The following is a 57,671-nucleotide window of genomic DNA, read 5'->3' as shown; positions in this document are numbered from 1 at the left end:
TCAATGCGTCAAAGGCAAGGGCGACTTTCCCCTTCGGCCCTTTAACCTGTGCGTTCGCGGCAAACAGCGGCAGGTTCCGGCTCGGCCCCTGCAAAAAACGCACAACCGGAAAGTTTGCATAAAAAATCGAATTCTTTTGTTCGAATAAAATGCGCACTTTTTTGTTCATATATTTTCGTTTATGTTCAACGGAACCTTCGATTGGGCGCCACGTGCGGGAATTTTCGTCGTAGGCAAAGGTGCCTGCGCCGACAGTCGCCGTAACCGTTTTTCCGTCCGCGCCCCACGAAAAATCCCCTGCGGCCGACAAAAACAAAACGTCCTTTATACCGTCGCTATAATTCCACGCGCGTACGGTTTCGTTTCCGCCGACATACAGCGACGAGGAGGTGCGCCATGCAAAGGACACAACTTTTTCATCCGAATAAGACGCCAAAGTCTCCCACGTGTCCGGCGAATAAACGAATAGAGAGCCGTCCGCACAAAATGCAATCTTTTTTTTATCGGGCGAAAGCTGCGGTTTTAAAGCGCCGTCCGGAACGCTCAAGCGCACAAAACGCGATGCCGATGCGGCCTCGGCCGGCATGTGCAGCGTTTTAAGTATGTAGGCACCGCTTTTGCGTTCTCCGTCTTCGGAAAAATATTCGCTCCACACAATCGGCACCGTGTTAGCGGAAGCGGCAGCGCTTGCATTTACGTTTGCGCCCGCGTTTGTACTTGAAGGCGCGGTTACATTTTGCGCCGTCCAAAAAACGGCAAAGGATGAAGCCGCGCCGCTTACGGGCAAAAAGGCACAGTCGTACGAAGAATCTTCGCGCTCAAGATCGAAATAAAAAATATTTTTACCGGCCTGAACGATAACAAAGCGCATCCCCGTTTCGTCGGTCCAAAACAAATCGTTTTCACCGTCAAAACGCCACGGAAGACGCCCCGCAATTTTTCCGGTGCCGAGAACGGCGGCATATAAAGCGCGCGTATACAGTTCGTTCGTAAAAAGACTGAATATCAAATCGCCTTGAATATATATGAGTTTTTTCGGCGTCGCCCAGCTTATGCAGGAAATCGTTCCTTCTCCGATCGTGCGGAATTTTTCTTCGGCGAAAGCGGGGTCGAACGCGTTTTTCGGTTCGATAAAATACAGGCGTTTGTTTTTTTCGTAAACGAGAACTTCCGAATCGGGCGACCAGCGCACGGGAATGTCGGTAAAGCTGAAATCGGCTTTTTCGGCAAGCACGAATTCTTTACCCGTTTTTGTCGAAGCGAGCACCATGCTGCCCGAAAGCGCGTCGGTTTTACGGAACAGGCATATCCAGTTTCCGTCGGGACTGACCGCCGTTTCCATAAGATTGTCGCGCGCGCGATTTTGCGGCAGCGGATTCAAAGACGAAGTTGAAGAAACGCAATTCAGCGTTCCGGAACCCGTATAGATAAAAACGCCGTCGGCGTTTCCGATTTGAAGGAATTTTCCGTTTTGCAGCGAGTCGAGCTTTTGCGGAAAACAGGTCAGCAATTCGGGCGCTTTTTGCGAAGCGGCGGTCGCTTGCTTTGCCGCATCGATTTTTGCCGAATACAAATTTTTCCACGAAAGCGGGCCGCTTTTTATTGCGGCTGAAAAAAGCAAACCGTCGGCATCGTTCAAGTCGACATTTTCAAACACAACCTGCGCACATGCAGGTACGGCAATTGCATGCAAAATAAAGGCGGCAAACAAAACGCGCAAAGCGGCTTTTAAGCCTATCGTACAGGTGCGGCTCATCTTTTTTTCGGGGCCTCCATAAAGCGAATCAAATCCTGTTCTATGTCGTCGAGCGATTGTTCCATTTTGCTTATGCGGCCCGACAGTCCCTTTTCTTTTATATCTTCCAAACGCTCAAAAACCCGCGGAGCATTTTGAAAAGCCTGTTCGCCTCCGAGCCGCGACAAGCCGCACCACGGGCAATACACAAACTCGCCGTCGATTGTGCGGCCGCAAAAACGGCATATTGTTACCGATTGCATGCAAACTCCATCTTTAAAATCAAAACTTAAGCACTTGCGCAGGATTAATCAATTTGCCGTTTCTGTATACCGAAAAATGCAAGTGCGTTCCCGTCGAATAACCGGTATTTCCCGTGTGGCCTATTTGCGCTCCCTGAGCAACCCGTTCGCCTTTTTTAACCGACGCCGACGACATGTGCGCATATAAGGTTTGGTAGCCGTTTCCGTGATTTATTATAACATAATTTCCGTATACATTTGAATAGCCCGCGGCCGCAACCGTCCCCGACATTGCCGACTTTATCGACGTTCCGTACGGGACGACCAAGTCTATGCCGGTATGAAAACTGCGCACGCCCGTAAAAGGGTCTTGCCGCCAGCCGTATCCCGACGATATGCGCCACGAAACGGCCAGGGGCGCCGCAAACAATTCACCCAAAGCTTTTTTTAATACCGAAGAACTTAAACGGGCGCCCGGAATAAAAAGCTCGGTTCCGGCGTACAGTACCGCGGACGAAAGTTCGTTTACGTCGAGAATTTCTTCGACACTTACGCCGTATGTTTTGGCTATAGATTCCAAACTGTCGCCCGAACGTACGGTGTATAAAAGACCGTCAACCGACGGAATACGCAGTTTTTGCCCGGAGCGCAAAAGCCGTACGTTGTCTATATTGTTTATGGCAATAAGGGTTGAAATATTGCTTAAGCCGAAACGCTTCGTTATTGAAGAAATGCTGTCACCCGACTGCACGGTATAGCCGGTATAGCTTACGGGCAATTTAAACAAAGCCGCTTTTTCGGCACCGTCGATAAGAGAAATATTGCCGTTTCCGTCAAATTCCTGCGCTCCGGAATTAAGCGCAAAATTTTTCATTTGGCCTGCAAGCACCGGAACGTCATCTCGTACGTTCAACTGTACGCGCGAAGCGTATGCATACAGATAATTTACAAAGCGAAGGCAGCCGTCGGCTGCAACAAGCAACACTAAAGCGGCGGCAAAAAGCGTTTTCGCTTTCGGGACAACACGCGCAATATATTCCAAAACCTTTAACCCGCGCTCGGCAACGGCGCGGACAGAGGCGGCAACGGAAACGCCGAAGCGGTTGGGAAGACGCTGCGAGTTCAGCATTTCTTCGATAGTCAGCGCGCCGCAAAAAGAATAAGCTTGTTCGGGTTTAAAACAACTGATAATTTCCATATATACACTATCGACATAAGAGCGTGTTCATATTAGAATATTGATTATGAAGGCGCGCTTTTTTTTTATCTCGGGCATATGCGTAGGAATTGTGCTGAAACTTTTTGTTTTCGACATTGCGCAGGTTTCCGGTACTTCGATGGAACCTTCAATTCCGGAACATTCGTTCATATATATAGATAAATTGGCCTACGGTTTGGTGCGGCCGTTCGGTTCCGCACTGCTCGTGCAATGGGATGAGCCGCGCTTGGGAGATGTCATCACCTACATATACAACGGAAAACCCGTTATAAAACGCTGCGTCGCAAAAGCCGGCGAAGTACTGGAATTTTCATCGGATTCGGAGTATAGTCTGTTCGTGGGAGACAAAACGTATCCGCTTACGGAACGACAATACCAGCGCATCAAATTCAACCGCACCGTTCCCGAACATACGGTGCTGGCGATCGGCGACAACAGCAGCCATTCCGTAGATTCGCGCGATTACGGTTTTATCGACACGCGCAGTATTTTAGGCAAAGTAATAGGCAAATAGCATGTGGAACGGTTTTTTTTCAAAAACGAGGATCGTCTTTTTTATACTGATACTCACCGCATTCGCCGCATACATAGGCGCAAGTTACGTAAAGCTTGCCTTTACGCCGCCCGCCGAAATCGTCGCAAAAGTCGAACCGCCGCGCCGCGGTTCCATATACGACAAAAACGGAAAACCGCTCGCCGTTCAAACGGCTTTTTATCATATCGCCGTTACGCCGTCGGCAATCGAAGACTACGATTATTTTGCCCAATCGCTTGCGGGCGTAACCGGATTGAGCGAATTGTATATTGCGGCCGCACTGCGAAGCGCATCATCGGATTTTTTATATTTGAAAAAAAAAATAACGCAAGAGCAAAAAGATGCGATTGAAGACGTCGTTGTCAAAAAAGCATTAAACGGCATACGTTTCGATAAAATACAGGGTCGCGTTTATCCGGAGAACGCGTTGGCATCTCAGGTTATCGGTTTTATGGGCGATGCGGGAATCGGACTTTCGGGTATAGAATATTCGATGCAGCAAGTGCTTGCGCCTAAAGAAACGGGAAAAACCGCTTCGGGCAAAAACGTCTTTTTAACAATCGACGCGAATTTACAGTATAAACTTGAACATATCGCGCGCAACGCCATGGAAGAAACGCAAGCCGAAAGCTTTATGCTTTTGGCGGCCGAATCCGACACGGGCGAAATACTTTCATATATAAGTTTGCCGGCCGCCGACTTAAATTCCTACCCTTCTTCAAGCGTTGAAGAACAAATCGACCGCCCCGCCGTACTCGCGTACGAGCCGGGTTCCGTGTTTAAAATATTCAGCGCCGCAAGTTTTATCGATTCGGGAAAAGTCGGCAAAGAACAGGTGTTTTTTTGCGACGGAAAATATCAAATCAGCACATCGAGCGGCGAAAGAGTAGTCATCACCTGTTTGGGAAGACACGGACCGGTAACCGTCAGGGAAGCGCTGCAATATTCGTGCAACGACGGCATCGCGCAAATGAGCGAAAAACTGAATTCCGAAGATTTTTTGCGGCGCCTGCGGGACTTCGGCTTCGGGGAAAGAACGGGCGCGGAATTGCCGTCGGAAACGCGCGGAACTTTAAAAACCGTATCCGACCGGTACTGGTCGCTCAGATCGAAACCGACCATATCGATCGGGCAGGAAATCGCCGTGTCCGCCTTGCAGATTGTGCAGGGAGCGACGGCGCTCGCAAACGGCGGAGTGCCCGTTCAGCTGACGCTCGTATCGAAAATTACCGATCCGAACGGAACCGAAGAATACCGGCACGTGCCGGCGCTCAAAAAGCGAGCGGTTTCCAAAGATACGGCCGATTACATTCTCAGCTGCATGGAAACGACGGCGCGCTCCGGTACCGGCACGCGAGCGTCTTTAAACGATGTGTCCATCGGCGTTAAAACGGGAACGGCGCAAATGCTCGACGCGAAAACGGGCAAATACAGCACCACCGACTTTGTGTCAAACTGCGTCGCGATTTTTCCCGTCGAAAAGCCCAAAATCGTGCTGTACGTTGTCATTACGAAGGCAAAGGGCGAAACGCTGTCCGGCAGAATTGCCGCCCCGATTATCGGCGAAGCTGCAAACGTTATAATCGACTATTTGGGTTTGGCGCGCGCCAATGCGCCGTCCTTTGCGCATTCGGGCTACATAACGCTCGACGCGGTTTCGGTTCCCGACATCGGCGAAAAATTGCCCGATTTTACGGGAACGCCCAAACGGCTTTTAACGCCTCTTTTAAACAAAAACGACGTAAACATCATTATAAAAGGCGACGGATGGGTTGTTTCGCAAAATCCGAGTCCAGGAACGCCCGTTACCAAGGGAATGACGATTGAATTCACTCTTGAATGACAAAGCGCTTCAGCGCAATATGCTCGAAAAAAACCTCGCCGCCTTTGCGCGCCGCTTTCCCGCCCTTGAACATAACTTGCGCCTCCTTGCCGAAAACGGCGGCTCCGATACAAAGGCAAACCTTCTTTTTCCGCTTGAAGACACCCGTGCGGCGGAAGCGAAAAATTCGCAGCTTTACGCGGTTTACAAGGGCCTACTCCTGCATTCAAGCTACAATCCCTCTGCCGAAGCGCACAAAATGCTTGTGTCCGAAAACGTCAAAAACGTCGACACCATCGTTTTTTTCGGCGCGGGACTCGGCTATGCCCTTTCGGAGGCGGCGCAGCTGTATAAAAATAAGACGATTGTGTTCGTGGAGCCGGATCCGATGCGCCTTTTGTGGGCGTTTTCGCTTTTTGATTGGCGGCCCGTTTTTGGCGTTCCGTCCTGCGTTTTTTTGATTGAAGCGCCGCAGCAAACGGTTATTGCCGTGCTTGAACATTACGGACTGAATTCCTGCGCTTTTATCGCGCACAAAGCGTGGACAGCCCATGCGGCACAATACTTTTCGCAGCTGAGCGAACTGGTTGCACGCAATAAAGACAAGCACCGAATTAACGAGCGCACGCTCGAAAAATTCGGCTTTTTGTGGCTTTCGAATATGTGCAAAAACCTGCGCCGTTGTGCCGAAACGGAAAGCATAAACCGCTATAAGGATACCGGCTCCGCCCTTCCCTTTTGCATCATTGCGGCGGGCCCAACCTTGGACGATGTTTTGCCGCTTTTGCCGGAACTGAAAAAGCGCGCCGTTCTCGTCTGCGTGGATACGGCGCTGCGCTCATGCCTGCGCGCCGGGATCGAACCGCATTTTATCGCGGCAGTCGACCCGCAGTATTGGAACGCGCGGCACCTAAGCGGCTTGGAATCTCCGAACAGCGTTTTAATTACCGAAAGCGCGGTTTATCCGAGCGTACTCCGATTTACGTGCCGCAAAATCGTTTTATGCTCATCGATGTTTCCGCTCGGACGTTATATTGAACGTTTTACCGGAAAAAGAGAACAGCTCGCTTCGGGCGGGTCGGTCGCTTCAACCGCATGGGATTTTGCGCGCTTTTGCGGCGCGACAACCGTGTATACGGCGGGGCTCGACCTTTCGTATCCGGAAAACAAAACCCACGCAAAAGGCAGTACCTTTGAAGAAACCGTTCATAACCTTTCGGCAAAACTGCGCCCCGCCGAAACCTTCAACGCCGCATCTATCTACGATAATCCCGCGTACTCACAAGAAAGCGGCGCGTACGATTACGACGGAAAGGCCGTATTAAGCGACAGCCGCATGAAGCTGTACGCGTGGTGGTTCGAAAGTAAATGCGCCGCCTTTCCGAACGTAAAAACCTATGCCTTATCTTCAAAAAGCCTGTGCATTCCCGGCATAACGCCGGTTTCCGTACAAAGCCTGCTCGATTTACCCGAACGCGAACGGGAAATAGAAGCGTTTTGCGCCGGCAAAATCCCGGAACGAGCGCACAGCGATGCCGGCATGCAAGCAGAGGCGACTCCGCAAGATGCGCCGGCTGAAAACGGAGCACTCGATAAAGCCCTTGCGTCGTTGTCTTACGACTTACGTTCGCTCGAAAGTCTTGCCGAACATGCCGTAAAACTGTGCGGCGAAACTGAAGCGCACTGCAAAACCGAAGGCGATTATGCACACATTTTAAGCGAATTGAGCCGCATCGACGATAAAATCCGTGCAAACGAAGCATCCGACGTCGCTTCTCTCATATTCCCTTCGACTTCAAAACTCGAAAAGCTGTTTGCCGAGCGGCTCCCGAAAGAACCGCCCGCTCCGCCTGAAAGTTCGTACATCGAATGCGCGCGCTACAACATCGCAAAATCCCGTCTGGTATACCGAACCGTAGCGGACAGCATTAAAACTCACATTCATTATTTGCAAAAAAACGGCTTATTCGTATAAAAAATTTGCAAAAAATACTTAAGTTTTTTCGCAATGCACCGATATTGTATATGAGAGCATGAAAGTAACGGTGGGTCATAAGACATCCGGACATCGTTGCCGCTCGCTTTATAAAGCTGAAAAACGATGTGCGGTTTTTCAGCTTTTTTTTATCGTATAGAGGTTTTTCGACTTGATATAACGGAATTTTGATATATAATGAATAGTACAAAATAGTATAAAATAATAACTTTACGGCGGGAAAATCATGAATTCGTTCAATATATCGGATTTAAAAGAAGGAATATACTTCAGTTCGGACGTAATGCTCGATAAGAATTTTATCCTCATGAACAGTATGACTCCTTTAACCGGCCCCCTTATAAAAGCCTTAATCGATTGGAATTTTAAACAGATTTTTTCGACGGGAAACATAACCGTTCAGGAAACCGCCGACGGAAAGGTAACCGATACGCTTTCGCTTGCCGGAACGAGCAATTGGAGCGAAGAAATCAAAGCCGAAACGCAAACACCCGTTTTAACGAAAGACATTCAATCCATCATCGAATCGGTCGCGAAGGAAAAAGAAAATACAAGCGAAATGGAAGCCGAACGGCTCAGGCTTGTCGAAAAAGTGTACGCTCAATACATAGATTACATACATGCAGTATATACGCGCTTTGCAACCCATAAAGAACTCGATTTAAAAGCGATTTCGAAAAACATGCAGGATATGTGCGTGTTCATTAAAGAAAACGACCGCTACATTTTGCGCATAATTCAAACGGTGCCTTCGCGCGACAAAAACTTCATCGTTATGCATTCGCTGCGTTCGACGGTTATCGCAATCGCAATCGGCCTGCAGCTGAAACTTTCGCTGAGCAAGCTGACCGATCTGGGGATATCCTGCATGCTGCACGAAATCGGCTTGCTGCGCCTTTCGCCCCGGCTGTACTTGACGGAAAAACCGCTCACGATAAGCGAAAAAAAAGCGCTGCTTTCGCACCCGATTGTCGCGTACAATATTTTAAAAAACTATAATTTTTCCCTGAGCGTTTGCTTGGGTGCATTGGAACACCACGAACGCGAAAACGGTTCCGGCTATCCGCAAAAAGAAGACGGTTCGAAAATATCGCTGTACGCCAAAATTATCGCGGTCGCCTGCTTTTATGAATCGATGACATCGGGCCGTCAATACCGGGAAGCGCAAAACGGCAATGCCGCAATGGTGGAATTATTGAAAAACAGCGGTACTCAATACGACGAAGCGGTCATCAAAGCGCTTTTATACAGCCTATCGCTGTTTCCCTTGGGAACCTACGTGTACCTTTCGGACGGAAAAATCGGCGTGAGTGTCGATGTAAATCCTTTGGATCCGAAAAATCCGGTTATTGAATTGATAAACGAAACTGACGAAAACGGAAATCCGAAAACGGTTCAACCCGGAGGCCGCGATTTGAGCATAACGCGTGCTTTAACCGAAAGCGAATTAAACGACCTGCTTAAATCGATGGCAAAAGAAAAAAGCGCATAATAAACGCCCCCTGTCAATAAATGCCCCCCTTGACACAAACCGCATAAACGGCGACACTTTCTCAAAATTTGTTCAATACATATGTGAGGAGAATTTATGAACGATTCGAATACGAAACATACTATGCTTTTATCCGTTTTTACAGCCCTTTTTGCCGCTCTTATCGCGGTATGCGGTTTTATCGCCGTGCCTCTTCCCGGTTCGCCCGTTCCCATAGTGCTGCAAAATATGATGCCGATTTTGGCGGCGGCGCTTTTGGGCGGCGTTCAGGGAGCCGGAGCAACGGGACTTTTTTTGCTTGCCGGCATAGCCGGCTTGCCGGTATTCTCCGGCGGCCACAGCGGCATGGCACGCCTGCTCGGCCCGACCGGCGGTTTTTTGATCGGTTATTTTATCGCCGCCGCCGTTACGGGTTTTTATATCGGACGGCCGTCAATCTCGGGCAAAACGCCGTTGATAAAAATCATAAGCGGCTGTCTTTTGGGCTTCGTTATTTTATACGTTCCCGGCATAGCTCAGTTTATGCGAGTTACGGGCAAAACGCTCGGTCAATCGCTTGCGGTTGCCTGCATTCCCTTTTTGCCCGGCGACGCGCTCAAAGCCGCGCTCACCGTTTTTTTGGCAGCCAAGCTGCGCCCGGTTATCGCGCGCTATCTGTATAAAGAGCCGAACACCGCCGAATGAGCGCCGAAGCAGACGAACGGTACGCCCGGCCGGTTATACGATTGCATCACATTGTAAAACGCTTTGTGCAGGCACTTCCCGATAACGCGTACGGGAATGCCGACGCACACAAAAGTCCGGGCACTTCGTATTTTACCGCCTTGGACGACATTTCTTTCGATGTGTTCGAATCGGAATGCGTCCTCATTGCCGGGGCGAACGGTTCGGGCAAAAGCATACTCATGTCGATCATTGCCGGACTGAACAACCCGACCACGGGCAGCGTTTCGACACGGGGACGCTGCGGCTTGGTTTTTCAGGATGCGGACACGCAGATTCTGGGCGAAACCCCCGTCGAAGACGTTATGTTCGGCTTAAAAAACCTTAAAGTTCCCGACAAAGAAGCAAAAGAGAGAACCCTCGCCGCATTGGAAAAAACCGGCCTTGCCGAACGGAGCTTTTTCCCCGCACGTTTTTTGTCCGGCGGCGAAAAACGGCGCCTTGCGGTTGCGGGAATTCTTGCGATGGACTGTCCCATCGTCATTTTCGACGAACCGTATGCAAACTTGGATTACACCGGCGTCGTACAGGTGAACGATTTAATCCGCTTTTTAAAAAACGACGGCCGCACCGTTTTGCTTTTAACGCATGAATTGGAAAAATGCTATGCGCTGACCGACCGCTTAATCGTTTTGTACAAGGGCAAAACCGTTTTCGACGGTTCATCCGACGAGGGCTTAAAGCAAAACCTTGCAAGTTGGCGCATCCGTCATCCCCTATGCTCGTATACCAAACGGGAAGATTTGGTGTGGACGTAATATGGACGCACAACCGCTTTTTTCGTACCGCGGCGGGAACAGTCTTATACACAGGATGCCCGCGCTTTTAAAATTATGTCTGCTTCTTTTGCTTCCGACGGCAGCCTTTTTTTTGCCGCTCAAATGGTGCCTGCCGTACATCCTGCTCAATATCGCATTGTCGGCTTATGCGGGCTTTTCCCCCGTTCGTCAATTAAGAGACCTTAAACCTGTTTTGTATTACGCCGTTTTTCTTGCGTTTACCCAAGCGCTTGCGTACATAACGGGCGGCGGCGGTTCGATACAGCCGCTTATACTTTTAATCGTGCGCCTTATCTGCGCGCTGCAGGTTACATCGCTCTTTTTTTGCACGACGACTTCGCTCGAATTAAAACAGGCGCTCGAAAAAATCCTTCCGAAAAAAATATCGCTGCTTTTCGTTTTGTTTTTAGCCTTTATTCCGATCCTTTTTTCGGTATGGGCGCAAACGGAACTGTCGTGGAAAGCCCGTGCCGGGAAAAATTCCCCCAAAAAACTGTTTGTTTTGCTCCCGGTTTTTATTTCCGCAGCTTTTTTTAAAGCGCAAAATCTTTTCTATTCTCTCCAAAATCGCAGTTAAAGTCGATGCGGGCAAAAAAAATACGTTTTATGCCGAAATTCCGTACTTTTTACCCAAAAACATCTTGCATGAGCAAATATAGTGTTGTATAATGCAAATATTGCCGATATAACACTATATATACAGGGGTGCTTATGCGCTGTCCGTACTGCGGAAGCCTTGACGACAAAGTGCTTGAATCCAGAACAATGGCGAACGGAGAAAGCATTCGGCGCAGAAGGGAATGCCTTGAGTGCGGCTATCGTTTTACGAGCTACGAGCATATAGAAGAAAAACCTTTTATGGTCGTAAAAAAAGACGGACGGCGCGAACCGTTCGATAAAACGAAGTTGGAAAAAGGCATCGAGCGCGCACTGGAAAAGCGGCCCGTTTCGACGGCGGAATTGGAGAATATCGTAAACGATATAGAAAACCTTGCCGTCATGAAGGGCAAGGGCAGCCGCGAAATTACGACGTCCAACTTGGGCGATTTGGTGCTCGAAGCTTTGTATAAGGTAGACAAGGTTGCGTATATACGTTTTGCCTCGGTGTACCGGCATTTTGAAAACTTAAAGGAATTTATTACGGAAGTAAATAAACTGGGAGGAGAGGAATGAGCGGGCAAAACAGCTCTGCCGAACAAACGGTGTTCCCCGAATGGAAAAGCTTTTTGGGAACGCAAAAAGAAGAAAAGTCGGCTATGTTCATCAAGCATGTAGTAAAACGGTCGGGGGAAATAGGGGATTACGACCGTTCCAAAATCAGTACCGCCATCGGCAAAGCGATTGCGGCCGTTCAAAAACGGCCCGATCCGGATAAGGCGGAGTTGTTGACCGAAAAAGTCGAAGAACGTTTGCGTCTTCTGATGGCGGGAAGGCACGAACATTCGATTCCCGCGATCGAAGAGATTCAGGACATCGTTGAAACGGTTTTGATCGAACAAAACGAAGTTCAAGTCGCAAAAGCCTACATTTTGTACCGCGCACGGCACGAAGCAATCCGCGATGCGAAAAGCTTAATGCTCGACATAAACGCGACGATGGACGGTTATTTGAGCCAATCGGATTGGCGCGTAAACGAAAACGCAAACGTAAACTTTTCGCTCGGCGGCTTAATCCTTCACAATTCGGGCACAATCACCGCGAACTATTGGCTTAAAAACATTTATTCGCAGGAAGTTGCCGACGCGCACCGGACGGCGGCTTTTCACATTCACGATTTATCGATGTTCTCCGGCTATTGCGCGGGCTGGTCGATCCGCCAGCTGATCGCGGAAGGCTTGGGCGGCGTTCCCGATAAAATAACGTCGACGCCGGCAAAACACTTGTCCACGCTCATTCAGCAAATCGTAAACTTTTTGGGTATTATGCAAAACGAATGGGCCGGCGCACAAGCGTTCAGCTCTTTCGACACGTACTTGGCTCCCTTTGTCAAAAAAGACAATATGAGCGAAAAAGACGTGCGCCAGTGCATTCAAAGTTTTATCTACGGCGTCAATACGCCCAGCCGCTGGGGAAGCCAAGCGCCCTTTACGAACATTACGCTCGATTGGACGGTACCCGAAGACATGCGCGATAAAAAGGCCGTGGTCGGCGGCAAGGAAACCGAGTTTACCTACGGCGACTGCCAAAAAGAAATGGACCTTATCAATAAGGTTTTTATCGAACTTATGATCGCAGGCGACGCGGCGGGCCGCGGCTTTCAATACCCCATTCCCACATACAACATTACCAAGGATTTTAACTGGGACGGAGAAAACGCAAAGCTTTTGTTCGAAATGACTTCCCAATACGGAACCCCGTATTTTCAGAATTTCGTCAATTCCGACTTGAATCCGGGCGACGTGCGCTCGATGTGCTGCCGCTTGCAGCTCGACAAGCGCGAACTGCGAAAACGCGGCGGCGGTCTTTTCGGTTCGGACGAATTTACCGGCTCTTTGGGCGTCGTTACGATTAACCTGCCGCAGATCGGCTATTTGGCAAAAAACAAAGAACAGTTTTTTGCCCGCCTCGACTATCTTATGGATTTGGCAAAGGAAAGCCTGTGCGCAAAGCGCAAGGTTATTCAGCGCCTGCTCGACGGCGGACTTTTTCCGTATACGAGGCGCTACCTTTCGACGCTGAACAACCACTTCAATACAATCGGCTTGTGCGGCATGAACGAATGCTGCCTGAATTTCCTCGGAGTCGACCTCGTCCATCCGCGCGGAAAAGCTTTTGCCGAAGAAGTGCTCGTGCACATGCGCAACAGACTTGCCGATTATCAGGAAAAATCGGGAGAGCTTTTCAACTTGGAAGCGACCCCCGCCGAAAGTACGTCCTACCGCCTTGCGCGCCACGACAAGCGGCATTATCCGGACATCATCACGTCGGGCGACAAAGATCCGTACTACACGAACTCGACGCAGCTGCCCGTCGATTACACGAGCGATGTCTTTGAAGCGATGGATCATCAGGAAAGCTTGCAGACAAAATATACGGGCGGTACGGTGTTCCATATTTTTATGGGAGAAGCCGTAAAAGACTGGAGATCGAGCCGCGATTTGGTGCGCGCCGTAACGAAAAACTACCGCGTTCCGTACATCACCGTTTCACCGATTTATTCGGTGTGCAAAATTCACGGTTATTTGAACGGAGAAGTTTTCGAATGTCCCAGATGCAAGGCGGAAAAAGAACGGGAGCTTCGCTCAAAGCTCCGCAAATTGGAAGAAGAACGGCAAATTGTGTTGAATCAATAGCCGATATCTAATACAATGATACCATGGGAGGATTTTATGGATCAAAAAAGAACTATAGCGGAAATCGATGCCGATATAGCCCACATACAAGACGAGCTGGCCGACGTGCGCGGAACGGAAACGGAAGTGTATTCGAGAATCGTCGGTTATTACCGTTCGGTACGCAACTGGAATAAGGGCAAGCGCGAAGAGTACAATCACCGCAAACAGTTTGTCTATGAAAGCTCTTGCGCTTCGTGCGCAAGCGACGGACCGACTTTTGTCGTGCGCACGCCTGAAGATATTCCCGCCGCAAAAAGCGAAAAGTCCGCACCGGTAAGCGGCAAGCTCACCTATGAGTTTTTCGGAAAAAGCACGTGTCCGAACTGCCCGCCGGTAAAAAAATATTTGGGAACCCTTTCTTTGGAAGGACGCTATATAAGCGTTGACACCGAAGAAGGTTTGAACAAAGCCGCCGAACTGGGCGTTATGGCCGCTCCCACCGTTATCTTGTTCGACGAAAACGGAGAAGAAGCCGGCCGCGCTTATTCGGTGTCGGAACTTTCGGCGATACTCAGCCCCGCAGCGGAACACGTAGCGTAAGCGATCCGCAAAAACCATGCTTTCAGGCGCTTTAATAAAGACGAGCCTCGTAGATTATCCGGGAAAAGTTGCCTGTGCATGGTTTTTAACACTGTGCGATTTGCGCTGCCCGTATTGCTATAGCGGCGAGCTGGTTTTTAACCGGCTGCCGCCGGAAGATTCGTATAATGAAGAACGGGTTTTCGAGCATTTAAAACGGCGGCGCAATGTTCTTTCGGGTTTTGTCATTTCCGGCGGCGAAGCGCTGATGCGTCCAGAACTTCCGGAACTTATCCGCAAAGCGAAGGCGATCGGCTATCAAGTCAAACTCGATACAAACGGCATGCATCCGGACGCGCTGGAAAAACTTTTTAGCGACAATGCAACCACCCCCGATTTTATAGCAGTAGACATAAAAACATCGCCCGATCGTTACGGTCTTTTAGGCTGTACTCTCGGCGGCAAAAAAGCCGAAGACGCTTTGCGGCGCAGTATTGAACTGTGTACGCGCCTTCCTTCGGACTGTTTCGAATTCAGAACCGTGTTGGTTCCGCCTCTCGTAAAAAAAGAAGACATTGCGCATATGGCGGCCATGCTGCCCAAAGACGCTTCGTGGCGCTTTGCTCCTTTCCGAAACGAAAACTGCATAGACCCCGCATACAATAACATCATCCCCTACTCCGATATCGAAATGCACGATCTTGTTTCGTATGCGCAAAGCTTTATACCCGACGCAAAACTGCGGTAATCCGATTTTCGGTGCGTGGCCGCATTCTTTCGACTTTTTATTGACAGACACGTAAAAGGGATGCATAATTATCATATACACGCGCATAGGAGGTATGTATGATTTCTTTTATATTGTGTGTCGCGGCGCTTGTTGTCGGTTATCTTCTCTACGGAGCCTTTGTAGAAAAAGTGTTCCGCCCCGATGAAAACCGTCCGACGCCCGCAATGAAAAATCCGGACGGGATAGATTATGTGCCCATCTCAAAACCCAAAGCGTTTTTAATTCAACTTTTAAACATCGCCGGTTTGGGGCCGATCTTCGGCGCTATTTCCGGCGCATTATGGGGACCGAGCGTCTATTTATGGATTGTCGGCGGTACGCTTTTTGCGGGCGGCGTACACGATTACCTTTCAGGCATGCTGTCGGTGCGCAACGACGGCGCAAGTATCACCGAAATTACCGGAAAATATTTGGGCCCCGCGATGCAAAACGTTATGCGCGTATTCGGAGTCGTCCTGCTTGTGATGGTCGGCGTCGTATTTATGGTGGGTCCCGCCGGCCTTTTGGCCCTGCTCACCCCCGAATGGCTCAACGTAAAAGTATGGACCGTCATTATACTTATTTACTATTTTCTTGCAACGCTGCTTCCCGTCGATAAGGTTATAGCGCGCTTTTACCCGATCTTCGGCATATTCCTTATTCTTATGGCGGTCGGCGTTTCGATCGGAACGCTGGCAAATACGGGAACGCGCCCGCTGATGGAACTCACGCTTGCCAATTTGTACCCGAGCGCAACGCAGCGTCCCATTTGGCCGCTCATGTTTATTACCGTAGCTTGCGGAGCCATTTCGGGCTTTCATGCAACGCAGTCGCCCATCGTTTCGCGCACGCTTAAAAACGAAAAAGAAGGACGCTGGGTTTTTTACGGAGCGATGGTAGCCGAAGGCATTATAGCCATGGTTTGGGCATCGGCCGCAATAGCATTCTTTTGGAACAAAGACGGCACGGGAACCGGTCTTAAAGCCCTGCTCGACATCGGCGGCGGAAATTCAAAATCCGTGTACGCAATATGCACGGGCCTTCTCGGAAAGGTCGGCGGTGCGATTGCGATGATCGGCGTTATCGCCTGCCCGATTACGTCGGGAGATACGGCTTTCCGCAGCGCTCGCATGATTATTTTCGATTGGTTTCATCTTAACGAAAAAAAGCTGAACGTACGTTTGTCGATTGCCGCTCCGCTTTTGCTTATCGGGTACGGCATTTCGTTTATCAATTACACGGTCGTATGGCGCTATTTTTCGTGGTCGAATCAAACGCTTGCGATGATTGTACTGTGGACGGGCGCCGCGTATCTTGCAACGAATTATCCCGGCAGAAATCGCTGTTGGCTCGCGGTTGTTCCGGCAACCTTTATGTCGGCCGTTTCGATTACCTACCTTATGTACGCGCCGGAATGCTTTAACCTTGTGCGCATGGGCATAAAGGGCATTCAGATTTCATACGCGGTCGGTATTTTCTTTGCACTCGTGTTCCTTACCCTTTTTATCGTCAGAATATACATGAACCCGGCTCGGAGCCTCGAAAACCAAAAACGGATTGTTATCGGGCGCCGTCCGCAAAAAGCCTAAGTACCGGTATTTTTCCGGGAATTTCCCGAAGACGATTTAAAATAAAAAGGGACTGTCAAAAAAGCACACGCTTTAAGACAGTCCCTTTATTTCGTTTATACAAAGACTTTAATCCGGCAATCGGTTATTAATCCATCAGTCATCAATCAATTAATCGATCAATCCGAATGAGGGTCAGCCGGTACCGGCATTAAAACCTTAGCGCTTCAGCGACAGCACCGTTTCCAGCAGGGTGTCGGAAGTTTGAATGGTTTTCGAGTTCGCCTGAAAACCGCGCTGCGTTACGATCATGTCGGTAAACTGTTCGGTTAAATCGACGTTCGACATTTCCAGCGTGCCGGCCAAAAGACTGCCCTTGCCCGCAATGCCGGAAGTTCCGATATTTGCCAAGCCGGAGTTGTTCGACTGCACGTAGGTGTTGTTGCCCGCCTTTTCCAAACCGCCTTGGTTCGTAAAAGATGCCATCGCGATCTGTCCGATGACACGGTTCGTACCGTTCGAATACACGCCGGTGATAACGCCGGTTTGGTCTATTTTAAAGTTGTCCAAATAGCCCATCGTGTAACCGTCCTGATAAAACGCTTTGGTGCTGCTTTCGGACGCGCTTTGCGTTACCGTATTTTTTTGGCTGCCGATTGTGCCGAGGTTGATGTTCAGCGTTTGGCGCAGGGGGTTGCCGTCGGCATCGGGGTTCGATTCGGGAACGGTAAACGAGGTTTGTAAAAGAATCTCGCCCGAAGGATTCGTTACGTTTCCGGCACTGTCGATTACCGACAGCAGGGTTCCCGTATTGTCGAAGTTGACCAAAAAGCTGTTGCCCATACCGTCGGTGGTATTCAAACCGGTGCGCGTTTGCGTAAAATCGGCATTGTCCGGATCCACGTTTACAGTTGCGCGCCATTGGTTGGGCGTACCGGCAACGCGGGCAAAGGACACGGCCAAATTGTGCGTGTTGCCGAAGCTGTCGTAGATTTTAAATTCGGTCGCCCAAGTACCTTTGGCAATATCGGCGGCCGTCGCTCCTTCAAGGATTTCGGGCGTGTTTTTGTTCAAGTTACAGGCGAAATTGACGTTTTGCGTCGCCTTTGCCGGGTCTTTCGAGCCGACGGGAATAATCAAGTCCTGCGTATTGCCCGCCGTATTGATAACCATTTCGCCGTTCAAATCGCGCGCCATCCAGCCCTGCACGCGCATACCGTCGGCAGGGTTCACGAGCGTGCCGTCGCGGTCTATACCGAAAGCGCCCGCGCGGGTGAAAAAGGTTTCTTCGCCGTCTTTTAAGACGAAAAAGCCGTTGCCCTGAATAGCGACGTCCGTGCCGACACCGGTCGACTGCAAGTTGCCCTGCGTAAATATCGTGTCGATCGAAGCGACCATAACGCCCAAGCCGACTTCTTTAGGGTTTACGCCGCCGACTTCGACGGTAGGCTTTGCGGCTCCCGACAACTGCTGCGAAATCATATCCTGAAAATTGACGCGGCCTTTTTTAAAGCCTGTCGTGTTGACGTTGGCTACGTTGTTGCCGATAACGTCCAAGCGGGTTTGGTGATTGTGCATTCCGGATACGCCGGAATAAAGTGATCTCATCATATGGGTAATTCCTCTTTATTGTGCATAAATGCGTTCGATTTGCGCCATGGTATACGGCGTTCCGTTTACAAAAACCTGCGGATTTTCGCCGCGCGTTGCGGCTTCCGCCGTTCCCGTAATAAGCCCGTTTTCGGTCGCTATGTCTACGGTTTTTCCGACAAGATTTACCGCTTCCGAATTGGTGAGCATGGAAGACAGGCGGTTAAATCCCGCACTCATGTTCGTAATTTGCTCAAGCGACGAAAACTGCGCCATTTGCGCAATAAATTCCGTGTTTTCCATAGGGGAAAGCGGATCCTGATGCGAAAGCTGCGTTATAAGCAGTTTAAGAAAATCATCCTTGCCCAGTTGCTGACTCGCGGTACGTCCGTTTACCGCAAGGCTTTTGTTAAAGCTGTCGACCTGCATTTGCACTTTGGCGACATCGGCTGCGCTCATTGTCGTGTTTATTTCCATAAACGACTCCTTAGGCTATTAGGTTCACAGAGGGACGCGCATCATAGCGGAAAAGCGCTTCCGAATCGTTGTCTTCGACGGCAAAGGCCGTTTGCTCGTCGTAGCGGAACGCAAAGGGATTGCGCGTATCGGCATTACCGTCGTGCCGGCCGTCGTTTTGTCCCGACCAGCTTAAATCGAAGCCTGCCGTGTCGAATCCGTTCGATGCGAACGCTTCGGTCAGCGCGGCGATATTCGACTTAAACGCATTGTACGCTTCTTCGCTTGCAACCGTTATGCGCCCCGTCAATATATTGTCGGAAATTTGCAAACGTATCTTAACGTTTCCGAGCTCTTCGGGATGCAAAGTTAAATTGATTGTTCCCTTGTTCCCGTCGCGCAAAACAATGGAGCCGGCTTTTACAAGATCCGCCGCATTTGCGCGTATTTCCGTCGAAAGCATCGACGTAAAGCGCGCTTGAACTTGAGCTTGCGCTTGCTCCGGTGCGCGCGAGGAAAGAATTCCGTCTTTTACCCCGGCGGGAAAAGCCGTACCGGCTTTCGACGCATCGGGCACGTTAAGAAAAAGGTCGGCTTGAGCGCTTCCTTTTCCGTCATAGCGGATCGAAGCGCTTAAGCTTTGCTTTTTGTCTTCGGTCGAATGAGGCGCCTTTGTGCGCTCGTCGCGCACAATAACGGAAGGAATTTCGCTAAGATAAGCTTCGCGTTTGACGTTTTGCGCATTCTGCGCGCTTTGTACCGAAAACTCTTGATTTTCCCGCGCTTTTTGAGAAAGGGCATCTTCTTTACGTCCCGCCTTTAAGCTGCGCGTATCGGCAGCTTGGACAAAAGAAGCGGCAAGGGCTTCATGTTCCCAATCGGGCACGCTTTCGGCTTCCGCCTTTTCGTCCGCGTCGAATTGAAGATTTTCGCTACGCAAAACGGCGGTTTTGCCCGTTTGTGCGGCGTCCGCTGCGGCAAGCAAAGCATCCTCCCCTTCTTCGCCGCCTTCGCCTTTGTTTTGCACCTGTGCGGTTTTGCGGGCGGCTTTTTCGGTAAGCTCCGCCTCACCGGCTTTTCCCGATCCCAAGCGCGAAGTTTTTCCGGAACGATCGGCGCGAAGCGGAGAGTTGCCGTCCGCGTGTTCTTCGCAAGCGCTTTCTTTAAACGCGCTCTTTTCGGTTTCATCGGCGGCACTATGCCGTTCGTTTTCCGCCGCAGGTTCGGCCGTGGTTTTGTCCGTATTGTGTACGGCGTTTTTTTCTGCGGAAGAAGAATCGGCTTTGCCGTCTTGCGCGCTCGCCGGTTCCGCGGTTTCACGGGAGCGCTCTTCGGTTTGCAAGATGCGAACGCTCGTTTGTTCAGGAGGGCCTTCCTTGGCTTTTAAATCCTGTGAATAAGCCGTTTGTTTTAGCAGCTTTTCAAAAGAAGATTCACCTTGAAAAAGGGTGTTCAATCCCTGAACCGAAATTCCCTTTGGCGGCCCTTGCGTAAAGGGCTGTTCAAGATGAGTATACAATGCCTGCATGGGCATACCTCCGATGTAAACATCGGACTATTGAATCGATACGGGTTTGTTCGTCATTTTGCGCTGGAGGGTCGCTACCCGTTCGGGCGGCATCAGCGACAGCCAATTCGATACTTGCGACATCTTGCCGGCAGCTTGCGCAAGCTGTTCGACTTTACGCAGCGTATCGATTACGTCCTGATCTTCCATCGCGTTCAGTATTTCCACGGCGTCTGCCGGGCGCATACTGGCCAGGTTTTTGGCATTTTGTTCGATGTTTACATTTCTATCATCGTACTTTTTTACTTCATTGTTAAATGTTTTTTCGCGTTCTTCGAGAGCGGCGCGCATTTCTTCAAGTTTTTGAGCTATTTGAGTGTTTTCGGCTTCTTTTGCGGCGATATCCTGTTCGCGTTTATTCAATTCTTCGGCATACATATCGAGCGCTTCCAAGCGTTTGGCAAGACGGTCTTCGTCCAAATCGGCGGCAAGGGCCGCATCGGATTCGCCGTTTGTAACGGATGTTTGCACTTGCAAGCCGAACAAACGGTAGACGGGCGCAAAAACCTTTTTTGCATTGATGACGCCCAAATAATCGAACCACAGCATGCCGCCCAAAATCAAAATGAGAACCAAAAAAAACAACGCTATTGTTTTACCGATATTTGCTCCCCTCGCCAAAGCAGCCTCCTGTTATGCCGTAATTATACTACATGATGAACGCACTGTATAGATATTGTCGGCAAAAACGGATTGTTATATTAAAACGGCTCGGAGATGGAATGGGCAAAACGAAACGTTTGCTTTGTACAGGAATGATATCGGATTTATTCATGCCGTAAAACAACCGTGATCGTCCGGCGATTTGTGTCCCGCTCACATTTTTTGTTGTGCGTGCCGATATTAAAATATATGGGGCTCTCACATCTGTTTTCGATTATACTCCGTGTCCTCTCCGACCTTCGGCTCGTGTCAGCGTGCGCCGCGGTTTTGTTATACGTGAACTTTGTTTTTTACGTTGCCCGCTACCGCAAGAAAAAAACGTTCCGGAAAAAACCGTTTATCAGGGTACAGTCCGGCGCGGCATCGTCTTCCTCCTCTTCCGGAACCGGCGCACATACAGATACGGCAAGCGAAAAAACATCGAACGAAAATTCCGCTTCGGATTCCGGCTCGTCCTCTCCTGCGAGCGAATAAAAGGTACAAGCGAAATAAGAGCCGCAAGCGGATGCGGCGATTTTAAACTCTGCGCGATACGCTTAAAAGACGCAAAGGGAGTTTCCGTGCTGCGGAAAAACTTTTTGGGATCGACCCTGCCGCCGACAATCAGTTCGGCAAGAATTTCGGCACCGTTTCGTTCTTCCCATACGGCCGTCCGCCATTTTGAAGTGCTTATGCGGTTTTCGTTTTTGCAAAAAGCGCTTATCGCTTCTTTTTTTACATAGTGTTTACGCCGCTTTCGTATAAATTCGTAAAAGCGGTCGCAGTCGCCGGCGCGGTTCGAAAAGGCTTTTTCGCATACGTCGCAGCCGGAGCACACGCAGTTTTCTTCGCCGAGCGCTTTAAGCAAAATCGCCCTGCGGCACGAAGATGCTTGGGCAAAAGCCGAAAGAACCGCTTCGCGGCTTTGCGGAGCGAACGAAAGCGCTTTTCGGCTGTCGCGGGGCGACCACAGCAAAATCGCCCGCGCGGGCGAACCGTCGCGTCCGGCACGGCCGGCTTCCTGCACGTAGGCTTCGGCCGTGGACGGCGCATCGTAATGGATAACGGTGTGAATGTCTTTTTTGTCAACGCCCATGCCGAATGCGCAGGTACTCACGAGTACGGCCGATTCTTTCGGATAAAACCATTGCTCGATTTCGTATTTTTCTTCGCGCGTCAATCCCGCATGATAAAAGCGCACGGTATCCGTTTCGCCCCGGCGCACAAAAAATTCGGCAAGAATAAAGGCGATTTCCTTGGTACGGCTTCTGCTCGAACAAAAAACGATTGCCGGCCGTTTTTCTTTTGCGGCAAGTTCGATCAATGCGCTTTGTTTTGCCGCCGCCCACACGACCGAATAATGAATGTTCGGCCGGTCGGTTTCTCCGCGCACAATGTGAGCATCTCCGTCGAACAGCACTTGTGCGATTCTGTTCAGCACGTGATCGGAGGCCGTCGCGGTAAAAGCCGTTACCGTTTTGCACTGCAGTTTTTTGATGATGTTCCCCAATTCCAAATATGAGGGGCGGAAGCTGTCGCCCCATTCGCACACGCAGTGGGCTTCGTCGATTGCCGTGTGCGCGATCGAACATTCGGCAAGCTGATGAACCAGCGCATCGTTTTGCAGTACTTCGGGATTGGCTAAAATAAAGCGGGCACCGTTGCGCAGTTTTTCGAAACATGCTTTGCGTTCGTCGACGCTTTGTCCGCCGCGGAAGATAACGGCATCGAGTTTTGCCTGCTCCAGCCGTCGCATCTGATCGTTCATAAGCGCCAAAAGCGGATAGATAATAAGAGTCGGCCCGTTCAAAAGCAGGGCGGGCACCATAAAGCACAGGGATTTTCCCGCTCCCGTCGGCAAAAGAACGATTTGACCGCCGCGCTCGTTTTGTTCGGCATTTTCCAAAATATTCGCAATAACCATGCGCTGCCACGGGTAAAGATAGGCTATGCCGAACACTTTTTGCGCCGCATCGGCAACCGGATCGTCGGCTTGAAAGTCGGAGCAGATGTCCGTTTTAAAGGCGTCCGCCGAATGTGCCGAACGGCGATCTTCGCCGCTTCCGTTTTTCGTTGTTTCCATACTAATATTATAGGAGAAGACAGGTAAAAAAACACAACTGTCCAAGATAATCTTTTCTCGGTTTCTTTATGATAATGACAATAACCGCTTACAGGCCGAAGTTAAACGGTTGACAACAACGGGCGCTTATTTTACAATTATATATGGCTTATTTTTACGAACAAACTTCCCATACTTTTTCCGAGTATTTATTGATTCCCGGCTATTCGTCCGAGAACTGTATTCCGTCAAACGTCAACTTGCGCACTCCCGTCGTTAAATTCCGCAAAGGCGAAAAACCGGAATTGCATATGAACATTCCGCTCGTTTCGGCCGTCATGCAGTCCGTGTCCGACGACAAAATGGCGATAGCGCTCGCAAAAGAAGGCGGCATCGCTTTTATTTACGGGTCGCAAAGCATCGAAAAGCAGGCGGAAATGGTCGCAAAGGTAAAAGGACACAAAGCGGGCTTCGTTCCTTCCGATTCAAATATCCGTCCCGACCAAACCCTGCAGGACGCCCTCAATCTTACCGCGCGCACGGGACATTCGACCATAGCCGTTACCGAAGACGGTACGAGCGAAGGGCGCCTCGTCGGCATTTTAACCGGGCGTGACTTCCGCATTTCGCACACGCCGCCGAACGCGCTCATAAAGGATTACATGACGCCGCTTGCCGATTTGGTTACCGGACGCGAAGGCATAAGCTTAAGCGAAGCGAACGATCTTATATGGGAGCATAAACTGAATTGCCTGCCGATTGTTGCGCAAAACGGTTGCCTGACTTCGATGGTGTTCCGCAAAGATTACGCAACGCACGAACAGCATCCGCTCGAACTGCTCGATTCGCGCAGACGCTACATTGCCGGAGCCGGCATAAACACGCGCGACTACATGGACCGCGTTCCCGCCCTGCTCGAAGCCGGAGTCGATGTAATGTGTCTCGATTCGTCGGAAGGATTTACCGAATGGCAAAAACGCGCCCTGCACGATATTCATTCTTCATTCGGCGACAAGGTAAAAGTGGGCGCCGGAAACGTTGTCGACAAAGAAGGCTTTTTATTTTTAGCCGAAGCCGGAGCGGACTTTATAAAGGTCGGCATAGGCGGCGGTTCCATCTGCATTACGCGCGAGCAAAAAGGCATCGGGCGCGGACAGGCCACCGCCGTTATTGAAGTTGCCAAAGCGCGCGACGAATATTTCAAAAAAACCGGTATTTACATTCCCGTGTGCTCCGACGGCGGGATCGTCCACGATTATCACATAACGCTTGCCCTCGCCATGGGAGCCGACTTTGTCATGCTCGGCCGCTACTTTGCCCGCTTCGACGAAAGTCCCACAAATAAACTCATCATCAACGGAAACTACGTAAAAGAATACTGGGGCGAAGGTTCCAACCGCGCGCGCAACTGGCAGCGCTACGACCTCGGAGGCGGGGCAAAACTCGCGTTCGAAGAAGGCGTCGATTCCTACGTTCCGTATGCGGGCAGTCTGCACGACAACGTAAACGTTACGATAAGTAAAATACGGCACACGATGTGTAACTGCGGCGCTTTGAGTATTGAAGAATTGCAGCAAAAAGCGCGCTTAACGCTCGTATCGCAGGCATCGATTGCCGAAGGCTCTTCGCACGACGTCGTCGTCAAAAACACGACTATCCGCGCCGAGTAAGGACTGAATGCCGCAAGGCGATTTTAATGAAGACACGCGTCGTAATAATTTGCCGTATGCATAAAGCCGTTTTTCCGTATAAAGAAATTTAATCCCATAAAACTATCGGCAGTACGTATCATACGTATTATAATTGCAGCATGAAAAATAAAACCTTTTAAACTTACTGTAAAAAACGGTCGGGAGTTGGTATCGATAAAAGGCAGCCATCATAAACTTACAAAAAGCGGAAAAACCGTTTCGGTTCCCGTACACGGTAAAGATGTCAAGAAAGGTCTTTTAGGGGCACTTCTGAAAGAAACCGGTTTGGAGGTAAAGAAATGAAAGTTATATATCCTGCTATTTTTCACGCTGAAGACGGCGGTTTTTGGGTAGAGTTTCCCGATTTGCCCGGTTGTTTCACACAGGGCGATACGGAATCCGAGGCGTATGCAAACGCTGTTGAAACAATGGAGCTTTTTTTGCAAGATGATTATACGATCGATACCTTACCTACGGTGTCGGCGGCAAACAAAATTAAAACCGATAAAAACAGTTTCGTATCTCTTGTTTGTGGCGAATTTAAAGTAAATGAGAAGGCAGTAAAAAAAACCTTAACAATTCCGTTTTGGCTTAATATTCAAGCGGAGAAAGCCGGAGTCAATTTCAGTCAGACCTTACAAGACGCATTGTGCAAAAAACTGAATGTCGTTGTTTGAGAATAAATGCTTAAAGCTGCATTATAGTTATCGGTGCAATACTGCTATTACGCTCCCGTACGGGAGCGACTGCTTTCGCTTTCAGCTTTCGGGGTAATCACCCCGTGTTTCAATTCACGCTCCCGTGAGGGAGCGACAAGGTTATATAGAGGAGATAAAAAAATGACAAACGTTTCAATGCCATGACTTTTAACAGTATAGCACGGCTCTATAAAAATGCAACGATTTTTATACCGTATTTTTACAATACGGTATTATAGTATTGACGAATTTTTTCTTTTTGTATATATTCATTTATATAAATAAATATATATATTTATTTATATAAAATTACACCCGAAGGAGATTCAAATGGGCGTTATGAATTTTTCGGTGCCGAGAGAGATTATCTACGGCGAAAAAGCGATGGAACATTTGGCAAAATTAAAAGGCAAAAAGGCCGCTATCGTTACCGGCGGCAGTTCCATGAAAAAATTCGGCTTTCTTGACAAAGCGGTAAAGCTGCTTAAAAAAGCCGGAATCGAATCGATCATTATCGACGGAGTGGAGCCGAATCCGTCGGTTAAAACCGTCCTTGAAGGCGGCAAAAAAATGAAAGCCTTCGGCCCGGACTGGATTGTAGCAGTCGGCGGCGGTTCCGCATTGGATGCGGCAAAGGTTATGTGGTGCTTTTACGAACACCCGAATATTACTTTTAAAGACATTATAAAACCCGGCTCGATGCCGCCCTTGCGCAATAAGGCAAGGCTTATCTGCATTCCGTCGACAAGCGGAACCGCCAGTGAAATTACGGCTTTTTCAGTTATCACCGACACGGACAATCACATCAAATACCCGATCGTAGCGGCCGATATGGTTCCCGATATTGCGATTTTGGATCCCGCACTGCCCGCCTGCATGCCGCCGCACATTACGGCAAACACCGGTATGGACGTTTTCGCACATGCAATCGAAGCGTTTGCATCTACGGCCGCGACATCCTTTACCGACCCCTATGCAATCGAAGCGCTGCGCCTCGTTATCGGCAATTTGCCGACCGCCTATGCCGACGGAAAAAATATTGAAGCGCGCATAAACATGCACAACGCATCCTGCTTAGCCGGCATGGCTTTTACGAACGCCTCGCTCGGTTTGGTTCACTCGCTCGCGCATAAAATCGGCGGCGAATTCGGTGTTACGCACGGCTTGGCAAACGCGATTCTTTTGCCCTACATTATCGACTTTAACCGCAAATTCTCGGATAAATACGATTTGGCCGAAAAGCGGCTGGGAGTAAAAGACATCGCCGAAACCGTGCGCAAATTGAACAAAAAACTCAATATTCCGTTGACATTTAAAGACTGCACCGAAGTCGATTTCAGCGAAGACAAATTCAAAAAAGTGCTGGACAGGATGAGCAAAAACGCCCACGGCGATCCGTGTACGCTTACCAATCCCGGAAAGCCGACGGTTGCCGACGTAAAAATGATTTACGAAAGCGCATACTACGGCAAAAAAATCAACTGAACATTTTTAAGCCGTTAAGTTAAAATCGGGCAGGCTGTCGAAAAAGTAAAAGTCTTTTTTGGCAGCCTTTTTTTTATTTTTTTTACTTGCGTTTTATTTAATTTCGTAATATAATCGAAAGCGAAACGAAAGGATTGCACGATGATTCAGGAATTATCAGAACGCGAACACAGTATTTTGAACCGTCTTATGGTACAGGGTGCGGTTTCCGTTGCCGATCTGAGCTCCGAGCTTGCGGTATCCGAAGTAACGATCCGTTCCGATTTAAGCAGTTTGGAAGAGCGCGGTCTTTTAAGCCGTACTCACGGCGGTGCGCTTCCGTCCATCCACCCGCATATTTTTCAGCGGCAAAACATGAACATCGAAGAAAAGCACCGCATCGCCAAAGCCGCCGCCGACTTGGTGGAAGACGGGGACGCAATCATGATTGAAGCGGGAACGACGACTTCGCTTTTGCCGCGCTATTTGGCGGGAAAAAGGGATATCCTTATCATCACCAATTCGATTCCCGCGTTCGAGTCGGCCAAGTCGAACCCGGCGCTGAAAATAACCCTGGTCGGCGGGGAATTCCGCGACAGCACGGATTCCTTTGTCGGAAGGATCACGCTCGATACGATCCGCCGTTTTAACGTGCGCTGCGCCTTCGTCGGTACCGACGGCTTCAGTTTAAAGTCCGGGATTACGACGCATTTAATTGAAGGCGGCGATGTTATTTCGGTTATGCGCGAACGCGCGGAAAATCTCGTGCTTTTGGCGGATTCGTCAAAATACGGAAAAACGGGCGTCGTAACGATTTTGCCCTTGTCGCAAATAAACACGCTGATTACCGACACGGGCTTGCCCGATGCGGCAAAAGAAGAATTAAACCAAATTCCCCTGCACATTATTGCGTGCTGAGGATGGAACGAAAGCTCACGCTTTTATGCCGAGTTTGCGTTGCAAAAGTTTTTATAGGAGGAGCGATAAAAAGCGCCGTCTGAAATGGCGCCGACGCTTTTTATGCCGAGTTTGCGTTGCAAACTCGTTTATTTACTGCGCTTTCTCAACTATCGTTTGCGAAAGCGCGGCTAAAAACTTTTTCGGGAATTGACATTCCCTGCAAAAGTTTTTATAGGAGGAAACATGGCGCATGTTTTGATTATGCCCCGGCAGGGTAACACTGTAGAATCCTGCATTATCGTGGAATGGAAAAAGAAAGAAGGCGATACGGTCGATGCGGAAACGGTCGTATGTGAAGTCGAAACGGATAAAGCGACGTTTGAAGTTCCGGCCGGAGAAGCGGGAACTATTTTAAAGATTTTATATGCGGAAGGCGACGACGTTCCCGTTTTGCAGCCGATTATGGTTGTCGGAAAGCCCGGCGAAAAATGGGAAGATTCGGTAAAAGCGCCGCCTCAGACCGAAGCGCCGAAAGAAACGCAAACGGCTTCTGAACCCGCGTCGGCGGCAGGAGAACCTGTAACCGATGCACCGGCGGTAAGCTCGGCTGCGGAAAAAACACAAGCCGAAAAGACCGCGCCTGCCGCCCCCTCGGCGGCACCCGGCGCACATTTGGCAATTTCGCCGCGGGCGCGCGCAGCAGCATTTAAAGAAGCCGTCGACGTGCGCACTTTAAGCGGAAGCGGTGCCGAAGGGCGTATTATAGAAGCGGATGTGCTGCGCGCGGCAGCCGAAAGGCCGCCGCTTACGGCTGCGGCAAAAGAAGCGCTGCGTTCGGGCGGTTCGCTCCCGGCAGCCGGAAGCGGCATCGGCGGGCGCGTTACGCTTGCCGACATTCAGGCGGTTGCCGACGGAAGTGCGGCAGCCTTTGCGCCGGCCTCGGGCATGAGCGCAGGAGCGGACAGGGCGCTTGCAGCCTGCGCGGCGGCCGACGAATACACGGATACGCCGATTAAAGGCATACGAAAAGTTATTGCCGAGCGCATGATGAACTCTTTGGCGACGGCCGCTCAGTTCACCTTAAATGCAAGCGCCGAAGCGGTCCGTATGCAGGCACTTCGGGAACGCTTTAAGGCAAGCGATCCGGCGATGGGTTTATCGAAGGTAACCGTAAACGATTTGGTGTTGTTCCTCGTTTCCCGCCTGCTCAAAGAATTCCCCTTCTTAAACGGCGTAAAAACAAACGGCGCGATCCGTCTGTATAAAAACGTTCACTTGGGTATGGCTGTGGACACGCCGCGCGGTCTTATGGTTCCGGTCATCCGCAACGCCGATCGAATGTCGCTCGCGCAAATATCCGCTCAGGCAAAACAGCTTGCCGCCGACTGCCAAGCCGGTTCGATAAGTCCCGACCTCTTAAGCGGCTCGACCTTCACCGTAACCAATTTGGGTAATACGGGAATCGAAAGCTTTACGCCCGTCATCAATGCGCCGGAAATCGCTATTTTAGGCGTGTGCGGCATTCAGCCCAAGCCCGCCGCCGACGGACAGGGCGGCTATGCGATACTGCCCCATCTTTCGTTCAGTTTAACCATAGACCACGCGGTTGTGGACGGCGCTCCTGCGGCAAAATTCGTAAAAGCATTGTGCGCAGCCTTAAAAGACATTGATATTTGGATTGCCAAATAAGAGGTACGGTATGTATGATGTAATTATAATCGGAGGCGGACCGGGCGGTTATCTTGCCGCCGAAAGGCTCGCGCAGCGGAAAAAACAGGTTTTGCTCATCGAAAAACAGTATCTGGGCGGAACCTGTTTGAATGTCGGCTGCATTCCCACAAAAACGCTTTTGAATTCGGCAAAGCATTACCTGCACGCGCAGGAAGCGCCCCAATTCGGCGTTCATGCCGATAACATCCGGTTCGACATGGGCGAAATGGCCGCATGGAAAAAGAAAACGGTCGAAACGCTGTGTTCCGGCGTCGCTTCGCTTATGAAGCGATTGAAAGTCGATGTCGTTATGGGAACGGGAGAACTTGTCGCGGCGGGAAAGGTAAAGGTTGCCGAAACGGGCGAAGTGCACGAAGCGAAAGCCGTCATCATTGCCGCAGGTTCGATTCCCGCAATGCCGCCGATTCCCGGCACAAAGGACAATAAAAAACTGTTGGATTCGACCGCGCTTTTGGAACTGACACAGGTTCCCGAAAACCTGTGCGTTATCGGCGGCGGCGTTATCGGTATTGAATTTGCAAGCTTGTTCGGAACGCTCGGCAGCAAGGTAACGGTTATCGAAATGATGGACGAAATAATTCCGCCGATGGACAAAGAGCTTGCGCCGCTTTTGCGCAAACATCTTAAAAACACCGAATTCCGTTTGGGCTGCCGCGTCGAAAAACTCGACGGCGGAACCGTCTTTTATAAAACAAAAGAAGGCAAAGACGAATCCGTAAAAGCGGACATCGTCCTTATGGCCGTCGGGCGCAAATGCCAAACCGAAAGCTGGAACGGCAAAGCTGCCGGAATCGACATAACGCCCAAAGGCGTCGCGGTAGACGAGCACATGCGCACGAATGTGAGCGGCGTATGGGCAATCGGGGACGTAAACGGCAAAAGCATGCTTGCGCACTCGGCGTACCGCATGGCCGAAGTCGCCGTCAACGACATTTGTTCCGTTTTGGACGGAACGCCGAACCGCGACCGCATGAGATACGATGCCGTTCCGTGGGTTGTCTATTCCATACCCGAAGCGTCCGGCTGCGGCATAACCGAACAGGAAGCGCGTGCCAAAAACATCGCTGTAAAAACGGCGACCGTGCCGATGATCGTTTCGGGACGCTTTGTCGCCGAAAACGGCGTAAAAGCCGCCGGAACGGTAAAAGTGATTGCGGATGAAAAAAACGGCCGCATCCTCGGCGTTCATATTTTGGGCTCCTATGCTTCCGAAATGATTTGGGGAGCTTCGGCCCTTATCGAAAACGAAATGCGCGTAGAAGACGTCAAGCAATTGATCTTCCCGCATCCGACCGTATGCGAAGCAATCCGCGAAGCGGTGTGGGCTTTATAAAAGCCGTATGCAAAAGTCATATTATTGAAAAGGAGTATATAGTATGCCGAAATCATTATTCGTAGACCCGAAAAAGGTAAGAAAAGCGGAAATGTTGAAAATCAAAGACATTCCGGTAAATCAGTATCAAAGCGATTTTGAAAAAGAATTAAAAACCTACGGAGCCGAAAAACTCAAACGGATTTTGTACGATATGCAGACAATCCGTGCGTTCGAAACCATGCTCAACACGTTTAAAACGCAGGGCGCATGGGAAAACATCGAATACAACCACAAAGGCCCTGCCCACCTTTCGATGGGACAAGAAGCGGCCGCCGTCGGTCAGTGCGTCAATTTGGGAATCGACGACTTTATTTTCGGTTCGCACCGCAGCCACGGCGAAATTTTGGCAAAGTGCTATTCGGCCGTTGAAAAATTAAGCGAAAAAGAACTCGAGAAAATCATGAAAGAATTTTTAGGCGGCGACACGCTTAAAATGGCCGAAAAAATTTCGTATAAAAACGTAAAAGATTTGGCCGAAAACTTCGTTTTATACGGAACGCTTGCCGAAATTTTTGCACGCAACGCGGGCTTTAACCGCGGCTTGGGCGGCTCCATGCACGCCTATTTTTTGCCCTTCGGTTCAATGCCGAATAACGCAATCGTAGGCGGTTCGGCCGACATAGCGACGGGAGCCGCGCTTTTCAAACGCATCAATAAAAAAAGCGGCATTGTCGTTTCCAATGTGGGAGACGCGGCCTTGGGTTGCGGTCCGGTATGGGAAGCGATGATGATGGCCGCAATGGATCAATACAAAACGCTGTGGCCCGAATCGGCCGGAGGCGCGCCGCCTATTTTGTTTAACTTTTTCAATAACTTTTACGGTATGGGCGGACAAACCTGCGGCGAAACGATGGGCTACGGTTATGTCGCGCGGGTCGGCGCGGGCGTCAATCCGCAAAACATGCACGCCGAGCGCGTAGACGGCTACAATCCGCTCGCCGTTGCGGACGCAATCGCGCGCAAAAAAGCGATTTTGCTTAAAGGCGACGGTCCCGTACTCTTGGACACCATCACCTACCGCGTATCGGGACACTCGCCTTCGGACGCTTCAAGCTACCGCACAAAAGAAGAAATCGACGCGTGGCAAAAAGCGGACGCGATTGAAGAATACAAAGCCTACCTTATAAAGAACAAACTTATCACAAAGGCCGACGCCGAAAAGCAGGAAAATTCAATCCGCGAAAAACTGATTCAGGTTGTAAAGCTGGCGACGGACGACAAAGAAAGTCCGCGCGCGAGCGCCGCGTTTATAGAATCGGTGATGTTTTCGAACACAAAGGCCGACAAATTGGCCGACGGAAAACCCGACGTGCTCGACGTCAATCCCGAAACGAACGTGCGCTTAAAAGCGATTTCCGGAAAAATCAGAAGCGCATTCGACGCGGACGGTAAACCGCTTTCGAAAAACAAAATGTTCCAGTACCGCGACGGTTTGTTCGAAGCGATGTTCCACCGCTTTGTAACCGACCCGACGATGGCTGCATGGGGCGAAGAAAACCGCGATTGGGGCGGAGCTTTCGCCGTGTACCGCGGCTTAACCGAAGCGCTGCCCTACCCGCGTTTGTTCAACAGTCCCATTTCCGAAGCGGCGATTGTCGGCGCGGGAGTCGGCTACGCGATGAGCGGCGGACGCGCGGTTGTGGAATTGATGTACTGCGATTTTATGGGACGCGCGGGAGACGAAATATTCAACCAAGCTTCAAAATGGCAGTCGATGTCCGCAGGACTTTTGAAAATGCCGCTTACCGTACGCGTTTCGGTCGGCAACAAATACGGCGCCCAGCACAGTCAGGATTGGAGCGCTCTGGTCGCCGCAATTCCCGGCCTTAAAGCGGTGTTCCCCGCAACGCCCTACGACGCAAAAGGTATGCTGAACTACGCGCTGCGCGGCACGGATCCGGTTATCTTCTTCGAAAGCCAAAAGCTCTATGATAAAGGCGAAGAATTCGAAAAAGAAGTTCCGGCCGGTTACTACGAAATTCCGGAAGGAGAACCGGCAATCCGCAAAACCGGCACAGACATCACGATCGCAACGCTGGGCGCCACGCTGTACACCGCAATGAACGCCGCGAAAACGCTTAAAGAACAATACGGCATGGATGCCGAAATTATCGACATCCGTTGGATCAATCCGCTGAACTACGAAAAAATCGTCGAATCGGTAAAGAAAACCGGTAAGCTTTTGCTCGTAAGCGATGCGGCCGAACGCGGCTCTTTTATGCACACGGTTGCTTCGAATATGAGTGCGCTTGCCTTCGATTATTTGGACGCGCCGGTCGCCGTGCTGGGAAGCCGCAACTGGATAACGCCCGCTCCCGAATGTGAACACTATTATTTCCCGAGCGTCGATTGGATTTTGGATACGATTCACGAGCGCATTATTCCGTTAAAAGGATATACGCCCACATCGGTTCAAACGACAATGGATATTTTGCGCAAAAATCGTCAGGGAGTCTGAACTTCGGGTGTAAAACACTTACGCGTTTAAAAAATCGATAAAACGGCTGCCGGGAACACGGATTTTCGGCGGCCGCCTGTGCGCAATTATTGCACAGTTATAATGTAAGGAAAACTATGAACGATTACGGAAAAATAAACGATTCCAAACTGTCCGGCGAAAAACGGGTTGCCGCGCTCAAAGCATGGCTCGAAAAAAACGGTAAAAACCTTCCCCCGCTGAATGTCCAGACAAACAATCACATTCATACCGTGTACAGCTTCAGCCCCTACACGCCGGCAATGGCCGCTTTAAAAGCGCGCGAAGCGGGCCTTGCGGTTGCAGGTTCCGTCGACCATGATTCCGTATCGGCAGCCGAAGAAATGACCGAAGCTTGCGGCCTTTTGGGCATCGGAGTCGTTACGGGCTTTGAAGTGCGCGTAAGTTTTAAACATACGCGTTTTGCCGACGTAAAACTGAACAATCCCGATTCCAAGGGCATTGCATACATGACGGTGCAGGGCATTCCCGCATCGAAAAGAAAACTCGCCGCTTTATTTTTGCAGCCGATTTGCAAAGCGCGCAAAAAGCGCAATATCGCGATGACCGCTTCTTTAAACGAAATTATCACGGAAGCCGGTCTTAAGCCGCTGTCGTATGAAAAAGACATAGAGCCCTTGTCAAAATCCGACGAAGGAGGAAGCGTTACCGAACGGCATATTTTATACGCGCTCGCGCACCGTTTTATCGACACTTACGGAACGGGCGAAGAACTTCTAAAGAATTTAAAAGCGCGCTTTAATTTGTACATCGGCGGAAAAACCGCGGAGCGCCTCGCCGACGCTTCAAATCCGCATTATGAGTACGATTTACTCGGCGTGTTAAAAAGCGAATTTTTGCCGCGCATCTTTATTCAGCCCGACAGCAGCGAATGCATTCCGGCCGAAACCGTTACCGCGTTTGCCCAAGCGATAGGAGCCGTTCCCGCATACGCATATTTGGGTGACATAACCGAGTCGCCTACCGGCGACAAAAAAGCCGAAAAATTCGAAGACGATTTTTTGGACGATTTATTCCCCGTGCTCAAAGAGCTGGGCTACCTTGCCGTAACGTACATGCCGCCGCGCAACACAAAGCAGCAGCTTTTGCGCTTGCGCAAATTGTGCGAAAAATACGGTTTTATGGAAATATCCGGCGTCGACATAAACAGTTCACGACAGGATTTTTCGTGTCCCGAATTGCTCGAAAAAGAATTCGAAAACCTTATCGACGCGACATGGGCTTTGGCGGCGCATGAAAAACTTGCCTCATACAAAAACGAATACGGCTTGTTTTCCGCCGAAAATCCTTTGGCGCACGAAGCGCTTGCCAAGCGCCTTGCCGTATATGCCGACTTGGGCAAAAAACTTAAACCGGCGGGAACGCTGAGCGCCGAACAGGCGGCTTTATCATTAACGGAGGAGCGATAAAAGAAATATGACAAACGCAGCATTTTTTGCGCCGATTATCCGCGGCGCGATTATAAACCTTGTGCAAAAACCGTGGATCGTACAAAGCGTCGGTTCGGCGCAATCCGCACAAAAAGAACGGAAAGCTTCGTTGCGCATCGCTTTTGAAGGCGTGCCGAACGACGAAAAAGAAGCGGCCGCAGCCGTAAAAAAGGCTTTCGCTTCGATTCACAAGGGCGCCGTTCCCTCATGCATTGAACTTACGGTTGAAGGAAAAACCGAGCGCTTTTTAACGGCGCCCGACACGCTCTCTCTTGCGCAAGCCGAAAGCGGTGCGGTAAACGAATGGAACTGCGCGTGCGCGTCTTGCGCTTCGCGTGCCGACGTCGTAAAAAACAAAACGGCCCTCGTAACCGGCGGCGCACAGGGCTTCGGCGAAGAGCTGGTGCGCGGTTTGGTAAAGCAGGGCGCCGTCGTCTTTATTGCCGATTTAAACCTTGAAGGCGCCGAAAAACTTGCCGCCGCTTTAAACGCCGAAGAAAAAAAACAAACAGCCTTTGCCGTTAAAGTAAACGTCGCCGATGAAGAATCCGTCGAAAATATGTTCGAAACGGCCGCCCTTACCTGCGGCGGCTTGGATCTGTGCATAAGCAATGCGGGCGTCCTTCGCGCTTCAAGCATTTTGGAGCAGGACATGGCCTCGTTCCGTTTTGTTACCGATATAAACTACACGGCCTTCGCCGTCGTAACGAAGCACTGCGCACGCCTTATGAAGCGCCAATACGCGGCCGCCCCTTCATGGCCGACCGACATCATTCAAATCAATTCAAAGTCGGGCTTGGAAGGCTCGAATAAAAACGGCTCTTATGCCGGAGGCAAATTCGGCGGCATAGGATTGGTTGAAAGTTTTGCGCTGGAATTGGTCGCCTACGGTATTAAAGTGAACGCAATATGCCCCGGAAACTTTTTCGACGGGCCGCTGTGGTCGGATCCGGAAAAAGGCCTGTTCGTGCAGTACTTAAAAGCCGGCAAAGTTCCCGGCGCACAAACGGTTGCCGACGTAAAAGCCTTTTACGAAGCAAAGGTTCCGATGAACAGAGGATGTTCCGGCCCGGACGTTTTAAAAGCCGTGCTCTACCTTGTCGAACAGACATACGAAACGGGCCAAGCACTTCCGGTAACCGGCGGACAGGTTATGCTGCATTAAGTAAAAGTGCTGAATAAAGAAATCAGGAGTTCTTTATGGAATATGCTGTTGCCGTTATAGACATCGGCATGACGAACAAAAAAGTTGCCGTATACGATGAAAACCTGCATCAGCTCGATGCGGTGTACAAAACGTTTGAGCCGCTGAAAGTCCGCGAGCCGGATACGGGCGCTCAAGTCGAAGCGCACGATTTGGCGGGAATGGAAGATTGGTTTTTCGAGCAATTGCGCACTTTCGCGCAAAAGTATCCGATTAAAGCGCTGTCGGTAACGACGCACGGGGCAACCTTTGTCTGCATCGATAAGGACGGAAAAGTGTGCGTCCCGTCGGTTCTTTACACGCACGAGCCGGGTGAACAATTCCAAAACGAATTTTATAAAAAATGCGGAAGCAAAGCCGACTTGCAGCGCAGCACGTATACGCCGGCGTTCGGGTCGCTCATAAATCCCGCAAAGGGCATTATGTATGTGCAAAAACATTTTGCCGCGGAATTCGCCCAAACGCGCACTATTTTGAATTTCCCCCAGTATTGGGGCTATGTGTTTACCGGCATTGCGGGAACCGAACCGACGTATTGCGGCTGTCACAGCTATTTGTGGGACCACAAAAAAAGCGATTGGTCGCCCGTAACCGACACGCTGGGAATCCGGCCGCTTCTTCCGACGAAGTATAAAAACACTTGCGAAGCGCTCGGCACGCTGACCGAGGAAGCGGCAAAACGCTCCGGACTCGACCGCTCGACCCTCGTAACCATGGGAATCCACGATTCAAACGCATCGCTTTTGCCCTACTTTGCAAAAGACGACACGGGCGACTTTGTGCTCAATTCGACGGGCACTTGGTGCGTATGCATGCACCCGCAGGATGAATTGGCTTTTAACGAAGACGACATCGGAAAAATCGTCTTTTTCAACCAATCGGCGTTCCGCCGCCCCATAAAAACCGCCATCTTTGTGGGCGGCATGGAATTCGACACGTATATAAGTTTGTACAAAAAAGTACACAATACGGAACAATTTCCCTCGTTCGATTTCGGCAAAACGCAGGAAGTATTGAATGAAAAAGACACCTTCCTTATGCCCGAAATCGTTGCGGGTTCCGGGCAGTTCACCGGTTCAAAGCCGGGCATCCGCGAACGCGGTACCTTTTATTCCCTTGAAGACATGCAAAAAGGCGCAAAACTGCCGCACATTATACGGGACGAACAGCGCTTTTTTGCCCTGCTCGATTTGTCGCTGGTTATACAAACCGAAACCGCGCTTCGGCGTTCGGGACTAAAAAAAGGTACAAAGGTCTTTACGGAAGGAGGTTTCCGCAAAAACAAATTATACAATGCCCTGCTTGCTTCGGCGCTTCCGGAAAACGAAATATTTTTAACCGGCATTGCCGAAGCGACCGCGTGCGGTGCGGCGATAGCGGCCGTTATGGCTCTAAGCGGCAAACCGATACGCGACCTCGGCAAAAACGCCGACATAGCCTACACGGCGGTCGAAAAAGCACCCGTAACTGGCTACGAAGCGTATAAAAAAGCATGGATGAATGAAACCCGGATTTAACTTTTGGTGCTGCATTTTGGAGAAAGTTAGGGCAGGATGCCTGTACAGGGAAATGTCCGTCGAGTTTTTTTGCGAAAGCAAAAATACTCGAAGCTGGTGTTTACTGCCATCAGTGGCAGTATTGTGGATAGGTTGGGATTCTTAAGGGCGGTAGCCCTTAAGCGTCATTTGGAAGATAGAAGGGGTTTTAGGGGAAGGAAGAAACTTTTAGTCGCAAAAGTGTCTTCCTTCCCCTAAATAAAAGTTTTTATAGGAGTTATGATAAAAAGCGCCGACTGAAATAGCGTCGTCGCTTTTTATTCCGAGTTTGCGTTGCAAACTCGTTTATTTATTACGCTTTCTCACCTAACGTTTACGAAAGCGCTGAAAAAACTTTTTCGGGAATTGACATTCCCTGCAAAAGTTTTTATAGGAGTGTGTATGAAAACAAAAGCTGTCCGTTTATACGGAGTAAACGATTTGAGGCTGGAAGAATTCGAACTTCCGCCCATTAAAGACGACGAAATCCTTGCGGAAATCGTTTCCGATTCGGTATGTATGTCGAGCCACAAGCTTGCCATGCAGGGCGACGCGCATAAACGCGTGCGCGCAAAGCTGTCTGAAAATCCGGTTATTATCGGGCACGAATTTTGCGGAACGCTGGTTGAAGTCGGCAAAAAATGGCAGCACCAATTTAAGGCGGGGCAAAAGTTCGCCATACAGCCCGCGCTGAACAAAGACGGCACGCTGTGGGCGCCCGGCTATTCATACGCCCATATCGGAGGCGATGCGACCTATATCATCATTCCTGCCGAAGTTATGGAGTTGGGCTGCCTTTTGGAATACAAGGCCGACAACTTTTTTATGGGCTCTCTTTCGGAGCCGGTATCCTGCGTTGTCGGAGCCTTCCACGCACAGTACCACACCACGGCGGGAAGCTACGAACACCGCATGGGAATCGTCGAAGGCGGCTCGCTTGCCCTTTTGGCGGGAGTCGGCCCTATGGGACTTACGGCGATCGATTACGCCGTTCACAATCCGCGCAAACCCGGTTTTTTGGTTGTAACCGACATCGACGATGCGCGGCTGCAAAGAGCCGAAAGCCTTTTACCGCCGTCCGAAGCGGCAAAGCACGGAGTAAAACTCGTGTATGTGAACACGCGCGACATTAAAGATCCGGCCGCAAAGTTAAAAGAACTTAACGGCGGCAAACTCTATGACGACGTATTCGTGTTTGCGCCCGTAAAGCCCGTTGTGGAACTCGGCGACAGCCTGTGCGGCAAAGACGGCTGTTTGAACTTTTTTGCAGGCCCCACCGACCCGTCGTTCAGCGCAATGTACAACTTTTACAATGTCCACTACGAATCCCACCACGTGGTCGGCACTTCGGGCGGCAATACCGACGACATAAAAGAATCTTTGCACATGATGGCCAAAGGCGAACTCAACCCGGTTACGATGATTACGCACGTGGGCGGACTCGACCAAGTCGCCGACACGGTTATCAATTTGGATAAGATTCCCGGCGGCAAAAAGCTGATTTATACGCATAAAAAACTGCCGCTGACCGCTTTAGCCGATTTTGAAGCAAAAGGCAAAACCGATCCGTTTTTCGCCGAACTTGCAAAAATCGTACAAAAAAGCGATATGCTGTGGTCGAAAGAAGCCGAAGATTATCTTTTGAAACACGCGCCGGATCTGTAAGACCCGTAAAATCGATAAAAAATATTCGATAAAAATCTGGACAAAAATATTCGAAAAAAGTATAATACGACTTGAAAGCGGGGCGTATAACCGCGCGCCGCTTTTTTATACTTATTTGTTAAAAAGCACAAAAAGTGCAAGGGATTTCATAGGAGGTTTTTATGAAATTATCGGACAATCGCATTGTATCAAAAATTGCGGTTTTATCTGTTTGTTTGGTCACGATACTTTTGCTGGCTGCAGGATGCGGCAACGGTACCGCAAAAGTCAAATGGGACTATCAGGCCGATGTCGTCATCGTCGGAGCAGGCGGAGCAGGTTTGCCCGCCGGTCTTAAAGCGATCGAAGACGGCGCATCCGTTTTGTTCGTGGAAACGAACTGGGATGTCGGCGGACACGCGGCGGTCAGCGAAGGTCAGCTTCACTCAGGCGGCAGCACGGTTTCGCAAAAAGAATGGGGCATCGAAGATTCGGCCGACTTGTATTACTACGATCATACCAGAGGTCAAGCGGTCGATTCGCGTTTTAACGAATTTTCCCAAGTGCGTTCCGTTGCGAACAGCATGGCAAAAGCGTACGACTTTATTTTAAAGAACGGCGTTAAGATTTTGGAAATCGAACCGATGGTTCGCAATTACTACCGCGACGGCGGATCGGATCCGGACAGCGTCGGACGCATGACCTATTCCGACAGCGGCGAATGGAAAAACGAATACACCGGCACGACAGCTGCAGGCGTCGCAATTACCCGTCCGCTCGAAAAATCACTGCGCGACAAGGGTGCGAAATTCCTTTTGAACTACCACATGGACAAAATCTACCGCGAAGGCGTTCAATCCGGAAAAGTATTGGGCGTACAGGCAAGCTATACGCCGCACATTTTGCCCGGCGAAAGCAAACCGCTTACGAGCCTTATGACGGAAGGGAACATCGACAACACGAAAAAAACGCTGAACATTAAAGCGAACAAAGCCGTTATCATCGCAACCGGCGGTTCGACCGGCAACGTGCAATTCCGCACGATGTTCGACCCGCGCCTCGGCCCCGAATACGACGGCTTGGGAGGCATGCCCTTCTCCGATCAGGATGCATCGGGTGAAATCGCCGCAATGGAAATCGGTGCCGCTCTTATGTCGCTTTCGTCTTATCAAATGACCGAAGGCGGCGCGCAGATGAAAGCGCCGAACCGCATCGGCTGCCAGTACGGCTACGGCCGCGGTTTTATGAGAGACAGCAAACTCTGGGCGATTTCGAGAGCAACCGGTATCGAAATGGATCTCAACAGCATGATCGTCGTCAACATGCTCGGCCAGCGCTTTGCCAACGAAGACGATTATCGCGGAGTATTCCCCGGTCCCGAATATCAGCGCTTTTTTAACAGCGCCGCATCGAGCGTATTTATCGACGCGGACGGCGACGGAAACGCCGAATGCTACGGCGGCCCGGTATGGGCGATCGTCGACGACGCGGCCGCAAAACGCAACGACTGGGTTATGGAACAGGGCGTTCTCGATTTCGAAGGCGGCTATGCGTTCAAAGCGGACACGCTTGAAGAACTCGCACAAAAAATTGTCAACAAATACTACGAAAACATCAAGATGGATCCCAAAACCCTCGTCAACACGGTTAACCGCTACAATTCGTTTGTCGCGGCCGGAAAAGACGACGATTGGGGAAAAACCACGCTTAAAAACCAAATCAAAACCGGACCTTTTTATGCACTGTGGGCGGTATCGAACATCCACGACACGCTTGCGGGTTTGCGCGTCGACGACAAAATGCAGGTTGTCGACTTGCACGGAAAACTCATTCCGAACCTCTTTTGCGCGGGCGAATCCGCCGGCGGTATGAGAGTGCACGGTTTGGGCCGCGTTATCACGGCGGGTTATATCGCAGGCCGCTCGGCCGCTTCCGTTGACAAAGACGGATTTGCGACGGCGAGCACGGCGCTCGATCCCGCATTTGCCGGCGATGAAACGAACTACAAGACGAAGACCGACAAAGCTTCGTTCTTTGCGCCCCGCGGTTCCACGCGCGCAACGAAAACGCATTCGGACAAAGAAGCCGAATTGAAGGCTATCGCATCCGGTCAAAAAACGACTGCGGCATCCGGTTCCATCTTCAACTATACGAGTATGTCGGGTGCAGCAAACAATACCTTTACGGGCGCATCCGACAAGGGTATGGGCGGAACCGTTCGCGTACAGATTACGGTTAAAGACGGCAAAATGACGGACATCAAAGTGATCAAACACTCCGAAACGCCCGGCATCGGCCCCGAAGCGATCGCAAAACTGACCGAGCAGGCGCTGCAAAAACAAAGCGCACAGCTCGACACGGTTTCCGGCGCGACCATGACGTCGACCGCTTTCAAAGAAGCGCTCGCGACGGCTATGAAAAAAGCCGGTTTAACAAAATAAGGGAAAAGGCTGCAGGAACCTTTCTTAAAACATTCGGTTTTTCTGCAGCTCGCCCCTCTTTTGCTTTGCTCCGCCTTCGGCGACGGCAAAGCAAGCGGCCGCCCTTCGGGCGGCCTTTTTTATGTCCCGTCAGTATATTAATGTACCGGCACGGACGCCGGCAAAGCCGTAGGTTTCCGAGTTTGCGAAGCAAACTCGAGTTGGGAATTGCACACGGAAGTGCAATTCCCATACCGGCACGCGATGTTTGCCGTAAGGCAAACTCGGGTTGAAACCTGTACGCTTCGTACAGGTTCATACGATGTCGGCAAAGCCGTAGGTTTTCGAGTTTGCGAAGCAAACTCAAGTTGGGAATTGCACATGGAAGTGCAATTCCCATACCGGCACGCGATGTTTGCCGTAAGGCAAACTCGGGTTGAAACCTGTACGCTTCGTACAGGTTTCATACGATGTCGGCAAAGCCGTAAGTGTATGCGAGTTTTGGGCGCGGCATCTGATTTTTACACGCCGCTTGCTCTTTTTGACCTTTTTCGCTATACTATATTGCATTAGATGTTTTTATACTGAAAATCCTTGCAGATTCTGCAAAACCAGTAAGAGAGAGGTACTAAAACTATGAGTTTTGATATTTCAAAGATGAGAAATATCGGTATCAGTGCCCATATTGACTCGGGAAAAACAACCCTGTCCGAACGTATTCTTTTTTATTGCGACAAAATTCATGCCATCCATGAAGTACGCGGAAAAGACGGAGTCGGTGCCGTAATGGACAATATGGAACTGGAGCGGGAACGCGGTATTACGATTCAGTCCGCATCCACACAGGTTAAATGGAAAGATTACACCGTCAATGTTATCGATACGCCCGGCCACGTCGACTTTACCGTTGAAGTCGAACGTTCTTTGCGCGTTTTGGACGGAGCCATTTTGGTTTTGTGTTCCGTCGGCGGCGTTCAGTCGCAGTCAATAACCGTAGACCGCCAATTAAAACGCTACCATGTTCCGAGAATCGCCTTTGTCAACAAATGCGACCGCACGGGCGCGAACCCTTTTAAAGTCCGCATGCAGCTGCGGGAAAAACTCGGCCTTAACGCGTACATGATGGAAATCCCGATCGGACTGGAAGACAAGCTCGAAGGCGTTGTCGATCTTATCACGATGAAGGCGATTTATTTTGAAGGCGATAACGGTACCGAATTGCGCTACGCCGAAATTCCCGCACACTTGCAAGCCGATGCGGCAAAATACCGCGAAGAACTTTTGGATGCCGCGTCCATGTTCGACGACGAACTTATGGAAGCCATGCTCGAAGGTAAGGAAACGCAGGAAATGATCGAACGGGCAATTCGCAAAGGAACCTTGAGCGAACAGTTCGTCGGCGTATTCCTCGGTTCGGCATATAAAAACAAGGGCATTCAGCCGCTTTTGGACGGCGTCATCAAATACCTTCCGAACCCGACCGAAGTAAAAAACATCGCTTTGGATTTGGACAACAACGAAGCGCCGGTCGAATTAAAAGCCGACGAAAAACTTCCCTGCGTCGCTTTGGGCTTTAAACTGGAAGACGGGCAATACGGCCAGCTCACCTACGTCCGCGTGTATCAGGGCTGTTTAAAAAAAGGCGACGAACTTTTAAATACGCGCGCACGCAAAAAATTCAAAGTAGGCCGTTTGGTGCGCATGAACTCTTCTTCAATGGAAGACATAAACGAAGGTTCTCCGGGCGACATTGTCGCGCTGTTCGGCATAGACTGCGCATCCGGCGATACGTTCTGCCATCCGAGCTTAAACTATGCGATGACTTCAATGTACGTGCCCGATCCGGTTATTTCGCTCGCCATTACGCCCAAAGACAAAAAATCGGCCGACCAAATGGCAAAGGCTTTGAACCGCTTTACGAAAGAAGACCCCACGTTCCAATCGTATGTGGACCCCGAATCGAACCAAACGATTATCAAGGGTATGGGCGAGCTTCACTTGGAAGTATACATCGAACGCATGAGGCGTGAATATAAGTGCGAAGTCGAAACGGGTATGCCGCAGGTTGCCTACCGCGAAACGATTACCCAGCATGCCGACTTCAACTATACGCATAAAAAGCAAACCGGAGGTTCCGGACAGTACGGCCGCGTCGCCGGCTTCCTCGAACCGCTGGAAGGCAAAGATTACGAGTTTGTCGATGCCATAAAAGGCGGTGCCATTCCGAACGAATTTATTCCGTCCTGCGATAAAGGCTTCAGAGCTTCGATGACAAAGGGCGCCCTGATCGGCTTCCCCATCGTCGGCATTAAAGCGACGATAAACGACGGCCAATCGCACCCGGTAGACTCTTCCGATATTGCATTCCAGCAAGCGGCGATCGGCGGATTCCGCGAAGCGTACTTAAAAGCAAAGCCGGTTATTTTGGAACCGATTATGAAGGTTTCGATCGAAGGCCCCACCGAATTTCAGGGAAACATTTTTGCCGTCATCAATCAAAGACGCGGTATTATCATTTCGTCCACCGAAGACGGCAATTTCAGCCGCGTCGATGCCGAAGTTCCCTTAAGCGAAATGTTCGGCTTTTCGACGGTTTTGCGTTCTTTAACTCAGGGCAAGGCGGAATTCTCGATGGAATTCGAAAAATACGGAAAGGTTCCGACGGGCATTGCCGAAACGCTGATAAAAGAATACGAAGAAAAGCGTAAAAAGAATCAATAACTAAAGGAGAGCATAAAAAGCGCCGTCTGCAATAGCGCCGCCGCTTTTTATGCCGAGTTTGCGTCGCAAACTCGTCTATTTATTTATAGGAGTAGCACATGAAACAAACTCTTATTGATCGCAGCCCCGTGCGTTTTTTCGATCAGGCGACAAACGGCGGCTTAAAAGCCGGAGAGATGGGAATCCTGACTTCGAAAAAAGGTTTGGGTAAAACGGCCGTTCTGGTTCAAATAGGACTCGATATGCTGCTGCAGGAAAAACAAGTCGTCCACGTTTCTTTTAATCAGCACACCAATGCGATTATAACATGGTATGAAGATATTTTTTGGGAAATGGCAAAAAAGAAAAATCTTAAAAACCCCGAAGAAATAAAAGACAGCTTGATCAGCAAACGTATTATTTTGAATTTCAATCAAAACACCGTTTCCGCCGTTCAAATTGTAAACACGCTTAAAGCCCTGCTTTCGGGCGGAATTCCGACGGCGTGCCTGATTATCGACGGATTGAATTTTTCCAAAGTAAAAGCCGAAGATATAAAAATCTTAAAGAACTATGCCGCGGAAGCGGGATTTTTCATCTGGGCGACATGCAACTGCGAAGATGAAGATCCGTGCACGGTTATGAACGCGGCGACCGCCGAACAAATCAACACGATTGTGCATTTGGAGCAAAAAAACGATACGATCGACATGAAAGTGCTTAAAATGCATTCGGCGCCGGTAAAGGGAATCAACTTAAAGCTCGATACAAAAACGCTGCTTATGGTTGAAAAATAACGGAAAAACGGAATACCTTAAAGGGCGGGTTGCCGATAAAGTTTGCGCTTTGCGGCAGCCCGTTTTTATTTTTATAGAAATGGCTTGTTTATAGGAAGGGCTTAACGGCGGCCGCTGAAATGGCGCGGCCTTGTTAAGCGCCGAGTTTCGGCTTGTGCTCTTGTGTTGCCGAAACATCGCTTATTGACTGCCGTTTCTCAAGCGGAAGCTTTACGAAACAGCAGATTTGCACAACCGAACAAAATTCATATTTTGTTCGGTTGTGCAAATTGTGGGGACGCTATGTCGCTGAATTGCACGGAAATTGATATTGTTTTATCGGAACTCGACGCCGAGGGCGCATTCATTCAGGACATCGTTCAGCCCGGCTACGACAGCATCGCTTTATATCTGTATAAAACTTCGTACAATCGGGCAAAATGCCTGTACATCTGCCTTGCGCCGAACGAGTGCCGCCTGCACGAAACGGCGCGCACAATCCCCAAAAACAAAACGCCGCTCCGGTTTATGGAATTTTTAAAAAGCCGCATAAAAGGCGCAAGAATCCGAAGCATCGAGCAAATAGGTCAAGAGCGCATCGTGCGCATACGGGCGGTTCAAGGCGACGTTTCGTATAATCTGTTCATCCGTTTATGGAGCGGCGCGGCGAACATTGTCGTTACCGATGACTCGATGCACATTTTAGACGTGTTTTATCGGCGCCCAAAACGCGGCGAAATAAGCGGCGGAACGTTCAGCCTGCCCGATACGAGCCAAGCGCATTCACAAGCGAAGCAAAGCGCTCCGCACAAGGAGTTTCAAAAGCGCGACTTTACGCAGGGCGAATACGCCGAGTGTTTTCGACGTTCAGGCGTCGATCCCGAGGCGCTTTCGTTCAACGAACAACTCGACAAATGGTACGCCGAATACGGAAAAACCTCTTCGCGCACGCTCTTATTGGCGCAAGCGCACAAAGCGTACGAACAAAGAGTCGGCCGCATACAAAGCGCCGTACTTCGGCTCGAAGAAAAGCGCCGCACTTTTTTGCACGCGGATTTATATAAGCGTCAAGGCGACCTTATATTGGCGAACGCACACCTGTTCAATGAACAAAGCGCGCTCGCGCAACAACATACGGAGGCGCGCGCATATAAAGAATCCGTGCCGATTGAGTGTTTCGACTACGAAAGCGGAAAAACGGTGAGCATCCGCATAGATCCGAAAAAAAGCGCCGCCGAAAATGCGGCCGACCGTTACGCGGAGTATAAAAAAGCCCGAAGCGGTTTGGCCGATTTGGAAAAGGATATTCTGGATTTAAAACAAGAGCTTGAAGACGTACGAGCTTCTTATGAAGAAATCAAAGCCGAAGAAAATCCCCTCCGCATACGGCAGTTTTTGCAAAAAAAAGAACAAACGCAAAAACCGCACGAAAAAAAGAGGCCGGGCGTCGGCTTTACAATCGGCGAATGGCAACTTTTCGTCGGAAGGAGTGCGGCAGAAAACGATGAGCTTTTGCGCCGGCACGTAAACGGGCTCGATCTGTGGCTGCATACCCGCGATTGGAGCGGCGGCTACGTATTTATAAAAAACCGGCGCGGCAAAACCATTCCACTCGATATCCTCATTGACGCGGGGAACCTCGCCGTTTTTTATTCAAAGGCGCGAAAAGCCAAAACCGCCGACGTGTATTATACGCAGGTAAAATACCTGCGCCGCGCAAAGGGCGCTCCCAAGGGAACCGTCTTGCCGACTCACGAAAAAAATATTACAATTACGCTGGATGACGAGCGCATCCGCAAAATGGAGAAGATGAAAACACATGACTGACATGACTGCGGGAAACCCTGCAAAACTCATAACGAAATTCGCAATCCCCATGCTTTTAGGGAACATTCTGCAGCAAATGTACAACATTGTGGACAGCATTGTTGTGGGAAACTTTATCGGCAAAGAAGCTCTCGCCGCAGTCGGCAACTCCTTTGTCGTCATCCTTTTGCTCGTATCGCTGTTTGCGGGCGCCGCAACCGGAGCCGTCATCCTCATATCGCAGTTTTTCGGATCAAAGCAAAACGAAAAGCTTAAGCTTGCGGTCGACACGATTTATATCGGCATGATTTTCGGCTCGCTCATCATTACCCTCGCCGGCGTTGCCGCAGCCCGTCCCTTTTTGCACTTTATGCATACTCCCGAGGGCGACACGATGGAAATGTCGGCAACCTATCTGCAAACGGTATTTGCCGGATCGGTTCTCATGTTCGGCTACAACGTCAACACCGCCATCCTGCAGGGCGTCGGCGACAGCAAATCGTCACTGCTGTTTTTGGCGATCGCGACCGCCGTAAACATCGCCCTCGATTTGATTTTCGTTACCGTATTCAACATGGGCGTGTTCGGAGTTGCGCTGGCAACCGTTATAGCGCAGGGCGTCGCCTTTGCCTTCGGCGTGTGGTATATAAACCGCAAAGTAAAACTGTTCAAACTGTTTTCGCGCGACATGCGCTTCGATTTCCGCATCCTAATGCAAATGTTTCAAATCGGGCTTCCGGCCGGAATTCAAAACATGCTGTTTTCGGTCGGAACCATTGTTTTGCAGCGCCTGGTCAACAGTTACGGCAGCGCCTTTATGGCAGGCTACGGCGCTACAAACAAAGTCGACGCTTTCGTCTTTATGCCCATCGTCAGTTTTGCAACCGCGGTCAGCGCCTTTGTCGGACAAAACATCGGTGCGCGCAGACTCGACCGCGTAAAACAGGGCGTACGCAGCGCCGTCATCATTTCGGTCAGCATTGCCGTCATCAGCAGCGTTTTGGTTATGATTTTCGGCCGCTACCTGCTCATGGCCTTTACGCAGGATGCGGACGTTTTGCGCACCGGAACGGAATTCCTCAAGCGCCTTATGCCGCCCTACTTTTTGCTCGCGATTATCTTTATCCTCAATTCGGCCGTGCGCGGCGCGGGTCAATCGATGCTTCCGATGATCGCGACGCTGATCTCACTTTTGGGCGCGCGCGTTCCGCTTGCCTACCTTTTCGATCATCTGGGCGGAAAGTACAACATATTTTGGTGCTATGCGGCGGGCTGGCTCGTCGGCGTGCTGATTATCGTTCCGTATTATCTGAGCGGACACTGGAAAAAGAACGCGTTTCGCTTTTTGGACGAAAGAAAATAAGCGCCTTTGCACCGGAATAAAAGCCTGTGTGCCGGACGGACGGTTTATCCGACCGGCACTTTGCCGAATATATCGCCTTTTAAATGCTCTGCATAACGTCGCGGTAAAAACGGACGCCGCGTTCAAAGTTCGCAACTTCGAGGTGTTCATCGACGCCGTGGACACTGCCGCGCTGGGCATCGGTCATTTCGAACGGAGTAAACCGATACACGGCCGGACACAATTTGCAATAATGACGCGCATCGCTTGCGGCAAGCATAATGTACGGAACGGCGCTTACGCCGGGAAACTGCGCGTCGAGCGCTTTGCACAAAATATCCCAACCGCGGTTCAATACCGATTCGGGCGACGCTTCGTGCCCGCGGATCAGTTCCGCCCGAACGCCGTATTTTGTCGCCCGCTTTTGCAAAGAGTCCATTACCGAGTCGAGCGTATCGCCGCCTGAAATGCGCAAGTTTGCCGTAAGGAAGGCGCTTGCGGGCAGCACGTTTACGGCGTCGGAACCTTGGGCCATCGTAAAGGCGCAGGACGTTTGCACAAGGGCGCGCGCAGCTCCCCCGGACGCCTTAAAAACCGCCCGAATAAGCGGCGCGAAAAAATGCGGAAAGCGGAACAAAACGTTCAGCGGAAAGCTCATGCGGCGCGACAATACGCTCAGCATGCGCGCCAAGGCGCCGGTCATATGCGTTTTTAAAGGCGATTTTTTTTCTACGGAAGACGCGAATGCGCCGAGAGCGCCCAAGGGACTTTGCTTTGGAGGCGTACTTGCATGCCCTCCCGTGCTCCGCGCGCAAAAGCGGACGTCCGCAACGCCTTTTTCGGTAATGCCGATCATGGCCGCCTTTCCCTTCATAAGGGGCAGAGGCTTTTCCACGACGGCGCCTCCTTCGTCGAGCACAAAGAGCGGCTTAACGCCGCGCCTTTCCAATTCGTCGGCAACGGCGCGCGCGCCCCAGCCCATCGTTTCTTCATTATGCGAAAAACAAAGGTAAATGTCGCACGAAGGCGTAAAATTTTCGGCGGCCAAACTTTCGCAGGCTTCAAAAATCGCGCACAGGCTGCCCTTGTCGTCGAGCGCGCCGCGCCCCCATACGGCGCCTTCGGCTATTGTGCCCGCAAAGGGTTCGTACTTCCAGCGCTCGGCATGCTCAGCCGCCGGCACCACATCCTGGTGCGCGGCAAACACAACCGAAGCCGAAGAGTCTTTCCCTTTCCAGCGCAGCACAAGCGGATAACGCCCGACTTTTATGCGCTCGCATGCTTTAAATACCGCAGGATAGTTTTTTTTCAGTTCGGCATGAAAACGATCGAACACGTCGCTTTGCACATCGTTTTGCTGCGTATCTTTGTCGGTCGGCAAAGATACGGTCGGGCAGCGAATAAGAGAAGCAAAGCGTTCGGCGGCGGAAACTGCCGCAGCCAGCTTCGACTTTGCCTCGGCAGACTTTGCCGACTTTACTGCGGCCAGTTTTGCCGATTTTGCCGCTGCGGATTTTTTTTCGGCGGGATTTTTTTCGTTCATAATTACACCATATTCCTTTTATACAAAACGCGGGCTCCCGCGAGCGTTACCAAAACCGACACGGGAATTAAAGCGCCCGAAACGGTTTGAGCCGTTTGGGCCGGAAGCAGCGTGTACAGCGCCGCCACAAAGATAAGCGGCAGCACGGCGATTTTCCAGTTTTGCGATATAAACATATAGCCCAAGGCGCCGAACAAAGCCGGAATAACATTTGCAAAAGCCGGCGCCAACACGGGAGAAGACAAAAGCGGCGTAAGCGGTACCAAAAGCAGCACGGCAATGCACAGCATAAGATTCGTTACAAGCGTGGAAACGGCGACCGACAAGGTTGAAAGAATATCGCTTTCAGTCGTTCCGCTTTGAACTTCGGCGCTTTCCACGGCATTAAGCGCGCACGGGATTTTCAGGTTCGTCAAATTCCCCGTAATAAATGCCAAATACGAAGCGCCCGAACCCAAGATCGGTGCAAAGGTTACCGCTTCTATAATACCGATCGGAATGTAAATGATTCCGACCTTCAAAATCCCCGCCAGCACAAGCTTTGCATCCGGCCACACGCCGAAATATACGCATATTGCAACAGGAACCGCGCAAATAACCAACAGCGATAAAGCCGTCCACAAACGGCCGACAAAATGAATATCCGTAAAATTCGATTTTTTTTCCATTTGCGCACCTCAAAACAAAACGGCAAACGCCATTCCCGTAATCATGCTTACCGGAAGCGCAAAACCTTCAAACGCTTTCAGCTTACCCTTTTTGACGGCGAAACTGCACAAAGCCATAACCGCAGCCGACACAAACATAACAAGCAGGGCGGTTTTTCCGCGACCGGGATCAAGGCGCAGCGCGATGATCGGGTTTCCCAAAAACGTACAAATCATTCCCATAAACATCGAATCGACGACGAGGTGTCCCCAGCGGTTGTCTTTTTGCTGCATGTTTTTTACGCCGGCATTGTAGCGTTTAAGAAAAAACAAATTGAACAGGGGGCCGGAAATAATGCAGGCGGTCATAACAACGGCGATCGAAACGAAAACGCGCGGCGTAAGAAGATCCAAAAGCAGTGCGGGAATTCCCGCAGCCGAAGCGGCAGCGTTTGCCGCTATCAATTCGTACTGTACCGCGCCGATAACCGAAAGCCGTATCCACGAAAGCGGGACGCCCAAACCTCCGGCCATCGTAACAAGACCGAGCAGAATCGCGGTTGAAGGAATCAGCGTAAATACCGCACTTGAACGGATAACCGAGCGGATCGACTTCTTGTCGATGCCGGCCGCAACGGCGGCGCGGTAGGCGCGCACGGCAAACACAATCGATACCAGCGTAATCAAGGCAGCAACCGCCGCGCCGATACCGTACATAAAAGCGGAATTGGCCGAAGCGGTCAAGCCTTCCGCATGAACAGCGTTCATACAACCTCCGAAATGACTTAACTTAAAACAACGCATATTAAATCGAGGGACTCCGCCGAACACTTCTGTTTTCGGGCAACCCCTAATAATCGGCTTTCCAAAGCCCGGCGGCGATTTTTGCCATTTTCAACCGTTTTTACCGATAATAATCCAGTAAGCTTGCCCGACTGCAATCTTCCCCAACGCGCCGCAATCGGATATACTACCCGCACACTATATAAACGGAGGCAGTATGAAAAAGCAAATAACGAGCGCACATGCGCCGGCGGCGATCGGACCGTATTCGCAGGCGGTACAGGCCGGCCCCTTTGTTTTTACATCCGGGCAGCTTCCCATCGACCCGAAAACGGGCGCTTTTGCGGGAAGCACCATCGAAGAGCAGACAAGGCAGTCGCTGAAAAACATAGAAGCCGTGCTTAAAGAAGCCGGCCTTGCGATGGATGCCGTCGTAAAGACGACGGTCTTTTTAAGCGACATGAACAACTTTACCGCCATGAACGGCGTCTATGCCGAATTCTTCGGAGCGGGCGTTTTTCCCGCCCGCTCGGCGGTTCAAGTCGCAAGGCTTCCCAAAGACAGCCTTGTCGAAATCGAAGCCGTAGCCTTATGCCCCGCTCGTTAAAATCAAGCGCAGTATAAAAATAACGAACAAAACCCACGTAACGACCGGAATCGATTTTGCCTTTCCGGTTGCCGCTTTCATAAACACGTAGGTGATAATTCCCCACACGATACCTTCGGCAATCGAATACGCAAAGGGCATCATAACGATCGTGATAAAGGCCGACAAACCTTCGGTTACATCGTTAAAGTTGATGCCGGTTACCGCTTTGAGCATCAAAAAGCCGACGATAATCAGCGCGGGTGCGGTTGCGGCTCCGGGTACGAGTAAAAACAGCGGACTTAAAAACAGCGCCAAAAGGAACAAAACGCCCGTTGTCAGCGCCGTCATACCGGTGCGTCCGCCCGCGGCAACACCTGCGGTGCTTTCGACATAGCTGGTAACGGTTGACGTCCCCAAACAGGCACCCGCCACCGTACCGATCGCGTCGGACAAAAGCGCTTGCTTTACGCGCGGCACATTGCCGTTTGCGTCCATAATGTGCGCTTCCGAACTGACGCCCACAAGGGTGCCGACCGTATCGAAAATATCGACAAACAAAAAGGTAAAAAACACGGCAAAAAAATCAAGCGTGAATATGTGTGAAAAATCGAATTGAAACAACAGCGGGGCTGCGGGCATGCTGACGGGAGTCCAGTTTGCCGGAACCGACGTAACCCCGAACGGAATACCGATAAGGGTCGTAACCAAAATACCGATAAGAATTGAGCCGGGAATTTTAAGCGCGTATAAAACCGCGGTAAGCGCAAGACCGATCATCGCGACGGCGGCGGGGCCGTGCGTTAAATTACCCAAACCGACCAAGGTGGCATCGTTATTTACGATAATACCCGCATTTTGAAAGCCGATAAAACAAATAAACAAGCCGATACCCGCCGCAACCGCTTTTTTTAAGTTGGACGGAATCGCTTTTATAATGGCTTCGCGGACATTAAAAAGCGACAAAATAATGAATAAAACACCTTCAAGGAATACGGCCGTCAGCGCGATTTTCCACGAAATGCCCATTCCCAAAACAACCGTAAAGGCGAAAAACGCGTTTAAGCCCATACCCGGCGCAAGCGCAATCGGCAGGTTCGCCGTAAATGCCATAACGAGCGTTGCAATACAGGCCGCCAAAGCCGTAGCCGTAAAAACGCCGCCTGCGTCCATTCCCGCATTGGCGAGCATTTTGGGGTTTACCGCCAAAATATACGCCATTGCCAAAAAAGTCGTAAGACCGGCTACAATCTCGCGCCGAACATTCGTCCCGCGCGCCCCCATTTTAAAGAATTTTTCCATCCGCGTTCTCCTGCCCCGACACGGGTAGAAAAATTCCCCGCAATCGGGTCTAAAAAAATATGCTTCTATTATAGCACAAATAAACGAAGGGGACAAGGGCGAAATTGACACCTTGTTTGTAAAATTGTATCGCGGCTAACCGACACGGGTGCCCGGAAAGTTGCGCGTCAAAACCGAAAATAATCGGTAAAACTCTCATAAATTCATCATCAAAACCTATAATTATTTTTAAAAGAGGAAAGCCATGCGAAAGAATTTTGATGATTTGACAATTCAAGATGATTTTATGTTTTGCCAAGTAATGAAGAATAAAAACTTGTGTAAAACCTTTCTTGAAATGCTGCTGGCCGATAAAATCGGCAACATAACGCATATAGCAAGTCAAAGTACCGTTGCACCGGAATCCGAAGCAAAATTCGTACGGCTGGATATACTGGTGCAAGATGAGAAAAACAACTTTTACGATATTGAAATGCAGGTAGTAAATGAACATAATGTCGCAAAAAGAATGCGATACTACCAAAGTGCTTTGGATGTTTCGTTTTTAGATAAAGGTGAATACTATACAAATCTTAAAGATAGTTATATAATTTTTGTGTGTTTATTTGATTTTATAGGGAAAAATAAAGCGGTATATTTTTTTGAGAATATTTGTCTGGAAGACGAGCCGATACGTTTACGGGATGGTACAAAAAAGATTATTATAAATGTCGATGCATTTAAAAATATAAAAGATAAAGCATTGAGCGGCTTTTTAGAGTATATAAAAACGGGGTGTATAACTACAAAATTCAGCGAAAGGATAGAAAAGATGATACGGACAATTAAACAAAATGAACAGGCGCGGCAAGAATACCGATTTATTTCAGCGGTTGTGATGGATGCAAAGGAGGAAGGCCGGTCGCAGGGCTTTACCGACGGAGTAAATCAAACAAAAAGAAAAACCGCTGCCGCATTAAAAGCGATGGGGCTGGCAAAAAGTAAAATAGCAAAAGCGACCGGCCTTTCTCTTGCCGAAATAGAAAAACTCTAGCATATCCGCCGGTCGGACCGAATAAAAAAGCCCCGCGCACGCGCGGGGCTTTATGTTTTGCGGTGCTCAAGCGAACACCGCACGGGTCGCAATCTTACAGAGCGATTTTCGCTTTAAGACCGATAACACCTTTTTTGACTGCATCAACCGAAGTTTTGGTACCGCCGACAGAGGCCGCACCTTTTCCGAAAGAAGCTTTTTCCCAGAAAGCGGTAAAGGTCGTGTTGGAAACCAAACCTTTTACATCGGCTTTCAAAGATACGGCAACTTCATCGGCAGACATCTTATCGTTACCGCTTGCCTGACTGCCGTGCGTCCAAAGAACGCCCGCAGCGGGAACAATCGTAACGGCATCGTTTACCTTTACGTCGTAGCTGGCAGCCAAACCGGCTTGCATACCTTTTTTCTCGATGATTCCTTTATAAACGGCATCAGACATAGCTACTGCAGTACCCTTTCCGGCATCCGGACCGAGGTTCGCACCGAACAAAGCATAGGCTTTTAAGTTCTGCACGAGTTCGCCGGAATAGAAAGTAAGCATAACGGGAAGTTCCGTCTTCATCGCATTTTCTTTGAAGTTGAAAGAACCGAACACGCTTACACCGGGAAGAAGAATCTGGTCGCCCTTGTCGTTTTTCGTCGTTTCATAGAAAAGTTTTTCCTGACCGAAGAAAGTGTAAAGAAGCGATTCGTTTTCGCTGTCGCTCTTGCTCTTTGCAAAACCGAAGCGGAGACCCGCATTCATTTTGTTGGTTTCAATAGCATAGTTTTTCGAAGCGACTTTATAATCGTTGTAGAAATTATAGGTTACGGTCGGCTGGATAAAGAAATCTTCGTTGAAGTTAAAGCGGTAGTCGACACCGGCAAATACCGAAATATCATTGGTTTTGTCATCTTCAGAAGCGGCTGCTCCCAATTGTCCCAAAACATAAGCTGCACCCACGCCGATTCTTAAATCTTTAATGGGAGTTACTTCACCGTACAAACCTAACGCGAATTTGTTGGTCCAGTAGTTGGTTTCGTCGTCTTTCATGACAGGTTTGTAATATGCCCCCTCCGCATTCAAAGTCTTAACCTTGGGATCTGCAGTAACAGAAACTAAAGTACCATCATTAAAGATATCTTGTGCTGTATCACCGGTAACTGCAGCAGGTTCGGTCTTATAGTACTCTTTTTCTTTAATTTTAGCACCTGCACTTAAATGGACAAGCTCTACTTTTTCTACTTTTTTTGTCGTATCTTTTTTGCTGCGAGCGGCAAGCTCAACCTTAAACAGATCTTTTTTCTCATAACCCAAAACCAAGCCCTGATCGTAACCGAGTTTGGCAGCGCGGCTGCGGGTATATTTTTCGTCTTCTTTGCTGTCTTTGTAGTTCAACGCGTTCGGATACCAAAAGCTTCCGCCGTAACGGAAATCGCCGGAAGTAATACCGACATACAAATCGTTAAAGTGAAGTTTTGCGGTATCGATTTCGACGAAAATCGTATCTTCACCGTCGTTGTCTTTTTTCGTTTGTATTGCAAACGTGTGACCGTCGCTTACATCGGCCGTCGCACGAATCTGCAATGCGTTAACGACGAGCTTTAATTCGCCCCATACGCCGTTTCCGGTCGTGGACTTGTCGCCGCCGTTCATTAAGTTAAATTTTAAGTCGGCTTCCGTCGTGTTTTTAAAACCGGCTTTTACCGTATCCAGATCGAAGCCGAACGTAACGGCCGCATTTCCGGAAAATTCCGCTACTTTGGCCTCGGCAGCAGGTTCGGCCGCAAAAACGGAGCCGATCATTGCCAAAGCAACAAAAAATACAAGAGCTTTTTTCATATCTTGAAAACCCTCCTTGAATATTCAAAACCGCGCCAAAGCAACGCTTTTATTACGGCACGGCTTATCTTACTCTTCGAGGGTAACACAATTTCATACAGCCGTCAAGTATTTTGCTCTATTTTGGCTATCATTTTTACACTTTTCACATAAAATGTCAGAATGTAAAGGCTTTTTTGTTCAATTCGTCGATTTGTTCACGCAAAGTTTCCGAATTCGTAATCGAAAACAGCGCTTCAAGCTGCGAAGGCGAAAAATACAGATTTACCGGAGGCGATTGTGTCGAAGAATCGTTCTTATCGACGGCGGCTTCGACGGTAAGCAAAAAATACGGCCTGTTTTTTTCCAAAAATTCGTAATTGGTGCGGAACGAACTCTCTCCGTTTCGTGCGGCCGCCGTAACGCCCCACGCGACGGAAACGTTTCCCGCATTAAATGCGTTTTGTTTTGTCGGCTTACGTACCGGCATTGCGCCGGCATTCCCCGCCGAATAGTCGCCGTAGGAAGCGGCATATAAAGCACCCGCCTCGCCTATCGTATTGCGGGCTTTTTCGTCGAACATAAGCACAAACGCGTTCATGCCGTCGCGAAAATACGCTTCGACGATGTTCGTGCGCGGTACAAAATACAGGCGCAGCACCGTCGGCTTTATCTTACCCATCACCGTACGCAGCGCCATCGCGTCTTCGAGGCGTATCGGATCAAAATCGCCGATAAAATTCGGATCGGCGTCAGCTTTATCGGCATCACGCACTTTTGCGGTCGCACACGAAGCAAAAACGGCAAGCAGGAGCACGCAAGCGCAAGCGCAGGCGGCACATACAAATACATTGCCGTGTTTTTTTATAGTTGTCATACTGTTTCCTCTTTCGGTTTTATTTTAATCCGCTTCTATTTTGTCCGGTTTGATGTTTTATCCGGTTTGATTTTGCTTTGCCGAATTTTCCGCGGCATTTAACACTCAGCGTAACTCTCATAATTCAAAAAATCCGCCCCGCGAAAAGTTACAGCCGAAAAGTTACAGCCGAGTTTCGCAAGTTATAAAGCCGAAAGTTACAAATTCTCGATTTCGGCTTCGGAAAGGCCGGTAGCTTGCGATATCTTTTGAACGGAATCACCGAACTGCTTTAATATACGCGCTGTTTCAACAGCCTTTTGGTGCGAACCGTCGGAGAAACCTTCGCTTCGGCCTTTTTCCCGTGCGTCCATTTCAAACCCCGACATAAAACGGTATTCCTGCCGTGCCTGTTCATTGTGTTTTACTGCCTGTATCATCGTTTCTATCCTCCCGGTGTATTCCGTATTCGCCGTTCCGGTTTTAACGTACTCCAAAAAGCCTTTGAGCTCTTTGTCTTCAGCTTTTCCAAATGCTTGTGCATTTATTATAACCTTTTTTGTCCCGTCGCGTAAGGGTGTGTGCCGGTCTTCAAGACAAATATTTTCAAATGTATAAAGCGCTCTGCCATTCCCGATTGCATCGAAAAGACAGACAAATATAATATAGCACTCGTTTAATGCTTTGTAATGCACACCCTTGTCCAAGAATGCAATGTCGATTGCCGCCTGATAATATCTCATACGTTTCGGAAGATTGTGCTCGTTGCTTACCTGCATCTCAATATCGTAGGACTTGTCGGCTTCGTCTTTTACAAACACGTCAAGACGGATCGATTTTGCGTCGATGCCGGTTG

General features: G+C 50.0%; 46 protein-coding genes (2 of these 46 only partly in view). 31 read left to right on the top strand and 15 right to left on the bottom strand.

What is annotated here, in order from left to right:
* The 3 genes in view from HMPREF9194_RS02170 to HMPREF9194_RS11745 are tightly spaced (at most 19 nt apart) and all read right to left on the bottom strand, a layout consistent with a single transcriptional unit that may run on beyond the window.
* Positions 1 to 1,756 carry the 5' portion of a polysaccharide deacetylase family protein gene (locus HMPREF9194_RS02170; protein ID WP_016524728.1) on the bottom strand. 605 nt of this gene lie to the left of the window's left edge, so only the first 1,756 of its 2,361 coding nucleotides appear in the window; the start codon lies at positions 1,754 to 1,756; the stop codon falls past the left edge of the window.
* Positions 1,753 to 1,998: a zinc ribbon domain-containing protein gene (locus HMPREF9194_RS02165; protein WP_016524727.1), complete on the bottom strand. Its 246-nt coding sequence runs from the start codon at positions 1,996 to 1,998 to the stop codon at positions 1,753 to 1,755. The genes HMPREF9194_RS02170 and HMPREF9194_RS02165 overlap by 4 nt, the downstream gene beginning before the upstream one ends.
* A 19-nt stretch (positions 1,999 to 2,017) precedes the next feature.
* Entirely contained in the window at positions 2,018 to 3,175 is a 1,158-nt protein-coding gene (locus HMPREF9194_RS11745) for a peptidoglycan DD-metalloendopeptidase family protein (RefSeq protein ID WP_016524726.1), read from the bottom strand.
* Between the two features lie 46 nt (positions 3,176 to 3,221).
* On the opposite strand from HMPREF9194_RS11745, the gene lepB reads away from it, so the two are divergent.
* The 12 genes from lepB (at position 3,222) to HMPREF9194_RS02100 (ending at position 16,755) form a co-directional block, all read left to right on the top strand.
* Positions 3,222 to 3,710: a signal peptidase I gene (lepB, locus tag HMPREF9194_RS02155; RefSeq protein WP_016524725.1), complete on the top strand. Its 489-nt coding sequence runs from the start codon at positions 3,222 to 3,224 to the stop codon at positions 3,708 to 3,710.
* A 1-nt stretch (position 3,711) separates the two neighbouring features.
* A complete protein-coding gene (locus HMPREF9194_RS02150; protein ID WP_016524724.1) occupies positions 3,712 to 5,574 on the top strand; it encodes a penicillin-binding protein in 1,863 nt (620 codons plus the stop codon).
* Positions 5,555 to 7,528, top strand: coding sequence for a motility associated factor glycosyltransferase family protein (locus tag HMPREF9194_RS02145; protein WP_156827979.1), 1,974 nt, complete (start codon positions 5,555 to 5,557; stop codon positions 7,526 to 7,528). The genes HMPREF9194_RS02150 and HMPREF9194_RS02145 overlap by 20 nt, the downstream gene beginning before the upstream one ends.
* A gap of 247 nt (positions 7,529 to 7,775) precedes the next feature.
* A complete protein-coding gene (locus tag HMPREF9194_RS02140; protein WP_016524722.1) occupies positions 7,776 to 9,041 on the top strand; it encodes an HD-GYP domain-containing protein in 1,266 nt (421 codons plus the stop codon).
* A 96-nt stretch (positions 9,042 to 9,137) separates the two neighbouring features.
* A complete protein-coding gene (locus tag HMPREF9194_RS02135; protein WP_016524721.1) occupies positions 9,138 to 9,725 on the top strand; it encodes a biotin transporter BioY in 588 nt (195 codons plus the stop codon).
* The gene (locus HMPREF9194_RS02130; protein WP_016524720.1) at positions 9,722 to 10,522 is read left to right on the top strand and encodes an energy-coupling factor ABC transporter ATP-binding protein; all 801 of its coding nucleotides are present in this window, start codon (positions 9,722 to 9,724) and stop codon (positions 10,520 to 10,522) included. Before HMPREF9194_RS02135 ends, HMPREF9194_RS02130 begins: the two co-directional genes overlap by 4 nt.
* A 1-nt stretch (position 10,523) precedes the next feature.
* Positions 10,524 to 11,120: a CbiQ family ECF transporter T component gene (locus tag HMPREF9194_RS02125; RefSeq protein ID WP_016524719.1), complete on the top strand. Its 597-nt coding sequence runs from the start codon at positions 10,524 to 10,526 to the stop codon at positions 11,118 to 11,120.
* 134 nt (positions 11,121 to 11,254) lie between these two features.
* A complete protein-coding gene (gene nrdR / locus HMPREF9194_RS02120; protein ID WP_016524718.1) occupies positions 11,255 to 11,716 on the top strand; it encodes a transcriptional regulator NrdR in 462 nt (153 codons plus the stop codon).
* Positions 11,713 to 13,836 (top strand): ribonucleoside triphosphate reductase, encoded by a 2,124-nt coding sequence (locus HMPREF9194_RS02115; RefSeq protein ID WP_016524717.1) that lies wholly within the window; start codon positions 11,713 to 11,715, stop codon positions 13,834 to 13,836. The genes nrdR and HMPREF9194_RS02115 overlap by 4 nt, the downstream gene beginning before the upstream one ends.
* 36 nt (positions 13,837 to 13,872) lie before the next feature.
* On the top strand, positions 13,873 to 14,418 hold the full coding sequence (gene nrdD, locus HMPREF9194_RS02110; RefSeq protein WP_016524716.1) for an anaerobic ribonucleoside-triphosphate reductase: 546 nt from the start codon (positions 13,873 to 13,875) through the stop codon (positions 14,416 to 14,418).
* A 16-nt stretch (positions 14,419 to 14,434) separates the two neighbouring features.
* Positions 14,435 to 15,145 carry an anaerobic ribonucleoside-triphosphate reductase activating protein gene (locus tag HMPREF9194_RS02105; RefSeq protein WP_016524715.1) on the top strand — a complete coding sequence of 237 codons (711 nt, stop codon included), beginning with the start codon at positions 14,435 to 14,437 and terminating at the stop codon, positions 15,143 to 15,145.
* A gap of 98 nt (positions 15,146 to 15,243) precedes the next feature.
* Complete coding sequence (locus HMPREF9194_RS02100) at positions 15,244 to 16,755, top strand: carbon starvation CstA family protein (protein ID WP_016524714.1); 1,512 nt, start codon at positions 15,244 to 15,246, stop codon at positions 16,753 to 16,755.
* 198 nt (positions 16,756 to 16,953) lie between these two features.
* Here HMPREF9194_RS02100 and flgE read toward each other — a convergent pair whose 3' ends face one another.
* The 5 genes from flgE to HMPREF9194_RS02075 all read right to left on the bottom strand — a co-directional run bounded on the left by flgE (position 16,954) and on the right by HMPREF9194_RS02075 (position 23,072).
* Positions 16,954 to 18,345: a flagellar hook protein FlgE gene (gene flgE, locus HMPREF9194_RS02095; RefSeq protein WP_016524713.1), complete on the bottom strand. Its 1,392-nt coding sequence runs from the start codon at positions 18,343 to 18,345 to the stop codon at positions 16,954 to 16,956.
* A gap of 15 nt (positions 18,346 to 18,360) precedes the next feature.
* On the bottom strand, positions 18,361 to 18,801 hold the full coding sequence (flgD, locus tag HMPREF9194_RS02090; RefSeq protein WP_016524712.1) for a flagellar hook assembly protein FlgD: 441 nt from the start codon (positions 18,799 to 18,801) through the stop codon (positions 18,361 to 18,363).
* A 10-nt stretch (positions 18,802 to 18,811) separates the two neighbouring features.
* Positions 18,812 to 20,308 (bottom strand): flagellar hook-length control protein FliK, encoded by a 1,497-nt coding sequence (locus HMPREF9194_RS02085; RefSeq protein WP_016524711.1) that lies wholly within the window; start codon positions 20,306 to 20,308, stop codon positions 18,812 to 18,814.
* Positions 20,309 to 20,335: 27 nt separating this feature from the next.
* Positions 20,336 to 20,968, bottom strand: a complete 633-nt coding sequence (locus HMPREF9194_RS02080; RefSeq protein WP_016524710.1) for a periplasmic-type flagellar collar protein FlbB — start codon at positions 20,966 to 20,968, stop codon at positions 20,336 to 20,338.
* A gap of 382 nt (positions 20,969 to 21,350) precedes the next feature.
* Complete coding sequence (locus HMPREF9194_RS02075) at positions 21,351 to 23,072, bottom strand: RecQ family ATP-dependent DNA helicase (protein WP_016524708.1); 1,722 nt, start codon at positions 23,070 to 23,072, stop codon at positions 21,351 to 21,353.
* 143 nt (positions 23,073 to 23,215) lie between these two features.
* On the opposite strand from HMPREF9194_RS02075, the gene HMPREF9194_RS02070 reads away from it, so the two are divergent.
* The 17 genes from HMPREF9194_RS02070 to HMPREF9194_RS01990 all read left to right on the top strand — a co-directional run bounded on the left by HMPREF9194_RS02070 (position 23,216) and on the right by HMPREF9194_RS01990 (position 48,285).
* A complete protein-coding gene (locus HMPREF9194_RS02070; protein WP_016524707.1) occupies positions 23,216 to 24,721 on the top strand; it encodes an IMP dehydrogenase in 1,506 nt (501 codons plus the stop codon).
* Between the two features lie 147 nt (positions 24,722 to 24,868).
* A complete protein-coding gene (locus HMPREF9194_RS12045) occupies positions 24,869 to 25,045 on the top strand; it encodes a type II toxin-antitoxin system HicA family toxin (RefSeq protein ID WP_084663059.1) in 177 nt (58 codons plus the stop codon).
* Positions 25,042 to 25,419, top strand: a complete 378-nt coding sequence (locus HMPREF9194_RS02065; protein WP_016524706.1) for a type II toxin-antitoxin system HicB family antitoxin — start codon at positions 25,042 to 25,044, stop codon at positions 25,417 to 25,419. Before HMPREF9194_RS12045 ends, HMPREF9194_RS02065 begins: the two co-directional genes overlap by 4 nt.
* A 351-nt stretch (positions 25,420 to 25,770) precedes the next feature.
* The gene (locus tag HMPREF9194_RS02060) at positions 25,771 to 26,925 is read left to right on the top strand and encodes an iron-containing alcohol dehydrogenase (protein WP_016524705.1); all 1,155 of its coding nucleotides are present in this window, start codon (positions 25,771 to 25,773) and stop codon (positions 26,923 to 26,925) included.
* Between the two features lie 141 nt (positions 26,926 to 27,066).
* Positions 27,067 to 27,822 carry a DeoR/GlpR family DNA-binding transcription regulator gene (locus HMPREF9194_RS02055; RefSeq protein ID WP_016524704.1) on the top strand — a complete coding sequence of 252 codons (756 nt, stop codon included), beginning with the start codon at positions 27,067 to 27,069 and terminating at the stop codon, positions 27,820 to 27,822.
* A gap of 225 nt (positions 27,823 to 28,047) precedes the next feature.
* The gene (locus HMPREF9194_RS02050; protein ID WP_016524703.1) at positions 28,048 to 29,493 is read left to right on the top strand and encodes a dihydrolipoamide acetyltransferase family protein; all 1,446 of its coding nucleotides are present in this window, start codon (positions 28,048 to 28,050) and stop codon (positions 29,491 to 29,493) included.
* Between the two features lie 10 nt (positions 29,494 to 29,503).
* Positions 29,504 to 30,868 carry a dihydrolipoyl dehydrogenase gene (lpdA, locus tag HMPREF9194_RS02045; protein ID WP_016524702.1) on the top strand — a complete coding sequence of 455 codons (1,365 nt, stop codon included), beginning with the start codon at positions 29,504 to 29,506 and terminating at the stop codon, positions 30,866 to 30,868.
* A 43-nt stretch (positions 30,869 to 30,911) separates the two neighbouring features.
* The gene (locus tag HMPREF9194_RS02040; protein WP_016524701.1) at positions 30,912 to 33,368 is read left to right on the top strand and encodes an alpha-ketoacid dehydrogenase subunit alpha/beta; all 2,457 of its coding nucleotides are present in this window, start codon (positions 30,912 to 30,914) and stop codon (positions 33,366 to 33,368) included.
* A gap of 116 nt (positions 33,369 to 33,484) precedes the next feature.
* Positions 33,485 to 34,816: a PHP domain-containing protein gene (locus HMPREF9194_RS02035; protein ID WP_016524700.1), complete on the top strand. Its 1,332-nt coding sequence runs from the start codon at positions 33,485 to 33,487 to the stop codon at positions 34,814 to 34,816.
* Positions 34,817 to 34,823: 7 nt separating this feature from the next.
* Entirely contained in the window at positions 34,824 to 36,002 is a 1,179-nt protein-coding gene (locus HMPREF9194_RS02030) for an SDR family NAD(P)-dependent oxidoreductase (RefSeq protein ID WP_016524699.1), read from the top strand.
* Between the two features lie 35 nt (positions 36,003 to 36,037).
* A complete protein-coding gene (locus tag HMPREF9194_RS02025) occupies positions 36,038 to 37,558 on the top strand; it encodes an FGGY family carbohydrate kinase (RefSeq protein ID WP_016524698.1) in 1,521 nt (506 codons plus the stop codon).
* Between the two features lie 420 nt (positions 37,559 to 37,978).
* Positions 37,979 to 39,241, top strand: coding sequence for a zinc-binding dehydrogenase (locus HMPREF9194_RS02020; RefSeq protein ID WP_016524697.1), 1,263 nt, complete (start codon positions 37,979 to 37,981; stop codon positions 39,239 to 39,241).
* A 161-nt stretch (positions 39,242 to 39,402) separates the two neighbouring features.
* The gene (locus tag HMPREF9194_RS02015; protein ID WP_016524696.1) at positions 39,403 to 41,661 is read left to right on the top strand and encodes an FAD-binding protein; all 2,259 of its coding nucleotides are present in this window, start codon (positions 39,403 to 39,405) and stop codon (positions 41,659 to 41,661) included.
* 615 nt (positions 41,662 to 42,276) lie between these two features.
* Complete coding sequence (gene fusA, locus HMPREF9194_RS02005; protein ID WP_016524695.1) at positions 42,277 to 44,361, top strand: elongation factor G; 2,085 nt, start codon at positions 42,277 to 42,279, stop codon at positions 44,359 to 44,361.
* 98 nt (positions 44,362 to 44,459) lie between these two features.
* The gene (locus HMPREF9194_RS02000; RefSeq protein WP_016524694.1) at positions 44,460 to 45,137 is read left to right on the top strand and encodes a hypothetical protein; all 678 of its coding nucleotides are present in this window, start codon (positions 44,460 to 44,462) and stop codon (positions 45,135 to 45,137) included.
* A gap of 282 nt (positions 45,138 to 45,419) precedes the next feature.
* The gene (locus HMPREF9194_RS01995; RefSeq protein ID WP_016524693.1) at positions 45,420 to 46,943 is read left to right on the top strand and encodes an NFACT RNA binding domain-containing protein; all 1,524 of its coding nucleotides are present in this window, start codon (positions 45,420 to 45,422) and stop codon (positions 46,941 to 46,943) included.
* A complete protein-coding gene (locus HMPREF9194_RS01990; RefSeq protein WP_016524692.1) occupies positions 46,936 to 48,285 on the top strand; it encodes an MATE family efflux transporter in 1,350 nt (449 codons plus the stop codon). The genes HMPREF9194_RS01995 and HMPREF9194_RS01990 overlap by 8 nt, the downstream gene beginning before the upstream one ends.
* 79 nt (positions 48,286 to 48,364) lie before the next feature.
* Here HMPREF9194_RS01990 and HMPREF9194_RS01985 read toward each other — a convergent pair whose 3' ends face one another.
* Genes HMPREF9194_RS01985 through HMPREF9194_RS01975 form a run of 3 tightly spaced genes read right to left on the bottom strand, consistent with a single transcriptional unit; the run spans position 48,365 to position 51,222 of the window.
* Positions 48,365 to 49,807: a M20/M25/M40 family metallo-hydrolase gene (locus HMPREF9194_RS01985; RefSeq protein WP_016524691.1), complete on the bottom strand. Its 1,443-nt coding sequence runs from the start codon at positions 49,805 to 49,807 to the stop codon at positions 48,365 to 48,367.
* A gap of 2 nt (positions 49,808 to 49,809) precedes the next feature.
* Complete coding sequence (locus HMPREF9194_RS01980) at positions 49,810 to 50,475, bottom strand: hypothetical protein (RefSeq protein WP_016524690.1); 666 nt, start codon at positions 50,473 to 50,475, stop codon at positions 49,810 to 49,812.
* A gap of 9 nt (positions 50,476 to 50,484) precedes the next feature.
* Positions 50,485 to 51,222: a DUF5058 family protein gene (locus HMPREF9194_RS01975; protein ID WP_016524689.1), complete on the bottom strand. Its 738-nt coding sequence runs from the start codon at positions 51,220 to 51,222 to the stop codon at positions 50,485 to 50,487.
* 232 nt (positions 51,223 to 51,454) lie between these two features.
* Between HMPREF9194_RS01975 and HMPREF9194_RS01970 the strand changes: the two genes are divergently transcribed.
* Positions 51,455 to 51,844, top strand: coding sequence for a RidA family protein (locus HMPREF9194_RS01970; RefSeq protein ID WP_016524688.1), 390 nt, complete (start codon positions 51,455 to 51,457; stop codon positions 51,842 to 51,844).
* Here HMPREF9194_RS01970 and HMPREF9194_RS01965 read toward each other — a convergent pair.
* Positions 51,827 to 53,125 (bottom strand): NCS2 family permease, encoded by a 1,299-nt coding sequence (locus tag HMPREF9194_RS01965; protein WP_016524687.1) that lies wholly within the window; start codon positions 53,123 to 53,125, stop codon positions 51,827 to 51,829. The two genes, HMPREF9194_RS01970 and HMPREF9194_RS01965, sit on opposite strands and share 18 nt — an antisense overlap.
* A 244-nt stretch (positions 53,126 to 53,369) precedes the next feature.
* Between HMPREF9194_RS01965 and HMPREF9194_RS01960 the strand changes: the two genes are divergently transcribed.
* Complete coding sequence (locus tag HMPREF9194_RS01960) at positions 53,370 to 54,158, top strand: Rpn family recombination-promoting nuclease/putative transposase (protein WP_016524686.1); 789 nt, start codon at positions 53,370 to 53,372, stop codon at positions 54,156 to 54,158.
* Between the two features lie 94 nt (positions 54,159 to 54,252).
* Here HMPREF9194_RS01960 and mspA read toward each other — a convergent pair whose 3' ends face one another.
* From mspA to HMPREF9194_RS01945, 3 genes are all read right to left on the bottom strand, one after another.
* Positions 54,253 to 55,980: a major sheath protein MspA gene (gene mspA, locus HMPREF9194_RS01955; RefSeq protein ID WP_016524685.1), complete on the bottom strand. Its 1,728-nt coding sequence runs from the start codon at positions 55,978 to 55,980 to the stop codon at positions 54,253 to 54,255.
* 157 nt (positions 55,981 to 56,137) lie between these two features.
* Positions 56,138 to 56,836: a hypothetical protein gene (locus HMPREF9194_RS01950; protein ID WP_016524684.1), complete on the bottom strand. Its 699-nt coding sequence runs from the start codon at positions 56,834 to 56,836 to the stop codon at positions 56,138 to 56,140.
* Between the two features lie 197 nt (positions 56,837 to 57,033).
* A protein-coding gene (locus HMPREF9194_RS01945; RefSeq protein ID WP_016524683.1) for an Rpn family recombination-promoting nuclease/putative transposase crosses the window boundary here: on the bottom strand, positions 57,034 to 57,671 show its 3' portion. Its footprint extends 151 nt past the window's final position; 638 of the gene's 789 nt are visible here — the last part of the coding sequence; its start codon lies off the right edge, out of view; it ends in the stop codon at positions 57,034 to 57,036.

The organism is Treponema maltophilum ATCC 51939 (assembly GCF_000413055.1).
Taxonomy (GTDB): Bacteria; Spirochaetota; Spirochaetia; order Treponematales; family Treponemataceae; genus Treponema_C; species Treponema_C maltophilum.
This window is presented reverse-complemented; position numbering and strand designations above follow the sequence as displayed.

Excerpts from the sequence above, each read along its gene's own strand:
- HMPREF9194_RS02055 (WP_016524704.1), top strand. The coding sequence starts at position 27,067 with ATGATTCAGGAATTATCAGAACGCGAACACAGTATTTTGAACCGTCTT.
- HMPREF9194_RS02015 (WP_016524696.1), top strand. The coding sequence starts at position 39,403 with ATGAAATTATCGGACAATCGCATTGTATCAAAAATTGCGGTTTTATCT.
- HMPREF9194_RS02135 (WP_016524721.1), top strand. The coding sequence starts at position 9,138 with ATGAACGATTCGAATACGAAACATACTATGCTTTTATCCGTTTTTACA.
- HMPREF9194_RS02025 (WP_016524698.1), top strand. The coding sequence starts at position 36,038 with ATGGAATATGCTGTTGCCGTTATAGACATCGGCATGACGAACAAAAAA.
- HMPREF9194_RS01960 (WP_016524686.1), top strand. The coding sequence starts at position 53,370 with ATGCGAAAGAATTTTGATGATTTGACAATTCAAGATGATTTTATGTTT.
- HMPREF9194_RS02060 (WP_016524705.1), top strand. The coding sequence starts at position 25,771 with ATGGGCGTTATGAATTTTTCGGTGCCGAGAGAGATTATCTACGGCGAA.
- nrdD (WP_016524716.1), top strand. The coding sequence starts at position 13,873 with ATGGATCAAAAAAGAACTATAGCGGAAATCGATGCCGATATAGCCCAC.
- HMPREF9194_RS02140 (WP_016524722.1), top strand. The coding sequence starts at position 7,776 with ATGAATTCGTTCAATATATCGGATTTAAAAGAAGGAATATACTTCAGT.
- HMPREF9194_RS02100 (WP_016524714.1), top strand. The coding sequence starts at position 15,244 with ATGATTTCTTTTATATTGTGTGTCGCGGCGCTTGTTGTCGGTTATCTT.
- HMPREF9194_RS02000 (WP_016524694.1), top strand. The coding sequence starts at position 44,460 with ATGAAACAAACTCTTATTGATCGCAGCCCCGTGCGTTTTTTCGATCAG.
- lepB (WP_016524725.1), top strand. The coding sequence starts at position 3,222 with ATGAAGGCGCGCTTTTTTTTTATCTCGGGCATATGCGTAGGAATTGTG.
- flgE (WP_016524713.1), bottom strand. The coding sequence starts at position 18,345 with ATGATGAGATCACTTTATTCCGGCGTATCCGGAATGCACAATCACCAA.
- HMPREF9194_RS01990 (WP_016524692.1), top strand. The coding sequence starts at position 46,936 with ATGACTGACATGACTGCGGGAAACCCTGCAAAACTCATAACGAAATTC.
- HMPREF9194_RS02115 (WP_016524717.1), top strand. The coding sequence starts at position 11,713 with ATGAGCGGGCAAAACAGCTCTGCCGAACAAACGGTGTTCCCCGAATGG.
- HMPREF9194_RS01975 (WP_016524689.1), bottom strand. The coding sequence starts at position 51,222 with ATGAACGCTGTTCATGCGGAAGGCTTGACCGCTTCGGCCAATTCCGCT.
- nrdR (WP_016524718.1), top strand. The coding sequence starts at position 11,255 with ATGCGCTGTCCGTACTGCGGAAGCCTTGACGACAAAGTGCTTGAATCC.
- HMPREF9194_RS11745 (WP_016524726.1), bottom strand. The coding sequence starts at position 3,175 with ATGGAAATTATCAGTTGTTTTAAACCCGAACAAGCTTATTCTTTTTGC.
- HMPREF9194_RS02020 (WP_016524697.1), top strand. The coding sequence starts at position 37,979 with ATGAAAACAAAAGCTGTCCGTTTATACGGAGTAAACGATTTGAGGCTG.
- HMPREF9194_RS02085 (WP_016524711.1), bottom strand. The coding sequence starts at position 20,308 with ATGCAGGCATTGTATACTCATCTTGAACAGCCCTTTACGCAAGGGCCG.
- HMPREF9194_RS01980 (WP_016524690.1), bottom strand. The coding sequence starts at position 50,475 with ATGGAAAAAAAATCGAATTTTACGGATATTCATTTTGTCGGCCGTTTG.
- lpdA (WP_016524702.1), top strand. The coding sequence starts at position 29,504 with ATGTATGATGTAATTATAATCGGAGGCGGACCGGGCGGTTATCTTGCC.
- HMPREF9194_RS01965 (WP_016524687.1), bottom strand. The coding sequence starts at position 53,125 with ATGGAAAAATTCTTTAAAATGGGGGCGCGCGGGACGAATGTTCGGCGC.
- HMPREF9194_RS02130 (WP_016524720.1), top strand. The coding sequence starts at position 9,722 with ATGAGCGCCGAAGCAGACGAACGGTACGCCCGGCCGGTTATACGATTG.
- HMPREF9194_RS02125 (WP_016524719.1), top strand. The coding sequence starts at position 10,524 with ATGGACGCACAACCGCTTTTTTCGTACCGCGGCGGGAACAGTCTTATA.
- HMPREF9194_RS02035 (WP_016524700.1), top strand. The coding sequence starts at position 33,485 with ATGAACGATTACGGAAAAATAAACGATTCCAAACTGTCCGGCGAAAAA.
- HMPREF9194_RS01995 (WP_016524693.1), top strand. The coding sequence starts at position 45,420 with ATGTCGCTGAATTGCACGGAAATTGATATTGTTTTATCGGAACTCGAC.
- HMPREF9194_RS02030 (WP_016524699.1), top strand. The coding sequence starts at position 34,824 with ATGACAAACGCAGCATTTTTTGCGCCGATTATCCGCGGCGCGATTATA.
- HMPREF9194_RS02040 (WP_016524701.1), top strand. The coding sequence starts at position 30,912 with ATGCCGAAATCATTATTCGTAGACCCGAAAAAGGTAAGAAAAGCGGAA.
- flgD (WP_016524712.1), bottom strand. The coding sequence starts at position 18,801 with ATGGAAATAAACACGACAATGAGCGCAGCCGATGTCGCCAAAGTGCAA.
- HMPREF9194_RS02070 (WP_016524707.1), top strand. The coding sequence starts at position 23,216 with ATGGCTTATTTTTACGAACAAACTTCCCATACTTTTTCCGAGTATTTA.
- fusA (WP_016524695.1), top strand. The coding sequence starts at position 42,277 with ATGAGTTTTGATATTTCAAAGATGAGAAATATCGGTATCAGTGCCCAT.
- HMPREF9194_RS01950 (WP_016524684.1), bottom strand. The coding sequence starts at position 56,836 with ATGACAACTATAAAAAAACACGGCAATGTATTTGTATGTGCCGCCTGC.
- HMPREF9194_RS01970 (WP_016524688.1), top strand. The coding sequence starts at position 51,455 with ATGAAAAAGCAAATAACGAGCGCACATGCGCCGGCGGCGATCGGACCG.
- HMPREF9194_RS02165 (WP_016524727.1), bottom strand. The coding sequence starts at position 1,998 with ATGCAATCGGTAACAATATGCCGTTTTTGCGGCCGCACAATCGACGGC.
- HMPREF9194_RS02075 (WP_016524708.1), bottom strand. The coding sequence starts at position 23,072 with ATGGAAACAACGAAAAACGGAAGCGGCGAAGATCGCCGTTCGGCACAT.
- HMPREF9194_RS02105 (WP_016524715.1), top strand. The coding sequence starts at position 14,435 with ATGCTTTCAGGCGCTTTAATAAAGACGAGCCTCGTAGATTATCCGGGA.
- mspA (WP_016524685.1), bottom strand. The coding sequence starts at position 55,980 with ATGAAAAAAGCTCTTGTATTTTTTGTTGCTTTGGCAATGATCGGCTCC.
- HMPREF9194_RS02150 (WP_016524724.1), top strand. The coding sequence starts at position 3,712 with ATGTGGAACGGTTTTTTTTCAAAAACGAGGATCGTCTTTTTTATACTG.
- HMPREF9194_RS02065 (WP_016524706.1), top strand. The coding sequence starts at position 25,042 with ATGAAAGTTATATATCCTGCTATTTTTCACGCTGAAGACGGCGGTTTT.
- HMPREF9194_RS02050 (WP_016524703.1), top strand. The coding sequence starts at position 28,048 with ATGGCGCATGTTTTGATTATGCCCCGGCAGGGTAACACTGTAGAATCC.
- HMPREF9194_RS01985 (WP_016524691.1), bottom strand. The coding sequence starts at position 49,807 with ATGAACGAAAAAAATCCCGCCGAAAAAAAATCCGCAGCGGCAAAATCG.